The organism is Pseudomonas antarctica (assembly GCF_900624995.1).
In the GTDB taxonomy this organism is placed as follows: domain Bacteria; phylum Pseudomonadota; class Gammaproteobacteria; order Pseudomonadales; family Pseudomonadaceae; genus Aquipseudomonas; species Aquipseudomonas antarctica.
The window spans coordinates 1-53855 of sequence record NZ_UYXQ01000028.1 but is presented as its reverse complement, the minus strand read 5'-3'; the positions used below and the strand labels follow the sequence as shown (position 1 = coordinate 53855).

43 protein-coding genes are annotated in these 53855 nt (G+C 59.1%); 37 read left to right on the top strand and 6 right to left on the bottom strand.

The features are described from left to right. Nucleotides 1-450: 450 nt before the first annotated feature. From E0F99_RS16315 to E0F99_RS16305, 3 genes are read left to right on the top strand one after another with little or no spacing between them, the layout of a single operon-like run. Nucleotides 451-1986: an MFS transporter gene (locus tag E0F99_RS16315; RefSeq protein ID WP_083355874.1), complete on the top strand. Its 1536-nt coding sequence runs from the start codon at nucleotides 451-453 to the stop codon at nucleotides 1984-1986. Nucleotides 1987-2001: 15 nt separating this feature from the next. Continuing rightward, complete coding sequence (locus E0F99_RS16310; RefSeq protein WP_083355873.1) at nucleotides 2002-3060, top strand: HlyD family secretion protein; 1059 nt, start codon at nucleotides 2002-2004, stop codon at nucleotides 3058-3060. After that, nucleotides 3057-4508 carry an efflux transporter outer membrane subunit gene (locus E0F99_RS16305; RefSeq protein WP_083355872.1) on the top strand — a complete coding sequence of 484 codons (1452 nt, stop codon included), beginning with the start codon at nucleotides 3057-3059 and terminating at the stop codon, nucleotides 4506-4508. The genes E0F99_RS16310 and E0F99_RS16305 overlap by 4 nt, the downstream gene beginning before the upstream one ends. Nucleotides 4509-4791: 283 nt before the next feature. On the opposite strand, the gene E0F99_RS16300 is transcribed toward E0F99_RS16305, so the two are convergent. Next, nucleotides 4792-5496: a DUF3142 domain-containing protein gene (locus E0F99_RS16300; protein ID WP_083355871.1), complete on the bottom strand. Its 705-nt coding sequence runs from the start codon at nucleotides 5494-5496 to the stop codon at nucleotides 4792-4794. Next, nucleotides 5493-7649 (bottom strand): PA5441 family protein, encoded by a 2157-nt coding sequence (locus E0F99_RS16295; RefSeq protein ID WP_083355870.1) that lies wholly within the window; start codon nucleotides 7647-7649, stop codon nucleotides 5493-5495. Before E0F99_RS16295 ends, E0F99_RS16300 begins: the two co-directional genes overlap by 4 nt. 194 nt (nucleotides 7650-7843) lie before the next feature. Here E0F99_RS16295 and E0F99_RS16290 point away from each other — a divergent pair, with 194 nt between their 5' ends. The 23 genes from E0F99_RS16290 (at nucleotide 7844) to E0F99_RS16175 (ending at nucleotide 41619) form a co-directional block, all read left to right on the top strand. Next, nucleotides 7844-9454 (top strand): glycosyltransferase family 39 protein, encoded by a 1611-nt coding sequence (locus E0F99_RS16290; RefSeq protein WP_083355869.1) that lies wholly within the window; start codon nucleotides 7844-7846, stop codon nucleotides 9452-9454. A gap of 33 nt (nucleotides 9455-9487) precedes the next feature. Then, entirely contained in the window at nucleotides 9488-9733 is a 246-nt protein-coding gene (locus tag E0F99_RS16285) for a DUF2789 domain-containing protein (protein ID WP_083355868.1), read from the top strand. Nucleotides 9734-10035: 302 nt separating this feature from the next. Continuing rightward, complete coding sequence (locus E0F99_RS16280) at nucleotides 10036-10455, top strand: MarR family winged helix-turn-helix transcriptional regulator (protein WP_083355867.1); 420 nt, start codon at nucleotides 10036-10038, stop codon at nucleotides 10453-10455. Beyond that, nucleotides 10452-12530, top strand: a complete 2079-nt coding sequence (locus tag E0F99_RS16275; RefSeq protein WP_083355866.1) for an FUSC family protein — start codon at nucleotides 10452-10454, stop codon at nucleotides 12528-12530. The genes E0F99_RS16280 and E0F99_RS16275 overlap by 4 nt, the downstream gene beginning before the upstream one ends. Continuing rightward, entirely contained in the window at nucleotides 12527-12736 is a 210-nt protein-coding gene (locus E0F99_RS16270; RefSeq protein ID WP_016969155.1) for a DUF1656 domain-containing protein, read from the top strand. The genes E0F99_RS16275 and E0F99_RS16270 overlap by 4 nt, the downstream gene beginning before the upstream one ends. Beyond that, on the top strand, nucleotides 12733-13641 hold the full coding sequence (locus E0F99_RS16265; protein ID WP_083355865.1) for an efflux RND transporter periplasmic adaptor subunit: 909 nt from the start codon (nucleotides 12733-12735) through the stop codon (nucleotides 13639-13641). Before E0F99_RS16270 ends, E0F99_RS16265 begins: the two co-directional genes overlap by 4 nt. After that, nucleotides 13638-15086, top strand: a complete 1449-nt coding sequence (locus E0F99_RS16260) for an efflux transporter outer membrane subunit (RefSeq protein ID WP_083355864.1) — start codon at nucleotides 13638-13640, stop codon at nucleotides 15084-15086. Before E0F99_RS16265 ends, E0F99_RS16260 begins: the two co-directional genes overlap by 4 nt. A gap of 80 nt (nucleotides 15087-15166) precedes the next feature. Continuing rightward, nucleotides 15167-15799 (top strand): NADH:ubiquinone oxidoreductase subunit N, encoded by a 633-nt coding sequence (locus tag E0F99_RS16255; protein ID WP_083355863.1) that lies wholly within the window; start codon nucleotides 15167-15169, stop codon nucleotides 15797-15799. A gap of 148 nt (nucleotides 15800-15947) precedes the next feature. Then, nucleotides 15948-17444: a YdgA family protein gene (locus E0F99_RS16250; protein WP_083355862.1), complete on the top strand. Its 1497-nt coding sequence runs from the start codon at nucleotides 15948-15950 to the stop codon at nucleotides 17442-17444. A gap of 298 nt (nucleotides 17445-17742) precedes the next feature. After that, on the top strand, nucleotides 17743-20223 hold the full coding sequence (gene pgaA / locus E0F99_RS16245; RefSeq protein ID WP_083355861.1) for a poly-beta-1,6 N-acetyl-D-glucosamine export porin PgaA: 2481 nt from the start codon (nucleotides 17743-17745) through the stop codon (nucleotides 20221-20223). Nucleotides 20224-20235: 12 nt separating this feature from the next. Continuing rightward, nucleotides 20236-22233 carry a poly-beta-1,6-N-acetyl-D-glucosamine N-deacetylase PgaB gene (gene pgaB, locus E0F99_RS16240; protein WP_083355860.1) on the top strand — a complete coding sequence of 666 codons (1998 nt, stop codon included), beginning with the start codon at nucleotides 20236-20238 and terminating at the stop codon, nucleotides 22231-22233. Between the two features lie 2 nt (nucleotides 22234-22235). Then, complete coding sequence (gene pgaC, locus E0F99_RS16235; protein WP_083355859.1) at nucleotides 22236-23576, top strand: poly-beta-1,6-N-acetyl-D-glucosamine synthase; 1341 nt, start codon at nucleotides 22236-22238, stop codon at nucleotides 23574-23576. Between the two features lie 2 nt (nucleotides 23577-23578). Next, a complete protein-coding gene (pgaD, locus tag E0F99_RS16230; protein ID WP_083355858.1) occupies nucleotides 23579-24061 on the top strand; it encodes a poly-beta-1,6-N-acetyl-D-glucosamine biosynthesis protein PgaD in 483 nt (160 codons plus the stop codon). Between the two features lie 409 nt (nucleotides 24062-24470). After that, nucleotides 24471-26192: a ShlB/FhaC/HecB family hemolysin secretion/activation protein gene (locus E0F99_RS16225; protein WP_083355857.1), complete on the top strand. Its 1722-nt coding sequence runs from the start codon at nucleotides 24471-24473 to the stop codon at nucleotides 26190-26192. Between the two features lie 31 nt (nucleotides 26193-26223). Then, nucleotides 26224-34506, top strand: a complete 8283-nt coding sequence (locus E0F99_RS16220; protein WP_232000117.1) for a two-partner secretion domain-containing protein — start codon at nucleotides 26224-26226, stop codon at nucleotides 34504-34506. Continuing rightward, nucleotides 34506-35174, top strand: a complete 669-nt coding sequence (locus E0F99_RS16215) for a hypothetical protein (protein ID WP_083355856.1) — start codon at nucleotides 34506-34508, stop codon at nucleotides 35172-35174. Before E0F99_RS16220 ends, E0F99_RS16215 begins: the two co-directional genes overlap by 1 nt. A gap of 918 nt (nucleotides 35175-36092) precedes the next feature. Further along, complete coding sequence (locus E0F99_RS16205; RefSeq protein ID WP_083355855.1) at nucleotides 36093-36542, top strand: SMI1/KNR4 family protein; 450 nt, start codon at nucleotides 36093-36095, stop codon at nucleotides 36540-36542. A 534-nt stretch (nucleotides 36543-37076) separates the two neighbouring features. Then, complete coding sequence (locus E0F99_RS16200; protein WP_130908819.1) at nucleotides 37077-37589, top strand: hypothetical protein; 513 nt, start codon at nucleotides 37077-37079, stop codon at nucleotides 37587-37589. 131 nt (nucleotides 37590-37720) lie between these two features. Then, complete coding sequence (locus E0F99_RS31155; protein ID WP_408003418.1) at nucleotides 37721-38416, top strand: SMI1/KNR4 family protein; 696 nt, start codon at nucleotides 37721-37723, stop codon at nucleotides 38414-38416. A 512-nt stretch (nucleotides 38417-38928) separates the two neighbouring features. Further along, nucleotides 38929-39378, top strand: a complete 450-nt coding sequence (locus tag E0F99_RS16190) for a hypothetical protein (protein ID WP_130908818.1) — start codon at nucleotides 38929-38931, stop codon at nucleotides 39376-39378. A 548-nt stretch (nucleotides 39379-39926) separates the two neighbouring features. Next, a complete protein-coding gene (locus E0F99_RS16185; protein WP_083355853.1) occupies nucleotides 39927-40232 on the top strand; it encodes a hypothetical protein in 306 nt (101 codons plus the stop codon). Nucleotides 40233-40352: 120 nt separating this feature from the next. Then, the gene (locus E0F99_RS16180) at nucleotides 40353-40931 is read left to right on the top strand and encodes a hypothetical protein (RefSeq protein ID WP_083355852.1); all 579 of its coding nucleotides are present in this window, start codon (nucleotides 40353-40355) and stop codon (nucleotides 40929-40931) included. Between the two features lie 88 nt (nucleotides 40932-41019). Then, complete coding sequence (locus E0F99_RS16175) at nucleotides 41020-41619, top strand: hypothetical protein (RefSeq protein ID WP_083355851.1); 600 nt, start codon at nucleotides 41020-41022, stop codon at nucleotides 41617-41619. 46 nt (nucleotides 41620-41665) lie between these two features. On the opposite strand, the gene E0F99_RS16170 is transcribed toward E0F99_RS16175, so the two are convergent. Beyond that, the gene (locus tag E0F99_RS16170; protein ID WP_083360333.1) at nucleotides 41666-41923 is read right to left on the bottom strand and encodes a hypothetical protein; all 258 of its coding nucleotides are present in this window, start codon (nucleotides 41921-41923) and stop codon (nucleotides 41666-41668) included. Between the two features lie 509 nt (nucleotides 41924-42432). Between E0F99_RS16170 and E0F99_RS16165 the strand changes: the two genes are divergently transcribed. The 4 genes from E0F99_RS16165 (at nucleotide 42433) to E0F99_RS16145 (ending at nucleotide 44703) form a co-directional block, all read left to right on the top strand. Continuing rightward, nucleotides 42433-42825: a DUF2846 domain-containing protein gene (locus tag E0F99_RS16165; RefSeq protein WP_169876735.1), complete on the top strand. Its 393-nt coding sequence runs from the start codon at nucleotides 42433-42435 to the stop codon at nucleotides 42823-42825. A gap of 199 nt (nucleotides 42826-43024) precedes the next feature. Continuing rightward, complete coding sequence (lepB, locus tag E0F99_RS16155; protein WP_083355850.1) at nucleotides 43025-43813, top strand: signal peptidase I; 789 nt, start codon at nucleotides 43025-43027, stop codon at nucleotides 43811-43813. After that, complete coding sequence (locus E0F99_RS16150) at nucleotides 43810-44244, top strand: hypothetical protein (RefSeq protein ID WP_083355849.1); 435 nt, start codon at nucleotides 43810-43812, stop codon at nucleotides 44242-44244. Before lepB ends, E0F99_RS16150 begins: the two co-directional genes overlap by 4 nt. Nucleotides 44245-44304: 60 nt before the next feature. Then, entirely contained in the window at nucleotides 44305-44703 is a 399-nt protein-coding gene (locus E0F99_RS16145) for a hypothetical protein (protein WP_130908816.1), read from the top strand. A 148-nt stretch (nucleotides 44704-44851) separates the two neighbouring features. Here E0F99_RS16145 and E0F99_RS16140 read toward each other — a convergent pair whose 3' ends face one another. Both E0F99_RS16140 and E0F99_RS16135 read right to left on the bottom strand, forming a co-directional pair. Beyond that, complete coding sequence (locus tag E0F99_RS16140) at nucleotides 44852-45439, bottom strand: hypothetical protein (RefSeq protein WP_083355847.1); 588 nt, start codon at nucleotides 45437-45439, stop codon at nucleotides 44852-44854. A gap of 16 nt (nucleotides 45440-45455) precedes the next feature. Beyond that, nucleotides 45456-46067 carry a hypothetical protein gene (locus E0F99_RS16135; RefSeq protein ID WP_083355846.1) on the bottom strand — a complete coding sequence of 204 codons (612 nt, stop codon included), beginning with the start codon at nucleotides 46065-46067 and terminating at the stop codon, nucleotides 45456-45458. A gap of 172 nt (nucleotides 46068-46239) precedes the next feature. On the opposite strand from E0F99_RS16135, the gene E0F99_RS16130 reads away from it, so the two are divergent. From E0F99_RS16130 to E0F99_RS16115, 4 genes are read left to right on the top strand one after another with little or no spacing between them, the layout of a single operon-like run. Further along, entirely contained in the window at nucleotides 46240-46821 is a 582-nt protein-coding gene (locus E0F99_RS16130) for a hypothetical protein (RefSeq protein ID WP_083355845.1), read from the top strand. Nucleotides 46822-46862: 41 nt separating this feature from the next. Then, nucleotides 46863-47543 (top strand): CsgG/HfaB family protein, encoded by a 681-nt coding sequence (locus E0F99_RS16125; RefSeq protein WP_010214228.1) that lies wholly within the window; start codon nucleotides 46863-46865, stop codon nucleotides 47541-47543. Between the two features lie 29 nt (nucleotides 47544-47572). After that, entirely contained in the window at nucleotides 47573-47935 is a 363-nt protein-coding gene (locus E0F99_RS16120) for a DUF4810 domain-containing protein (RefSeq protein ID WP_083355844.1), read from the top strand. After that, nucleotides 47932-48582, top strand: coding sequence for a DUF799 domain-containing protein (locus E0F99_RS16115; RefSeq protein ID WP_083355843.1), 651 nt, complete (start codon nucleotides 47932-47934; stop codon nucleotides 48580-48582). Before E0F99_RS16120 ends, E0F99_RS16115 begins: the two co-directional genes overlap by 4 nt. Before the next feature lie 62 nt (nucleotides 48583-48644). On the opposite strand, the gene E0F99_RS16110 is transcribed toward E0F99_RS16115, so the two are convergent. Further along, nucleotides 48645-50336: a M10 family metallopeptidase C-terminal domain-containing protein gene (locus E0F99_RS16110; protein ID WP_232000116.1), complete on the bottom strand. Its 1692-nt coding sequence runs from the start codon at nucleotides 50334-50336 to the stop codon at nucleotides 48645-48647. Between the two features lie 483 nt (nucleotides 50337-50819). Here E0F99_RS16110 and E0F99_RS16105 point away from each other — a divergent pair, with 483 nt between their 5' ends. From E0F99_RS16105 to E0F99_RS16095, 3 genes are all read left to right on the top strand, one after another. Beyond that, entirely contained in the window at nucleotides 50820-52460 is a 1641-nt protein-coding gene (locus E0F99_RS16105; RefSeq protein WP_083355842.1) for a vWA domain-containing protein, read from the top strand. A gap of 95 nt (nucleotides 52461-52555) precedes the next feature. Next, a complete protein-coding gene (locus E0F99_RS16100) occupies nucleotides 52556-53128 on the top strand; it encodes an RNA polymerase sigma factor (RefSeq protein WP_083355841.1) in 573 nt (190 codons plus the stop codon). After that, a complete protein-coding gene (locus E0F99_RS16095) occupies nucleotides 53125-53721 on the top strand; it encodes a hypothetical protein (RefSeq protein ID WP_083355840.1) in 597 nt (198 codons plus the stop codon). Before E0F99_RS16100 ends, E0F99_RS16095 begins: the two co-directional genes overlap by 4 nt. The last annotated feature ends 134 nt before the right edge of the window (nucleotides 53722-53855 follow it).

The following is a 53855-nucleotide window of genomic DNA, read 5'->3' as shown; positions in this document are numbered from 1 at the left end:
GCTTTAGCGACATCCACACCGATGATTGATTGCGAGACAGTCATTGCCATGAAAAACGCTCCGGGTTAGGGTTTGCAGGCTTGTCGGGGCTTCACCATTGCGCTGGCTTGCTTCTATCGTCGGTCATAGCCGATGCATTCCTTATCGGCGCTTTGGTGAAGGGGTGGGGCGAAGTCTCCCACGGTCTGTACTGGCTAGAGTCAGATGCTGGCTTTTAGTCCCACCACCCCAACAAGTCTAACCATACAAGCTGGCTTGCCTGCGATAGCATCAGCGCACTTTTGCAGACAGACCGAGTTGTTTGCATCGCTGGCGAGCCCGGCGCCCACAGGATCAAGCTGCGGCCAACAGTTGCGTGCGACGCACTTATAACCTGCCGACAAGTAACTTTTTGTCATGTGTGTGCCTGATTAAACTGCTCGGGTATTTCTTATTCCGAGTTACCTGTTCATGACATCCCTCGCTGCCCCGGCCCTCCAGGCCGCAGCCAAACCTACTGCGCTCAACCCGCCCGTATTCGGCCCGCGCATCATTATCGGCTTGGTCGGTGTGTTGCTGGCGGTGCTGGTGTCCGGTCTCAACGAGATGGTCACCAAGGTTGCCCTCGCCGATATCCGGGGTGCGCTGTACATCGGTTTTGACGAAGGCACCTGGCTGGTGGCGGCCTATACGTCGACGTCCGTGGCGGCCATGGCCTTCGCGCCCTGGTGTGCAGTGACGTTTTCTCTGCGCCGCTTCACCCTGTGCGCGATTGGTTTGTTCACCGTGCTGGGCATCCTGTGCCCGTTTGCGCCGAACTACGAAAGCCTGTTGCTGCTGCGCACCGTGCAAGGCCTGGCCGGTGGCGCGTTGCCGCCAATGTTGATGACCGTGGCACTGCGTTTCCTGCCGGCTAACGTCAAGCTGTACGGCCTGGCCGGCTACGCGCTCACCGCCACCTTCGGCCCAAGCCTGGGCACGCCGCTGGCCGCGTTGTGGACCGAATACGTCGGCTGGCAGTGGGCGTTTTGGCAAATCGTCGCGCCGTGCCTGCTGGCGATGGCCGCCGTGGCCTACGGCTTGCCGCAGGATCCGCTGCGCCTGGAGCGCTTCAAGCAGTTCAACTGGCGCGGTCTGCTGCTGGGTTTTCCGGCGATCTGCATGTTGGTGATCGGCCTGTTGCAGGGCAATCGCCTGGACTGGTTCGAGTCTGGCCTGATCACCTTCCTGTTGAGTGCGGGCACGCTGTTGCTGGTGCTGTTTCTGGTGAATGAATGGTCGCAGCCGATTCCGTTCTTCAAGTTGCAGATGCTCGGCCTGCGCAACCTGGCTTTCGCCCTGATCGTGCTGGCGGGCGTGCTGATGGTGCTGACTTCAGTGATCATCATCCCCTCGAGCTTCCTCGCCCAGGTCCAGGGTTACCGGCCGCTGCAAACCGCGCCAGTGATGCTGCTGATGGCATTGCCGCAGTTGATCGCGCTGCCGCTGGTGGCGGCGCTGTGTAACCTGCGTTGGGTCGATTGCCGGTGGGTACTGGGGATCGGGTTGAGCATGCTGGTGCTGTGTTGCATTGGCAGCGCGCACCTGACCTCGCAGTGGATTCGTGACGATTTCTATGGCCTGTACTTGCTGCAAATCTTCGGGCAACCCATGGCGGTGTTGCCGCTGCTGATGCTGTCCACCGGCAGCATCCAACCGATGGATGGGCCGTTCGCCTCGGCTTGGTTCAACACCGTCAAAGGCCTTGCGGCCGTGATCGCCACCGCCGTGTTGGACACGCTGACCACCCAACGCCTGCACTTGCACTCGACCATGCTGGTGGACCGCCTGGGCAACTCGCCCCTGGCCGACGGCGACGCGCCGGGCCTGGCGCACCGGCTGCATGAGCAGGCCGTGGTGCTGACCTCATCGGACCTTTATTACGTCATGGCGGGTGTCGCAGTGGCGTTGATCCTGCTGATTTTCTGGATGCCCACGCGGATCTTTCCGCCACGTGCACCGGCCTAGCCACAAGGAATTTTCATGAAACGCAAAGACAAAATTGCCGTCTCCGTTATCGCCGTGTTTGCCATCGGGGTACTGGTGTACCTGGTCGCGCCCGGCCTGTTGGGCAGCAAGCGCCAGACCACCAACGACGCCTTCGTCGCCGCCGACTTCACCTTGGTGGCGCCGCGCGTGGCCGGTTTTATCAAGGAAGTGCTGGTAGAAGACAACCAGCGGGTCAAGGCCGGCCAACTGTTGGCGCTGATCGACGACCGCGACTTTCGCGCCGCCGCCCAGGCGGCCGACGCCGACACGCTCGTCGCCCAGGCCCAGCTGAAAAACGCCACCGCGACCCTCGAGCGCCAAAGCTCGGTGATCGCCCAGGCCCAGGCCACTGTGGCGGCAGACCGCGCCGAAGTGGCGTTCGCCGAACACGAACTGAACCGCTACAACCACCTCGCTGGTGTAGGCGCGGGTACCGTGCAGAACGCCCAGCAAGCCAAGACCCGTATTGACCAGGCCACCGCACGCCTGGCCAATGCCACGGCGGTGCTGGCGGCCGAGCGCAAGCAAGTGGAAATCCTCACCGCCCAGCGCGATGCCGCCGAAGGTGGGCTTAAGCGCGCCCATGCGGCGTTGGAAATGGCCAGCTATCAGCTGTCCTACACGCGCATCGTCGCGCCGGTGGATGGCATGGTCGGTGAACGCGCGGTGCGCGTCGGTGCTTATGTGACGCCGGGCAGCAAGATCCTCGCCGTGGTGCCGTTGGCCGAGGCTTATGTGGTGGCCAACTTCCAGGAAACCCAGCTGTGGCATATGCACGCCGGCCAAGCCGTGCAGGTGCGCGTCGACAGCCTCGACGGCGAACTGCTCAAGGGCCACCTGGAAAGCCTCGCGCCAGCCACCGGCGTGACCTTTGCCTCGGTCAAACCGGACAACGCCACCGGTAACTTCACCAAGGTGGTGCAGCGCATTCCGGTGAAAATCGTGCTCGAACCCAATCAACCGCTGACCAAGCGCCTGCGCGTCGGCATGTCGGTGGAAGCCAGCGTCGACACCCAACCGGTCGCGCAGTCGCGTGAGGTGGCCCAGCAATGAGACAGTTCGCCTGGCTGACCTTGAGCCTGATCAGCCTGAGTGCCTGCACCGTCGGCCCGGATTTCCAGCGGCCACAAAGCCCGCAAGTCACCCAATGGAGCGAGCCCCAGGGCCGACAGGCCGCCAGCCGCGCCGTCACCGATCCTTTGCAGGAGCGCTGGTGGGACGTGTTCCACGACGCGCAGCTTTCGGCCCTCACACGCCGGGCGCTCACCGATAACCTTGACCTGAAACTGGCCAGCAGCCGCCTGCAACAAAGCCGTGCGGTGCGCCAGGTGACCACCGCCGAGCGCTATCCCAATGTCGACGCCACGGGGGCTTACCAGCGCAAACGCAATAGCGGCAAAGGCTTGAGCGACCCCTCCGGCGAGAACGGCCGTTCGGCGTTCAACCAGTGGGACATGGGCTTCTCCGCCGCCTGGGAGCTGGACTTCTGGGGCCGGGTCAAACGCGAGACCGAAGCGGCCGACGCCACCTTGCAAGTCGCCGAAAACGACCGCCGCGCCGTGCTGCTGTCGGTACTCGCCGAGACCGCCCAGGACTACATCCAACTGCGCGGCGTGCAGAACACCCGCGCCGTCACTGAGCAAAACCTCGACGTCGCGCGCCATAGCCTCAAGCTCTCACAACTGCGCCTGGCCGACGGCGTGGCGACCGACCTGGACGTGGCCGAAGCCGCCGCCCAGGTGGCCACCATCGAAGCACGCCTGCCGGATTTGCAACAGCGCCAGGACCAACTGATCAACGCCCTGAGCCTGTTGATGGGCGAGCCGCCGCAAGCGCTGCACGCGCAATTGTCCAAGGACGCCGCCGTGCCGCAAACCCAGCGCCAGGTCGCCATCGGCCTGCCGTCCGAGTTGGCTGAACGCCGCCCCGACATCCGCCAGGCCGAGGCGCGCTTGCACGCGGCCACCGCCACTATCGGCGTGGCCAAGGGCGACTTCTACCCGCGTATCACCTTGTCCGGCAGCCTCGGTTCACAGGCTATGCAACTGTCGGATTTCGGCTCATGGGGCTCACGCGCGTTTGCCTTCGGCCCGCAATTCAGCCTGCCGCTGTTCAATGGCGGCCGCCTGCAAGGCATGTTGAACCTGCGCGAAGCGCAGCAACAGGAAGCCGCGCTCGCCTACCAGCAAACCGTGCTGCGTGCCTGGCATGAAATTGACGACCAACTGACCCGCTACAACGCCAGCCAGCTGCGCCGCGACAGCCTCGCCGAAGCAGTGCGCCAGAACCAGATCGCTTTGAGCACCGCGCAACAGCAGTACGTCGAAGGCGTGGTGGATTTCGTCAATGTGCTGACCGTGCAAAGTGCGCTATTGGCAACGCAGGAACAGTGGGTTGAAAGCTCCACCGGTGTGTCATTGGCCATGGTCGGGTTGTACAAGGCGTTGGGTGGCGGTTGGCAATCCGTCTACCCTGAAACAGCCTCCCTTCCTGCAGGCTGAATACAACGCCATGTGGGAGCGCGCTTGCCCGCGATGAGCATAGGTATCTATACATCTTTTTGTGGGTTGAATTCTTTGATTGTCGCGGGGGCGCTGGGTACATATCCGTTACCGCAGCAACGGATATGTACTCACATCTACCTAAAAACCCCGCCAAAAACTTAGCGCAACACAAAAAGTTGCGTAGATACCCATGCCGCGATGAGGACGTATCATTCAACACCACGTTGACTGAACTGACGCTATCGCGGGCAAGCCCGCTCCCACAGGGGATATTGCGTGACTACGGGTTCTGCAAAAAAACCACATACCCCCGAAACCACTCACTCCCCTTCAAATACCCCGGTTCCTCCCACACGCCACCCTGAATCAACCCGACCTTGAACGGCAGCCCCAGCCGGTTCATCCGTGGCAAATACGCCGCGTAATCCGGGATGCTGTGGCGCCCTTGGTACGTCTGCACCACCACTTCGTCCACCACGCCTTTGAGCTGGGCGATGGCGGTGGGGTCGGCATTGCTGCTCCAGTCCATCAGGCCGGTGATGCTCAGCCGTAGGTCAGTGGGCAGGCGTTGGCGCAGATCGCGCAGGAAATCGGCGTATTCGTGCAGGTATTGGGTGCGGGCGTCGAAGTCGATCTGGATGCCCACCACCGGGTTGCCCGCGTCGCGCCAGCGTTGCACCTGGCCGAGCAGTTGGGTGTAGGCCTGTTCTGGCCAGTGCAGGGTGTGAGCGCGGTAGACCACCCAGACGTCGCCTTGGGTAATGCGTGGCACGCTGATGCCCTGGGCGATGAACTGCACGCCGCGCTGTGGCGCGCGGCGGGTGGAATTGATCTGGCCCTGCAGGATGTACAGGGTTTTCGCTTGCTTGAGCACCGGCTGCGGCGCGACGCCACTCCATAGCCAGAAGGCGTCGTAATCGCGAGCATCAACCGCAGCAAAGGCCGGGCTTGCCAGCAACAGCAAGCCCAGCCACAGGTGCCTCACCAGTAGTACTTCAGCGACTCGGCCCATTCAGTGTCGGCAAACCCGGTTTTCAGCTGGCGGAACCAGCCTTTGCGCACGGACTTGTCGACATCTTCACCGCCGCAGTTGTTGTAGCCAGACCGCGCATAGCAGTTGATCGCGCGAAACAGTGCGTAGGCCTTGTCGTTATGCGGTGCCTTGGGATTAGCGATGACTTGGCGGTAACCGTCGAGCCGCGAAAAGGCTTCGCCTTTGAACAGCGAGGCGCTGCTGCCCAGGCTGCCGGCGGCGCCTGGCTGGTCCAGCGGCATGCCATCCAGATGGTTGCTCAGGATGAACTCACCCAGGCAGTTCAGGCCTTTGGGGCTTTTCGGATCGGCCTGCAAGGTGCTGGCGATTTGCGCGATGCTCGGGCAGGCGTAGCCGGCTTCAGCCTTGTCGCCGTTCCACTGGAACAACTGCAGCGATTGGCCATCGCTGTAGACGTAACCCAGTCGGGTGCCGAGTTTGTTCTGTGGCAGCGACGCAGGGAGTTGCTTGAGGTCGTCGGCGAAGGTGGCGTATTGGCCGCGCAGCAGGTCTTTGTAGAGCAGCACAAACTGCGCGGTTTCGCGTTCGAGCGGGTCGTTGGCCTGGGTGATCTGCTGGCGCAGCAATGCCTGATCGGCGATGTTGCGCAGCAAGATAGCGCGCACCTGTTGGGCGTTGATCGGCGAATCGGTCGCGAACACTTTGGCCAGTTGCCCGCTGCGCTCGTAGTTCATCGCCAGGGCCAGTTCCAACTGGTCGCGCTGCAAGGGTTGCTTGGCCAGTGGCAAGAGTTTCAGCCACAACGCTTCGGCGCTCTTCCAGTCTTGCTTGGCTTCCAGGGCGAGGCCGCGCAGGGTCTGCTGGCTGAAGGCGAAGTAGTTCAGGCTCGCAGGCACGTCCTGAGGCAGCCGTTTCAAGGCATTGTCGGGTTGGTGCTCGACGTACAGCGCAAACGCGGCTTGCACGTAGTCGTACAGCGCCGGTTCCTGAGCGAACACCGCCTTCTGCGCGGTCAACGCCTCGCGGGTCAGCTTGGGCGGGTTACCGGCGCGCATCCACATCAAGTCATTGAGTGCCAGCATCAGTGGGTTGGCCGCAGGTGTTTGGGTAGCGCTCAGCAGTTTGTTGTCGGTTTCCTGCACCAAGTCATCCAACGACACATTGCGCGGCTCAGCGCTCAATTGCGCGGCCAACTCGTTTGCCAGCTTGTCGGTATCGCCCGCCAGCCAATGCACCCGGCGCAACAGGCCTTGGGCAGAGGCGGCGTATTCGCCCTGAGGGTACGTTTTCAGGTACAGGTTGAAGGCGGTCCCGCTGTTGGACAGCACGGACTTATCCACACGCTCCAGTTGCGGCATGCCGTATTCGTCGAAGGCGTTTTCCTGGGCTTGGTTCAGCTCGGTACGCGCGATCATGTACAGCGCCGTCTCCTTGACCCACGGCAGGCTGCCGGCGGCGGCCGCGACAAAGCCGCGTTGCGCGTCGCCAAAGCGGCCGCTGTAAAAGTCGCCGGCGGCTTGAAGGTAAGTGCGCAGCTCGCGGCCTGCTGCCGATTGGATTTGCTCGGGGTCACCCAGGCTTGCGCCGTCCCAGGTACAGGCGCCGAGCAGTTGCAGGCGGCCAGTGATCAGCAAGCGGCGTTCCGCTTCAGGTAGATCGGCTTTGATTACCTGGCTGACAAACGCCGTGGCGCTGCTGTCGTCATTGCTGCGGCAGCGGCTGCCTTCGCCGTTCAGGAAGGCATCACCCGCGGCGTTGTGGTTTTCACGCGCGATACCTTGCGCGGCCAGTAATTGCTCGAGTTTGCTGGGCGTGGGCGTCGCGTCGGTTTTTTCGACGTTGGCATCGGTCATCGCCGTGAGGCGATACACCGGGAACGGCACCGGGCCAAAGCCTTCTTCCAGATCGGTTTCACTTAGCGCATTCGGCGTCAGAGGCGCCACCTGTTTGTCGGCCAGTAACAGACGCAGGTTGACCCGGCTGTCATTGCCCGGGCTCAGAAAAGGCAGGTTGCTGCACCCTTCGAGGCTGTCGCGTGATACTCGCCAGTCGGGGTAGCACGAGTCATCGCCACTGGCTTGGGCCTGGAAGGAAAGGCCGGTGAGCAGTGCCAGGGCCAGAGGTGACAAAAAACCGATGCGCATAACGTGTCCTTGATCCTTAGTCCTTTGAGGGAGGCAATCATAGCGTGGTCTGACAAATGCTTCGGTAAATGCCTACACAAATCGCTGATTTGTCGGATTCCAGCAGCGAATAATGGGCTTTTGTCCTAGAGTGGCGGTCATTCACGCATGGGGCTTATTTGCCGGCCAAAAAAGGCAATGGTAGGGGAATCGAGGTGCGACGGTCTGTGGCAGAGCAAGACGATAAAGTGGGTTCATTACCCGTGTTCCATCACCTCTCGCAGTCTTGGTCAGGTGCTGCTTGGATGAGCCTTCTGTGGTGGGTGCCGCTCCTGGCGCTGGCTGCGAGCCTACGTTTTTACGGCCTCACGGCGTCCGCTATCTGGGGGGATGAAGCCTCGAGCCTGCTGCTCAGCGAATACGCTGCAGGCGATTTGTGGTTTCACGCCGCCCACGATGTGCACCCGCCGTTGTATTTTTTCTTGTTGCGCGGCTGGATTGGGCTGTTTGGCGATGGAATTTTATCCCTTCGCGGCATGAGTGCGATCCCAGGCGTAGTTGCCGTGGGCCTGGGCATCTGGCTCACACGGCAACTGTCGACCCGTCGTGTGGCGGTGCTGGCCGGCGTCCTGTTGGCGCTGTTCCCGACAGCGGTGCGCTACAGCCAGGAAGCGCGCATGTATTCGTTGCTGGGCGTGTGGCTATTGGGCGCTACGCTGGCGTTGGTGTATTGGGTACGACAACCCGAGCGCACGCGCTACTTGGTGGCGTATGTGCTGCTGATGACAGCCGGTTTCTACACCCATTATTTCACTGCGCTCTGTGTGTTGGTGCATTGGGCCTACCTGGGGTTGTTGGGCGCCTCTCAACCGTCTGGCCCGCGTTTGATCAAGCGCCCGGCGTGGTGGGTGGCCAACAGCGCGATCGTGTTGTTGTACCTGCCTTGGCTGCCAAATCTGCTGGACCTGGTGCACCACGTTGATGCACTCAAGGTAGGCGGGGACATTGGCTGGGAAGACCCGGTCAACCTGTTGTCGCTGCCGTCAATGATCTGGCAGTTTTTGCTCCAGGACGAAGGTGTTGGCCTCTGGCCGCCGTTGTTCTGGCTGTTTCCGTCAATGCTGGTCGCGGTTGTTGGGGTGACCGCCTGGCGAGACCGCGAACGCTATCGGCCGGCTAGCCTTTTAGCGCTGTTTTTTTTACTGCCGTTGCTGCTTGTGTACGGGGTGTCGTTCATCTCGCCAGTGTTTATCGAGCGCTACCTCACTGTGTATGCACTGGGCTTGCCGATCCTTGTGGCCTTGGTTATTCACCGTCTGCCCGCGCGCCTGTCACTGCTAGGCGCGGCACTGCTAGTGGTGTTCGTGGGTATGGAACTGGCGGGGCTGAAAAATAACTTCACCGTCGATGAGCATGATCAATTCAACGTGCCGGTGGAGTTCGTCAACCGCAATTACCAGGAAGACGACCGCATCGTCCTCAGTGACATGCTCTGGTACCTTCCCTACGTGTATTACGACGAGACCGATGCCCAGTTGCAGCTTTACACCCCGCCCAAGCCCGACGGTACGTCGACCCGGCCAAATGCCTACGGCTTCGGTACGCTGGTGGACCAGGACGGCGGGCGCATTTACCTCGACCGTTTGTCGGCATTGCCCGCCCAAACCCGCCGCGTGTGGCTGATCAGCAGCAACGAAGCGCCGGATGATTTCGCACCACTGCCCCAAGGCTGGCGCGAGCTGAGCCGTCAGGACGGCGGCGGTGCCAGGGCGCGGTTGTTCGTGCTGTGCGACGTAGCGCCGCCGCAACCCGAAGGTTGCCGCTAGACTCAGTTAACACTTCTTTATCTGGAGCTTGCCATGGAATCGCCTGTGCACAGCTTACCTTCACTGTTCAAACAGCTTGGGCTGCCGCATGACCCGGTGAGTATCGAGAAGTTTGTGACGGTTCATTCACCGCTAAAGCCTGAACTGCGTTTGGCGGATGCGTTTTTCTGGACGCCCAGTCAGAGAGCGTTTTTGCGCGATGGGATTCGGGAAGATGCGGATTGGGCGCAAGTGGTGGATCAGTTGAGTGTGTTGTTAAGGGCAGGGCGAGAGGCGTAAAAAAATCTTTTCAAAAAGGCATTGATCGTTCCTACGCTTCGCGTGGGAATGCCGCCTGTGACGCTCTGCGTCACGACTTTAAGAGCGGACGCGGATGCACTCCCACGCAGAGCGTGGGAACGATCAATACCGCTGAAAATCCAACATCCCTTCCGAAACCCGCTTTACTTACCCTAACCCCGCACCACCCATCACAAATTTGTTTCAAAACTTGACTGCTTTAGCCTCATCCACCATATTGATAGTTAGCAAACTAACTGTATGCGAGCGCTCCAGTGCCTCAAGCCCTCGAACAACTCCACATGAACCTCAGCAGCAGCATGGTGGTGGGCGCCCGTCATTGGCGCAAAATCTGCCAGACCACGCTGGTGAGTTACGGTATTTCCGAAGCCTGCGCCGTGCCATTGTTGATGATCGGCCGCTTGGGCGATGGTGTGCATCAGGTAAAAGTCGCCCAGGCGTCCGGGATGGAAAGCCCCTCGTTGGTGCGCCTGCTTGACCAGCTGTGCGCGGGTGGCTACGTGTGCCGCACCGAAGACATCCACGACCGCCGCGCCAAGGCCTTGAGCCTTACCGAGCGCGGCCGTGAGCTGGTGCACGCGGTGGAGGTGCAACTGGTGCGCCTGCGCCAGGACGTGTTGGCGGATATCGCCCACAGCGACCTTGAAGCCGCCCTGCGTGTGCTGCGGGCGTTTGAAGCGGCTGGGGTTGCATCGCCTTGAACGGATTTTTTGCCGGCTTCCCGCCCGCCCGCGACTGGTTCTATGGCGTGCGTACGTTCGCAGCGTCAATGATCGCGCTGTACATCGCCATGCTCATGCAAATGCCACGTCCGTATTGGGCGATGGCCACGGTTTATATCGTCTCCAGCCCATTTGTCGGCCCTACCAGCTCCAAGGCCTTGTACCGCGCCATCGGCACTTTTATGGGCGCGGCGGCGGCGGTGATATTTGTGCCCATGTTTGTGCAGGCGCCGTATGTGCTGGTGGTGGTGATTGCACTGTGGACCGGCATTTTGCTGTTCCTGTCCATGCACCTGCGTACGGCGAACAACTATGCTCTGATGCTGGCCGGCTACACCTTGCCGTTGATCGCACTGCCCGTGGTGGATAACCCCCTGGCGGTGTGGGATGTGGCCGAGGCGCGTACCGAAGAAATCTTCCTCGGCATCGCCGTGGCGGCCGTGGTGGGCGCGATGTTTTGGCCGCGTCGGCTGATGCCGGTGTTTGACGGCTCGGTGGCCAAGTGGTTCGCCGATGCCCAGGTCTACAGCCAGCGTTTTTTGATGCGCAACGTGGCGCCTGAAGAGGTCAGCACGTTGCGCGGCGGCATGGTCGCCACCTTCAATACCCTGGAATTAATGATCGGCCAGTTGCCCCACGAAGGCGCACGTCCACAGACGGTGCGTAACACCAAGGAGCTGCGCGGGCGGATGATTCACCTGTTGCCGGTGATCGATGCGCTTGACGACGCGGTTTACGCAATCGAACACCGAGCCCCTGAGTTTCTCGATCGACTCACGCCTTTGCTGGAAGAGGCCAACGCCTGGCTACAAAGCACTACCGAAGAGGCGCCCCTCGAACGCTGGCGCGTGCTGCGCGACAAGATCGACGCCGCCCAGCCCCACGGCGAAGCGCTGGACGAGCGCCACACCTTGCTGTTCTCCAACGCCCTCTATCGCCTTGGCGAATGGGTCGACCTGTGGCAAGACTGTCGCAGCCTGCAAGCCGCCATCCAGTGCGAAAGCCAGGACACCTGGCGCGCCGTTTACCGCCACTGGCGCCTGGGCCGGCTGACGCCGTTCCTCGACCGTGGCCTGATGTTCTATTCGGCGTTTTCCACGGTCACGGCGATCATCGTCGCCTCGGTGCTGTGGATTCTATTGGGCTGGACCGACGGTGGCAGCGCGGTGATTCTGGCGGCTGTGGCCTGCAGCTTCTTCGCCTCCATGGACGACCCGGCGCCGCAGATCTACCGATTTTTTTTCTGGACCGCCATGTCGGTGTTGTTCGCCAGCCTCTATCTGTTTCTGGTGCTGCCTAACCTGCACGATTTCCCGATGCTGGTGCTGGCGTTTGCCGTGCCGTTTATCTGCATCGGCACGCTCACCGTGCAGCCGCGCTTCTACCTCGGCATGCTGCTGACGTTGGTAAACACCTCGTCATTCATCAGCATCCAGGGCGCCTACGACGCGGACTTCCTGAACTTCGCCAACGTCAACCTGGCCGGGCCGGTTGGCTTGCTGTTTGCGTTCGTGTGGACGTTGATTGCACGGCCTTTCGGCGCCGAACTGGCGGCCAAACGCCTGACCCGGTTCAGCTGGCGCGACATCGTCAGCATGACCGAGCCTGCGACCCTGGCCGAACACCGGCACATGGCCGCGCAAATGCTCGACCGCCTGATGCAGCATTTGCCGCGCCTGGGCCTCATCGGCCAGGACACCGGCACCGCCCTGCGCGATTTGCGCGTGGCGCTGAACCTGCTTGACCTGTTGGCCTACTCGCCGCGCATCTACGGCGTGCCACGGGTGCTGCTCAACCAAGTGGTGGAAGGCGTCGGCGGTTACTTCAAAGCCTGCCTCAAGGCGGGTGAACGCTTGCCCGCGCCGAGCGGTCTGCTGATGACCCTCGACCGCACGCGCCGCGCCCTCAACGGCCAAGGCCTGCAAGACGAAGATGACACCCGCCTGCATCTGCTGCACGCACTGGCCGGCTTGCGCCTGTCGTTGCTGCCCGGCGTGGAATTTATTGGCGGCACCGAAAGGGAAGCGCCGCTGCCTGATGGAGCGCCTTTATGATCGGTGATCTGGATATCAGCGGGGTGTTCCTGCCCACGCTGCTGGTGCTGATGGGCATTACCTACGTGTTGTTTCTGGTGGTGCACGGGCTGTTGACGCGCATTCACTTCTATCGCCTGGTCTGGCACCGGGCATTGTTCAATGTGGGGCTCTACGCGCTGTTGCTGGGCGCGGTGGACTCACTCAGTCGATATCTGATGACATGAAAAAACCTTTTTTGACCATCGGCCGTGTAGTCCTGACGTTATTGATAGTGACCTTCGCTGTCGTCGTTGTGTGGCGCATGGTCATGTACTACATGTTTGCGCCCTGGACCCGTGACGGGCATATCCGTGCCGACATCGTGCAGATCGCCCCGGACGTGTCCGGGCTGATCCAGCAAGTCGATGTGCGCGATAACCAGTTGGTAACCAAGGGCCAGGTGCTGTTCGCCGTGGACCAGGACCGCTTCAAGCTGGCCCTGCGCCAAGCCCAGGCCACCGTGGCGGACCGCCAGGAAACCCTGGCCCAGGCGCAGCGCGAGAACAAGCGAAACCGTGGCTTGGGTAACCTGGTGCCGAGCGAACAACTGGAAGAAAGCCAGTCGCGCGTGGCCCGCGCCCAATCGGCCTTGGCCGAGGCGCAGGTGACCGTGGACGCCGCGCAGCTCAACCTCGACCGCTCGGTCATCCGCAGCCCCGTGGACGGTTACGTCAACGACCGCGCGCCGCGTGCTCAGGAGTTCGTCACCGCTGGGCGCCCGGTGTTGTCGGTGGTGGACAGTAATTCCTTCCACATCGACGGCTACTTCGAGGAGACCAAGCTCGATGGCATTCACATCGGCATGGCCGTCGATATTCGAGTGATCGGCGATAACGCGCGCCTGCGCGGCCATGTGCAGAGCATCGTCGCCGGTATCGAAGACCGCGACCGCAGCAGTGGCTCCAACCTGTTGCCCAACGTCAACCCGGCATTCAGCTGGGTGCGCCTGGCCCAGCGGATTCCGGTGCGCATTGCCTTTGATGACGTGCCGGCGGACTTTCGCATGATCGCCGGGCGTACGGCCACGGTGTCGATCATTGACGACAAGACCGCCGCCAAAGAAAAGGCGCAGCAGGGAGAAACACCATGAAACCGGCGGCGTTGCTGGCCACGGCCGGCTTGGGTTTGCTGCTGTCGGCCTGCCAAGTGGTGGGGCTCGATTACAAACTGCCGGATAAGGCCGCGATCAACCGTGGCGACCTGCAAGGGCAGATCGCGGGCGAGGGCAACAACGTGGTCTCGGCGCCGGTTCCGGCCGATTGGTGGAAACTCTACAAAGACCCGCGCCTGGATGAGCTGGTACGCCAGGCCATGGCCTCCAACACTGACCTGCGTGTAGCCGCCGCCAACCTGCAACGCGCGCGTTTCCAGACCCAGGAGGCGCAATCGGCAGGCGGTTGGAACGCGGGCGTCAAGGCTGAGGCCCAGCGCCTGCAGGAATCGGGCGAAGCGTTTTTGCTGACGGAAAAAGTCCCGGTCGGCAACATCGGCAGCGCCAGCATCAGCACCTCTTACCAGTTCGACTTGTTCGGTACCTTGCAGCGCGGTATCGAAAGCGCCCAGGCCACCACTGACGCCGCCCAGGCTGGCGCTGACACCGCGCGCATTACGCTGGTAGCGGATGTGGTGCGCTCCTACACCCAGGTGTGCGCGGCCAACGAAGAACTGGCGATTGCCAACGAGTCCCTCGACTTGCAAGCCCAGAGCACCCAGTTGACCCAGCGCCTGCGCGACGCGGGGCGCGGTGACGAAACCCAGGTGACGCGTTCGCAAACCCAATACAAATCGTTGCGCGCCGACATGCCGCGCTACGAAGCGGCGCGTCAGGCGGGCCTGTTCCGATTGTCGATGCTGCTGGCCAAGCCGGTAGACCAACTGCCGACCGGTACCGGCACCTGCGCCGAGCTGCCGCACATCGGCCAGTTGCTGCCCGTGGGTGACGGCGCGACCCTGCTCAAACGCCGCCCCGACGTCCGCCAGGCTGAACGCCAATTGGCTGCCGCCACCGCGCGTATCGGTGTGGCCACTGGCGCGTTGTACCCGGACATCAGTATCGGCGCCACCGTGGGCACGGTCGGTCTTCTCGACGACCTGGGTACGCCTGCGACCAACCGCTGGGGCTTTGGCCCGTTGATCAGTTGGTCGGTGCCGACCAACGGCGCCCGCGCGCGTATCCACGAAGCTGAAGCCGCGACCCAGGGCGCCCTGGCCCACTTCGACGGGGTGGTGCTCAATGCCATCCGCGAAACTCAGACCGGCCTTGCGCAATACACCGCGCAGTTGCAACGCCGCGATGCACTGGCCGACGCCGGGCAGTCCGCCAAAGAAGCTTCGCAGCAGACGCACCGGTTCTTCCAGGCCGGGCGCGCCTCGTTCCTGGCCGACCTGCAAGCCACTCGCACCTACACCGATGTGCGCGCGCAACTGGCGGCAGCGAACACCCAGGTTGCCATGAGCCAGATCGATCTGTTCCTGGCCTTGGGCGGCGGCTGGGAAAGCGGACGAACGCACGCGTCACAGCCCGGCAAACCCTGAGCGAATAGCTATGCTTTGACAGGCGGGCCACAGTGAGGTCCGCCTGACACTGCTCGCGTTTGCTCATGGGGATTCCAATAATGAAAAACCCTTATGCTCCCGCTTTCTGGTGCGTGTGTTTCGCACTGGTGTTGTTATCGGCTGCCTATTTCTACGGCGTCATGCTCGCCCATCAAATTGACAAGGCCATGGTGTTTCTCGACAGCGCGTGCCTGGTGATTGGCACCTTGTCCATTGGCGTGGTGGCGTGGGCGTCTTACCAAAGCCAACGCGTGAAGAAAAAGCTGCTTGAGCAAGGCAAGACCCGGGTGGCGATCTGGGACACCAAGGTCGCCCTGCGCCGCGTCGAAACCGTGTTCGACCGCTATTTTTGGGGCAGCTACTGGCAGCCCGGGCGCACCTTCCAGGAAGTCATGGGTGAACTCACCGGTACGCCCCTGGAAAAAAGCCTCGAAGCCCTGAAAAAGCAATGTGTGCTGCTCGACCAGCAGGTAGCCGAAGGTAGGCATTGGCTGAATAACGCTCGGGAATTGTCCGACGTGGCTAACACCATGGCCCGCGAGCGCTACCAGCTGGATTTCTGCGACCCCAAGACCGACACCCCGAGCAACGCGGTGATACACCGCGAGTTTGAGGTGTTGGTGTACACCTGGACCGCACGTTTGAAGAGTTTTGATCACCAACTCGACGAGATTGAATTGGAGTACTCGTGAACCAACGGCTGACCTGACCTCTCTGAAAAGCTGGGCCGCTCTCGGCCGCCAGTGCTAATCTTCCCCCGTTTTCGGCGGGTTCGAGCCAACCCCTCTTGGGGTTCAAGGAAGACAGCCCACTTCTCACAGGATTTGATCAGGTCACTTCATGAATAAGCCAGCAGTTGTTCTTTTGGGTTTCGTTGTCGCCGTCGGCGTCGTCAGTGCAGGCGGCGCCTGGTACACCGGTAAGCAGTTGGAGCCGGTGCTGCAGACCGCGATCCAGAACGCCAACAAGGAACTGCAGACCTCCATGGCCGGTGTCGACGGTAGCGTGAACCTGGAGCTGGTGTCCCTGGACCGTGGCCTGTTCAGCAGCACCGCGCACTACCGACTTAAAGGCCAAGGCAGCGTGTTCGGTGAAGACAACCCGAACCCTGAATTGCTGTTTGTCGACCACATCGAACACGGCCCGCTGCCGTTCTCGCGTCTGGTTTCGCTCAAGTGGCTGCCGGTCATGGCCACCAGTCACTATGCACTGGAAAAGAACGCGACCACTGAAAAATGGTTCGCCGCCAGCAAAGATGTATCGCCGCTTAAAGGTGTGGCCAACATCGGCTACAGCCGTTCGGTGAGCGGTAACGTCGAACTGCAGCCCCTGGAGATCAAGGACGACAAGTCCTCGGTAAGTTTCTCCGGCGCCAACCTGAACTTCGACGGTACCGCCGAAGGCCAGAAGGTCAAGGCCGATGGCTACATGAACAGCCTCAAGGTCGCAGTGATCGATGCCAATGGCGTGCCGTTCGAAGCTGAACTGTCAGGCCTCACTGTGGCGAGCAACCTGGAAAAAACCACCTTCGGTTTCTACACCGGGCAAAACACCGTTGAGCTGACCGACACCAAAGTCACCTTCGGTCCGCAAAAAGCCGTGCTGACCCTCAAGGGCTTCGAGCAGAAAGACACCAGCGAGACCAAGGACAACAACCTGGCTGGCCGCGTCGACTACAAGATCGACGAGATCGGTTACCAGGGTAAGCCTGTGGGCTCGGCCGCCATGGCCCTGAGCATGAAGAACGTCGACATTCCGGCGATGCTGGTGCTGACCAAGCTTTACCAGGACAAGATGCAGCCGGTGCAAGCCGCTGCCGCTGCTGGCCAGCCGGTGCCTGAGTTGCAACTGACCGAAGCCGAGCAAACCCTGGCCGAGGCCAACGTCAATCAAATGCTGGCCGCCAAGCCGCAAGTGGCGGTGGAGAACCTGTCGCTGAAAACCACCCATGGCGAAAGCAAATTCAACCTGGTGATGGACCTGACCAAACCTGCCTCGATGGAACTGCCGCCGGTTGAGCTGGGCAAACAGGTTATCGCGCTGCTGGATGCCAACCTGACCCTGTCCAAGCCAATGATCGGCGACGTGGCGGCACTGCAAGCGCAGGTGGGCGGCGTGACTGACCCTAAAGCCATCGAGCAGCAATCGCAGATGGCGGCCGAGATGGTCAGCGGCATGGCGGTCGGCACTCAGTTGGCAACCCTGGTGGGCACTGACGTGGTCTCCAAGCTGCATTACGCCAACAATGAAGTGACCTTCAACGGTCAGAAGATGACCGTCGAGCAATTCATGGGTTTCGTGATGGCCAAAGTCGGTGCGGTCAGCGGCGCTCAGTAAGATTTCTTACATCGGTAAGAAATAAATAATGGGGGAGCAGCGTTGCTTGAGGCAGCGGTCAAACCGTCGGCGTATAGGCCGACGCTGACCGATTAGCTCAGGCAACTCTGCTCCCCCATTGGCTTTTCTGTTGCTCGCACAATTCTGAACAATTGTTCTGAGTTTGGTATTTCCCTACGTCACTAAGGGATAGTTCCTACAGGAAAGCTTGGTCGGGTCATTAGACGCCGGCGCCCTGATGCGAACCGCTCAGGACCACCTATCGTTATAGCTTTCCGTGTGTAAGGAAGCTCACGATATGTTGCGAAACCTACCCATCAGTGCTTCAGGCCGGTTGCGACTGTTCATCGGGGCCGCCTTGTGCAGCCAACTGTTCATGCCCGGCTTTGCCATGGCTGATCCCGCCTACGATGCCCTGATCATTCAGGCGCGCAACGGCAACTTCACGCCAGCCCTCACTCAATTACGCCAACTGCCTGCCGAGCGCCAGACGCCAGGCCAGATCAGCGATCACATTGTCATTGCCGGGTGGGCCGGGCAAGGCACCGAAGTGCTCAAGGTGTATGAGGCCCAGGGCAAAAATCGCAACCTGACCCCCCAGGCATTGGCCACGGTGGCCCGTACTTATCGCAATCAAAAGCAGTGGCCGCAGGCCCTGGCGGTGTATCAAAAAGCGCTGCTGCGCGAGCCGAATAACGTCGACCTGCAACTCGGCCAGGCCCTGACCCAGGCCGACGGCGGCCAAACCAATGAAGCGGTGCAACGCACACGTGCATTGGTGGCGGCGCAACCGAACGACCCCAACCGCCGCATGGCCCTGGGTTATGCGCTGACCCGCGCGGGCTTGAACTACGACGCCCTGTTCGAGTTCGACCAGGCCTTTATTCGCGCGGGCGACACACCTGACGTGGTCCGCGAATACATCATCGCCCTGCAACGTGCCCGCCTGCCGGAACCGGCGTTGCGCCTGTCGGCCAAGCATCCGGGCGTACTCGACGCGGTGACCCAACGCCGCCTGGAGGGCGACCTCGCCGCCGAGCGCGTGCGCATGGCCGAGTTCGCCACGCGCACCGAGAAAGAACGTTACGTGATCGCCGACCGTGCCCTCAACGATTACGACAAGCTGCTCACACGCTGGACGCCCGACCCCAGCGCCCACGAAGACGTAGTGCGCTGGCGCATCGACCGTCTCGGTGCCCTCAAGGCGCGGGCGCGTACGGCGGATGTGGTCCGCGAGTACGAAATCCTTAACGGCGAAGGCGTGCAATTGCCCACCTACGCCGTGCGCTGGGTGGCCGCTGCTTACCTCGATCAACGCCAGCCGGAAAAAGCCGAGCCGTTGTATCGCCAGGCGCTGACGGCCTCGGATGCGGACCCGGGCGATCACGTCGAAGACAGCACTGCGTTGTTCTACGCCCTGCTCGAAAGCGATAAGGTCAAAGAAGCGCGTGAAGTCGCCAGCAACCTGGCCAACACCCAAAACCCGCGCGTCGAGCTCAAGGGCCTGCCCATCGGTAACCCCAACGACAGCTGGATGGACGCGCAACAACTGTCGGCGCAGGCCGGCACTTACGGTGGCGACCTGCCTGGCAGCGAGGCCGGCCTGGAAGCGTTGGTGGCGAAAGCCCCAGGTAACGTGGGCTTGCGCCTGGCCCAGGCCGATATGTACCGCGCCCGTGACTGGCCGCGCCGCGCCGAAGGCACCCTCAAGGAAACCGAAGCCCAGGCCCCGCGTGATATCGGCCTGGAAGTGAACCAGGCCTACACCGCCATGGACCTGCAGGAATGGCGGCAAATGGACGTGCTGACCGATGACGTGCTGGCCCGCAACCCGGACAGCCGCCAAGTGCAGCGCCTGCGTCGCTTGTGTGATGTGCACGACATGGCGGAACTGCGCGTCGAGGCCTACACCGGTAAAAGCTACGGCGGCGGCAATAACGGCGACACCGGCGCGGTCGCCGGTAGCCGTGATTGGGGCATCGAAAGCGTGCTCTACACGCCGCCTATCGACGAAGACTGGCGCCTGTTCGCTGGAGCCGGTTATGCCACTGCTGATTTCACCGAAAGCACCGGCCAGCACCGCTGGCAACGGGTTGGCGTGGAGCGTCGCACCCGCGACATGACTCTGCAGGCCGAAGTCTCCAATCACTCCTATGGCTATGGCTCCAAGCAAGGCGCGAGCGTGTCGATCGCTCGCGACATCAACGACAACTGGCAGTATGGCGCCAGCCTCGGCTACCTGCTGACCACCACACCGTTACGGGCACTGAACGCCGATGTCACGGCCAACGGTGGCAGTGGTTTTATCCGCTGGCGCGCGAATGAAAGCCGCGAGTGGAAGCTGTCCTTGAGCCCGTCCCACTTCAGCGACGGCAACAACCGGCTCGAAGCCTTGCTCACCGGCCGTGAGGGCATCTACAGCTCGCCGGGCGTGCAAGTGGACCTGGGCCTGGAAGTCGGCGCCAGCCGCAACACCAAGGAAGACACGGTGTACTTCAACCCCAAGTCTGACCTCAGCGTGTTGCCCACCGTGACGGTCAACCACGTGCTCTATCACCGCTACGAGACCCAGTGGAGTCAGCAGTTCCAAGTCGGCGCGGGTACGTATAGCCAGCGGGACTATTCCACCGGTGGTGTTGGCTTGATCGGCTATGGCCAACGCGTTCGCTGGAACGACGTGCTGGAAGCCGGCGCGAACCTGAGCCTGATCAGCCGACCTTATGACGGTGATCGCGAACGCGATCTGCGCTTGCTCGTCGACCTCACTTACCGTTTCTAAAAGAGCCTGACCATGACCGTCCTCAGCCGTTGCTTGTTGGTCCTGGGTGTATTGCTGGCCACTGCCTGCGCCCAGCAACCCGCGCCCTTTACCCCACCCGCCGAGCGGCCGACCCTGGCCAATGAAGCGCCGTGGCCGCAAAACCATTTCCTGGGCATTGCCTACCACGACGTCGAAGACCGCGACCCTGATCAGGCGGTGGTGGCGGTGCGTACCGAGCGTTTGATCGAACAATTGGCCTGGCTGCGCGAGAATGGCTACCAGGCGGTCAGCGTCGACCAGATCCTGGCCGCGCGTCGTGGCGGCCCCGAGTTGCCGCCCAAAGCCATCATGCTCAGCTTCGATGACGGCTACTCCAGCTTCTACACCCGCGTCATGCCGATTCTGCGCGCCTATCACTGGCCGGCCTTGCTGGCGCCGGTGGGGTATTGGATCGATACGCCGCTCAATCAACCGGTGGACTTCGCCGGCTCGCCGCGCCCACGTGGGGAATTCCTGACCTGGCAACAGATTCGCGAGGTGTCCCAGTCCGGCCTGGTGGAAATCGCCGCGCATACCGACAACAACCACAAAGGGATCCTCGCCAACCCCCAGGGCAACCTGGAACCGGCGGCGACCAGCCTGCGCTTTGACCCGGCCACCGGGCGTTACGAGGACCAGGCGACATTCGATGCGCGCATGCGGGCTGATGTTGCGGCGATCTCCAACAAGATCCGCACCGTGACCGGCAAAGCACCACGTGTATGGGTGTGGCCATACGGCGCGGCCAAGGGCACGTCGCTGGCGATCGTCGGTGAGCAGGGCTATCAGATGGCCCTGACCCTGGAAGACGGTCTCGACAGCCTCGGCAACCTGATGAGCAGCCCACGCTTCCTGGTAGCTTCCGACCCGGACGGCGAGCACTTCGCTAACAGCATGGTGGCGGTGCAAGCCCAGGCTCCGCTGCGCGTGCTGCACGTGGACCTGGACAACGTCTACGACCCGGACCCAGCCCAACAAGCGCGCAACCTCGACCAGCTGGTGCAACGGGTGGTGGACATGGGTGCAGGCACCGTGTTCCTGCAAGCGTTCGCCGACCCCAAGGGTGACGGCCTGGTGCATTCGCTGTACTTCCCCAACCGCCACTTGCCGGTGCGCGCTGACCTGTTCAACCGCGTTTCCTGGCAACTGCACACCCGTGCCCATGCCAGTGTGTATGCGTGGATGCCCGTGCTCAGCTTCGCCCTCGACCCCAAGCTGCCACGTGTGACCCGCTGGGACCCGGAAACCGGCAAGGTTGGCCTCGACCCGGATCAATACAAGCGCTTGTCGCCGTTTGATCCGCAAGTACGCAAGATCATTGGCGAGATCTACGAAGACCTGGCGCGCAACAGTGCCATCGACGGTGTGCTGTACCACGACGATGCGGTGCTCTCCGACTTCGAAGACGCCAGCCCTGCCGCGCTCAAGGCCTATGCCGCTAACGGCTTGCCGGGCAGCATCGCTGCGTTGCGCGCCGACCCGGCGGTGATGCAACGCTGGACACGCTTCAAGAGCCGCTACCTGATCGACTTCACCCATGAGCTGACCGCCAAGGTCCGCGCCATCGGTGGCCCGCAGATATTGACCGCGCGCAATATCTTCGCCGAGCCAATGCTCAACCCGGCCAGCGAAGCCTGGTTCGCACAGAACCTCGATGATTTCCTTCAGGCCTACGACTGGACCGCGCCGATGGCGATGCCACTGATGGAAGGGCAGGAACTGAAAGCGTCCAACGCCTGGCTGGAAAAACTGGTCGCCACGATCAAGGCGCGCCCTGGCGCACTGGACAAAACCGTCTTTGAGTTGCAAGCCAAGGACTGGCGTACCCCCGCCGCTCCAGACCTCAGCGGTGCGCAAATGGCCGAATGGATGGGTGTGCTCAAGCGCCAGGGAGTCAAGAGTTTTGGCTACTACCCGGACAACTTCCTGGAAAACTCGCCGGACTTGAAGACAGTCCGTCCGGCCCTGTCCAACCAATGGAACCCTTGACCATGTTCGACAGACTCTTGGCTTTATTCGTGTTGGCACTGGTGTTGGGTGTGCCCCTTGGCCTGATCTTTTTGGTCACCGGGCAGTTCCTGATGGACTTCGTGTTTTTCTACCCGCTGTTCATGTCGGCGCTGTGGATCGCTGGCGGGCTGTACTTCTGGTTGCACTGGGAGCGTCACTGGCCCTGGAAAGAAGACACCCCCGCGCCAACCCTGGCCGGCAACCCGCTGATCTCGATCATCATCCCTTGCTACAACGAGGGCGATAACGCCGCCGAAACGATTCACGCAGCGCTGGGCCAGCTGTACCCGAACATCGAAGTAATCGCCGTCAACGATGGCTCCAAAGACAACACCGCCGCAGTACTCGATGCCCTGGCATTGCAGCACCCACGCCTGCGCGTGCTGCACCTGGCGCAGAACCAGGGCAAAGCCGTGGCCTTGCGCATGGGCGCCGTGGCCGCGCGCAGTGAATACCTGGTGTGCATTGACGGCGATGCTTTGCTCGACAAAAACGCGGCGGCCTACATGGTGGCGCCGATGCTGGACAACCCGCGCCTGGGCGCCGTGACCGGCAACCCACGCATCCGCACGCGTTCAACCTTGATCGGCCGGGTGCAGGTGGGCGAGTTCTCCTCGATCATCGGCTTGATCAAGCGGACCCAGCGGGTGTTCGGTCGGATCTTCACGGTGTCGGGTGTGGTGGTGGCGTTTCGCAAGAAGGCGCTGGACCGCATCGACTACTGGAGCACCGACATGATCACCGAGGACATCGATGTCAGTTGGAAGCTGCAACTCGATCACTGGGCGATCTTCTACGAGCCGCGCGCCTTGTGCTGGATCCTCATGCCCGAAACCGTCGGTGGCCTGTGGAAACAACGTCTGCGCTGGGCCCAGGGCGGTGCCGAGGTGCTGTTCAAAAACATCCGTGGCATCTGGCAATGGCGCCACCGCTACCTGTGGCCGCTGCTGTTTGAATACTGCCTGTCCACCGGTTGGGCCTTCACCTTCCTGCTGTCGGTGATCTTCTGGGGCGTGGGTAAATTCGTGGTGCTGCCACAGGCGATTGCTGTGGATTCGCTGATGCCACCGGCGTTTACCGGGCTGGTGTTGGCGATGGTGTGCCTGCTGCAGTTTGCGGTGAGCATCCTGATCGACCGGCGCTACGAAAAAGACCTGTGGAAAACCCTGTTCTGGACCGTGTGGTACCCAATGGTGTTCTGGCTGGTCAGCTTGTTCACCACCTTGGTCAGCTTTCCCAAGGTGCTCTTCAACCAGCACCAGAAACGTGCGCGCTGGGTCAGCCCGGACCGCGGTATTAAACCTAGTGAAGAGGAGGCGTGACCATGAAACTGGTCAGAACTCGCCAGAACTCAGTGATGTGGGTCATCGATGTGCTGTTGACCCTGCTGGCCTGGGCCGGGCTGATTTGGCTGTTGGCGCGTGGGATTAGCGCAATGCTGGAAACCCACAGCGGCCCGCGCATTGAAGCGCCGATTTTTGCGGCGCTCAATACCTTGCAGATCTACCTGTGGATCGCTCTGTTCAATGCGGTGATCTTGATCAGCTGGGCGCGTTATCAACAACGTCGCGGCCGCAAGTTCGCCCAGCGTCGCGCCGAGGCCAATGCGCTCACTGACAAAAACCTGAGCGAAAGTTTCAAGTTGGGCGACGGCCACCTGGAGCAGTTTCGCAAGCCGGGTGTACTGGTGATCCATAACGACGAGGAGGGCGGGGTGGAAGACGTGAAGTCGCACGTGTCCCGCGATGTGGAGCGGCCAGGGCTGATCTTAGTGCCGGGTGCGCAAAAGGACAAAGACGCAGGCTAGAAGCACTGGGCGCCTTGTGGCAAGCCCGCTCGCCACAGGAAGCCCGCTGGCTAAAACAAGCTCTGTCTCCACAAGAAGCACTGCGCCAGACTAATCCGATAAATGGGATCCAATTCACAAAACCACCGCGAACTTTTCTGTATTTCCCGGTACTAACCTAACTCGGCAAGCACTTGATGGCTAACTAATGGCCTATTGTCAGCGCTTGTTCGGACCGCTATCAAAACAGTTGCCGCTTGTCGGAATAAAACTTCCAGCAACAGGCTGTAACTCTTTTTTGATGATTATTTATTGTTATCTATCAATGGGTTGCAGGTTTAACTAGTACGAATGTGCAACTAATCCAGTTTCTTGGATAAGCGCAAGTTCGATGTTAGTATGCCGCCCCTTGATTTTCGATGGATCGAACATGTCTTCGTTATTGCCACGGACTCGGTACTTGCTGTGCACTTTTCTGCTCGCTTACTTGAGCCTGAACACTGCCATGGCCGCCCCCACACCTGGGGATCAAGACCTGATCCGTGACCGGCAAAACCGCTTGCTCGAAGAGCAGCAGCGGCGCCTGCAAGAACTGCAGGACCTGCCCGGCAAAGAAGCCAAGCCCCAGGCCCCGGCCTTGCCGGCGGACACGCGCTGCTTCCCGATCAAAGACATCGAACTCAAGGGTGCCGACAGCCTGGCCGCCGCAGACCGCGAGCGCCTGCTCAAGCCCTACATCGGCGAGTGCCTGGGCGTCTCGCAGCTCAATGAGTTGCTTAAGGTCATCACCGACTACTACATCACCAAAGGCCGCGTCACCAGCCGCGCCTACCTGCCGCAACAAGACCTCTCCAGCGGCCATCTGCAAGTGCTGGTGGTCGAAGGCAAACTCGAAGCCTTGAAAAGCGCCGAAGGCAGCACGGTGACCGACCGCGAACTGGCCATGGCCTTTCCCGGCAAGGTCGGCGAGGCGCTGAACCTGCGCGAAGTCGAGCAACTGGTGGACCAACTGAATCGCTTGCCCTCCAAGCAGGCGCAAATGGAACTGACCCCCGGCCGCCAGATCGGCGGCAGCGACGTGGTGGTCAAGAACACCGCGCAAAAGCCCTGGCGCGCCAGCCTGTCGCGTAACAACGACGGCCAGAAAAGCACCGGCGAACAGCAGTGGGGCGCAGGCCTTGAGTGGGACAGCCCGCTCGGCCTGGCTGACCAACTGGTACTGCGCGGCGGCCACGATGCCGTCAGCGACCACCAGAAAACCTCGAAAAACACCATGCTCTACTACAACGTGCCGTGGGGCTGGTGGAACTTCAGTTACACCTACAGCGAGAGCGATTACCGCGCCCTGGGTTACACCGACACCTTCAAGTTCAAACAGTCGGGCGACAACCAGAACCACCAGTTTCGCGCCGAGCGGGTGATCCATCGTGACGACGTGAGCAAGACCTCGCTCAACGTTGGCCTGGCGCACCTGCGCACCAACAACTACATCAACGAGGCTCACCTCGAGACCAGCAGCAACCGCCTCAGCGAACTGCAACTGGGCATCAACCATGGACGGCGTATCGGCAATGCGTTCGTCAACCTCGACTTGGGCATGCAAAACGGCATCGGTGCCTTCGATGCTCAAGCCAACGACGAGCGCGACGCGTACGGCAATCGCCAGCCCAGTGCGCGCTATCGCAAATACACGGCCACCGTCAGCTACCTGCAGCCGTTCACGTTGTGGGGCGAGTCGTTCAGCTTTTCCAGCCTGGCCACCGGCCAACACAGCGAAGACATCTTGTTCAGCCCCCAGCGCATGAGCCTGGGTGGCTCGGCCTCGGTGCGCGGTTTCAAAGACCAGCAACTCAACGGCGACAGCGGCGGTTACTGGCGCAACGACGTGCGCTGGGCCCGCCCGGTGACCTGGGATTGGATGCGCCCAGCCTTTGCCGAGTACGGCGCCAGCGTCGGCTACGACCAAGGCGTGATCAGCAATGGCCGCTACAACGGCGAACTGCACGGCCGGGTCTCCAGCAACTCGTTGGAGCTGTTCGCCCGTGGCAAATACGTCAGCACCAGCGTGACCTTTGCGCACTCTTTGGAACGCCCGGCAGTGATGAGCGAGCGCGAAGCGCCGATCTACTTCCGCATGGATTTCTTCCTGTAATTCAACGCCCCGTTACATCGAGACTATGACAATGGATGTTCGCCACTTTGCCTTCCTGGCCCGCCAACCTTCTGCTGCGCTGAAGCCGCGAGATTCGTTCTTCGGCTTGCCCAAGCGCGGCTTGGTGCTGATCCTGGCTAACGCGCTGTTCTGGCAGCCGCTGCTGGCCCAGGCCGAAGGCATCGTGGTCAGCGCGCCGGGTACCACGGTCGGCCAAGCCGGCAATGGCGTGCCCGTGGTGAACATCGCTACGCCCAATGGCAGTGGCTTGTCGCATAACCAATTCAAGGACTACAACGTCGGCCCCAACGGCGTGATCCTCAACAACGCCACGGGCGCGGTGACCAACACCCAGCTGGGCGGCTATATCATCGGCAACCCCAACCTCAAGGGCGGCGCGGCCAGCGTTATCCTCAACGAAGTCAACGGCGGCAGCCCAAGCCAGTTGCGCGGTTACACCGAAGTGGCGGGGCAGTCGGCCAAGGTCATCGTCGCCAACCCTTACGGCATCACGTGCAGCGGTTGCGGTTTTATCAACACCCCCAACGTGACCCTGACCACCGGCAAACCGGTGCTCGACGCGAGCGGCCAGTTGCAGCGTTATCAGGTCGACGGCGGCGCCGTGACCATCGACGGCCAGGGCCTCAACGCCAGTAACGTCGACCGCTTCGAAATCATCACCCGCTCGGCCAAGATCAATGCGCAGATCAACGCGCGTGAATTGACCGTGATCGCCGGGCGTAACGACGTCGATGCGCAAAGCCTGAAAACCACCACGCGCGCTGACGACGGCAGCGCCAAACCAAAATTGGCCATCGATTCCTCGGCGCTGGGCGGCATGTACGCCGGTGCGATCAAACTGGTCGGCACCGAAGCCGGTGTGGGCGTGAAACTCGACGGCACGCTGGCCGCCAGCGGCGGCGATATCCAGCTGGATGCCAACGGCCACTTGAGCATGGCGCAGACGTCGGCCACCGGTAACGTCAACGTCACCGCGCAAAACGTCAACCTCACCGACAAGGTCTACGCCACCGGCAACGTGCAGGTCACCAGCGCCCAAGCCTTGGTCAACCAACAAAGCGTGGCCGCCGGCCAACGCATCGAACTCAACGCGGCCACCGTCACCAACCCCGGCATCATCGAAGCTGGCGTAGCGGCGGACAACAGCCGCAACGCCACCGGCGACCTGGTGGTGAACGCGCAAACCCTCAACACCAGCGGCAACTTGCTGGCCAGCCGCGCCTTGGCGATCACTGCCGCGCAAGCGCTGACCAACCAGGGCGCAATCATCCAGGCCAAAACCGTCAGCGTCAGCACCGCCAACCTGACCAACCAAGGCACCACGGCACGCCTGTACGGCGAGCAAAACCTGGCGCTCAGCGCGCCGGCCATCGCCAACCTTGGCGGGCTGATTCGCTTCGGTGAAGGCCAGGCCGCGACCCTCGACAGCGCCGCCCTGGACAACCGCCAAGGCCGCATCGAAATGGCTGGCGGCAGCCTGGTGCTGACCAGTGCCGCGCTCAATAACAGCGGCGGGCAAGTCATCGCCAACAACCTGACCGTCAACGCGGGCAGCCTGAACAACCAGAACGGCGTGCTGGTGGCCAGTGCCCTCACCGTGAATGCCGGCGACCTCGACAACAGCCTCAAGGGCCTGATCCAGGCTGACAACGGCGCGCTGAACCTCACCGTCGCCAATGCCTTCAACAACAGCCAGGGTTTCGCCCAGGCCAGCACCGATCTGAACCTCAACGCCGGCAGCCTCAGCAGCAACGCCAACGGCGTGCTGAGCGCCAACACCGGCAAGTTGACCCTCGCCACCGCGCAACAGCTCAACAACGTCCAGGGCCGCTTGCAGGCGGGGCAGGGCGATGTCGAGCTGCATGCGGCGAACCTGGATAACCAAAGCGGCGTGATCGTCGGCAAGCAACTGCTGCTCGACGTAAGCGGCGGCGACATCGACAACCGCGCTGGGCGCGTGGTGGGTGACCATCTCGACGTGCGCGCCTCGGGCCTGGACAACCGCAACGCGGGCCTGCTGGCCGGTGGCGCGCCGGGTGTGAGCCTGCTGCTCAAAGGCCCGGGCCAATTGCTCAACGCCCAAGGCCGCATTCAAAGCGAAGGCCTGTTGCAGCTGCAAGGCGAGCGCCTGGACAACAGCGCCGGCATCCTGATCGGCACGTCGGTTGACGTCACCGCGCAGCACCTCAACAACAGCAGCAAAGGCTCGCTGGTCAGCAACGGCGGCGACGTAACCCTCAACGTCAGCAACCTGCTGACCAATGCTGGCGGCGTGATCGACGCGGGCGAGCGCAGCGTGCTGGTCAAGGCCCTCACTACGCTGAACAACAGCGGTGGGACCTTGCGCGGCAAGCGCCTCGACATCGCCGCGCAGCACCTGAACAACGACGCCGGCCAACTGCTTGCCGGCAACCAAGGCCTGAGCTACAGCGGCCAGGACGTGAGCAACCGCAAAGGCTTGATCCTCAGCGGCGGCGCCCACACTCAGCTCGACACCGCCAGCCTGGATAACCTCGGCGGCACCGTGCAAGGCGACACCCTGACCGTCACTGCCAACACGGTCGATAACAGCAGCGGCGGCTTGATTGCCAGCCTGCTTGGCAACCTGCAACTGACCGTCGAAGCCCTGGCCAACCGTGGCGGCAAATTGTTCGGTAAAGAACAGGTGACGATCAGCGGCGCCACCCTCGACAACAGCGCGGGCGGCCAGATCAGCGGCAACCAGATCAACCTCATCTCACGCGACACGCTCACCAACCGAGGCGGCCTGATCGAAGCCAACCAGGGCCTGACCCTCAACGGCGGCAACCTCGACAACAGCGCAGGCGGGCAACTGCGCGCGCTGGGCGGCGCCACTAGTAGCCTTAACCTCAGCGCCACCCTCAACAACCAGAACGGCACCCTCGAATTCGGCAGCGCGGCGTTCAGCCTCGACGCCACGCAACTGAACAACCAAGGCGGCCAGTTGCAACACGCGGGCACCGGCCTGTTCCGCATCAACACCACCAGCCTCACCGGCAGCCAGGGCAACATCAATGGCCTGGGCACGGCTGACTGGGCCTTCGGCAACGTCGATGGCCTGGGCCGCGTGCAACTCAACGAGGCCCTCACTTACCGAAGCGCCCAAGGCCTGAACCTTAAGGCCGGCGACCGCATGGCCAGCAGCAAGGGCTTGACCCTCGACGTGGCCAGCCTGAACAACGGCGGCGAACTGCTCAGCGACGGCAACGTGAGCATCACGCTCAGCGGCGACCTGAACAACAGCGGCCGCATTGCGACCCAGCAAAACCTCAGCGTGACGGCTAACAACCTCAGCCAGAATGGCGGGCGCTTGGCGGGCAACAACACCCAGCTCAAACTGAGCGGCACCCTCGACAACCTCGGTTTCCTTACTGCGCGTCAGCAGCTGGACATCGCGGCGGCACAAATCGGCAACCGTGGCACGATGGGCGCCCAAGGCGCGGTGAACCTCACTGCCGTCAACGGCATCACCAACGGCGCCGATTCGCTGCTGTTCAGCGGTGGCGACCTGACGCTGCGCGCCAATGGTTTCGCCAACAGCTACGGCGACGTCTACAGCAAAGGCAACCTCACGTTTGCGGGCGCGGATGGCGGGCGTGCGGTGCTGTTCAGCAACCGCTCCGGCACGGTTGAAAGCGAAGGCTACATCGGTATCAATGCCGGCTTTATCGAAAACGCCAAAGACGTCTTCGAATTGGGGCAGACGCTCCAGACCGGCAGCTTGAGCTGGGTCTGTGGACAGCACTGCGGCGAGAAAGACAGCTGGCGGCGCGGCACCATCACCATCAACGAGACCTACCTTGAAGCGGCGATTAAGGATTCGGCGTCGGCGCGGCTGGTAGCCGGCCAAGACATGGTTCTGCAAGGTGACAACGTGCAGAACCGCAACAGCCTGATGGCCGCTAACGGCAACCTGAGCATCGCCGCCCTGGATTTTCTCAACGAAGGCTCCGGTACACGCACCGGGCAGCGCAAAATCGTCATCGGCACGCCGGGGCATGTGGACAAGCATCTGTGGGAGGGTATGGAGGGCACCTACGTCCCTGAGTTCAACAATGCGACGGCGGCCGGCCATTTTGACCAAGCGAAATTCGAAGCCCTCAAAGCCCTGTCACCCAACAGTGCACCGTTCAAGCAAGCGAGCGACGTCACCACCTGGACCCCCAACGGCGGCCTCGCCTACGACGCGACCCTGCAGGCCGGCGGAGCCGTTGACCTGTCCAAAGTCACGCGCAAGGCGCAAAACGGCACGCTGCGCGAAAACACTCTTGAGCAACTGACTGGCACCCTCGGCAACGACCAGACCGGCATCCCCGTCGGTGGCATCAATATCAACCTCAGCAAGCACGTCAACGATGCCAGCGCCCAAGCGCCAGGCTCCGTGCTGCCCGTGGTGACCCTCGCGCCGGGCGGCGGCTTCGTACCCGTGGACTACACCGGCACGCCGTTCGCCCCGGTCGACCCCACCACCTCGCCGTATTTCCAACTGCCCAAGGGCGACTATGGCCTGTTCGTCAAAAGCGCCGACCCCACCAGCCACTACCTGATCGAAACCAACCCCGAGTTCACCACCGCATCGGGCTTCTTTAGCTCCGACTACATGCTCGGCAAACTCGGCTACACCGCCGACAACGCCTGGCGCCGCCTCGGCGATGGCCAATACGAGACCCGCCTGATTCGCGACGCGGTACTCGCACAAACCGGCCAGCGCTTCCTGGCGGGCGGCCTGCTCAGCGACGCCGACCAGTTCCGCTACCTGATGGACAACGCCTTAGCCAGCAAAGACGCGCTGCGCCTGAGCGTCGGCGTGACACTCACCGGCCAGCAAGTCGGCGCCCTGACCCACGACATCGTGTGGATGGAAAACCGCGTGGTCGATGGCCAGACCGTGCTCGTGCCGGTGCTCTACCTGGCCCAGGCCGAATCGCGCAACGTGCGCGGCAACAGCCTGATCCAGGGCCGTGACCTCAACCTGGTCACCGGTGGCGACCTGGTCAACGTCGGCACCCTGCGTGCCAGCAACAACCTCTCCGCCGTCAGCAGCGGCAGCATCTACAACGGCGGCCTGATGGAAGCCGGCAACAACCTGAGCCTGCTGGCCCAAGACAGCATCCGCAACGCCATGGGCGGCGAAATTCGTGGCAGCCAAGTCAGCCTTGCCAGCATCAAAGGCGACATCACCAACGACAACACCGCGATCCAAGTGCGTGAAGGCGTGGGCATGCGCACCCTCACCGATGCCAGCGCGAGCACCATCACCGCGCGTGGCAACCTGGCCATTGACGCCGGGCGCGACCTCAACAACCACGGCGCACTGGTCGCCGGCAACGACGCCAACCTCACCGCCGGCCGCGACCTCAACCTGGTCGCCGCCAGCGACACCAGCGTGATCCACAAAACCATCGACGGCGGCGAAAAATCCACCATCACCACCGACGTCAAAAACCTCGCCGCCACCGTCACGGCAGGCGGCAACCTCGACATGCAGGCCGGGCAAGACGTCAACATCATCGGCAGCAACGCCACCGCCGGCAAAGACCTGAACATCCAGGCCGGACGCGACCTCAACGTCGCCTCCGTCAGCGACATGCACAACGTCGAAGGCAAAGAAAAAGACGGCAAAAAACGCATCAAGACAGCGGATGAGCAGACCACGCAAGTAGCCAGCGTACTGACGGCGGGCGCGAACTTTACCAGCCAGGCCGGGCGCGATACGACGCTGGTGGCGAGCAAGATCAGTGCGGGCAATGAAGCGTATCTGTACAGCGGCGATAAGTTGAACCTGCTGGCGGCGCAGAACAGCACGCATACGTTGTATGACATGAAGGAGAACGGTGGGTGGGGCGCGAAAAAAGAACAGCGCGACGAAGTAACCCGTACCACAAACGTTGGGACTGAGATCAAGACTGGCGGCAACCTCACCTTGATCAGTGAAGGTGACCAGCGTTACCAGGTCGCAAAACTTAATAGTGGTAAGGACATCATCCTCAACAGTGGCGGGGCCATCGCCTTCGAAGGCGTCAAAGACCTTCATGATGAAAGCCATACCAAGAGCAAGGGCGACCTGGCCTGGTTCAGCGCCAAGGGTAAAGGCAACACCGACGAAACACTTCGCCAGAGTGAAATGATCGCTCAAGGGCAGGTCGTTATCAAAGCGGTCGATGGGTTGAAGATCGATGTCCGGCAGGTGGACCAGCAAACGGTAAGTCAGACCATTGATACCATGGTCAAAGCCGATCCGAATATGGCTTGGCTCAAGGATGCTGAAAAGCGCGGTGACGTGGATTGGCGCCAAGTCAAAGAGATCCACGATAGCTTCAAATACAGCAATTCCGGCTTAGGTGCAGGTTCGCAGATCGTCATTGCGATCCTGATGGCCGCATTTGTCGGGCCGTTGGCAATGACTGCTGCCGCGGGTGCCGGAGCTGGCGTAGCCGTCGCGGCGGGAGCGGGGGCCGTAGCGGCGGGTGCTGCGACCAATGCGACGGTCAGCGTGGTTAATAATCGCGGCAACTTGGGGGCGGTATTCAAGGATGTCACCTCTTCGGATGCTTTGAAGGGGTATGCGATTTCCGGTGTCACCGCTGGATTGACCGCAGCTTATTTTGATGGCTGGACCGGAACTCATACTGATCAGGCGACCAAGCAAATTACGGGGCCACAGCTCAACACATGGACAGGTGTAGGGCAGTTTGCCGCGAACCAGACATTGCAAGGCGGGACTTCAACGCTATTGAGTAAAGCGTTGGGGCAGGGCGGTAGCGGAAGTGAGGCACTGAAAACTGCGCTGTTCAATACCTTGGCAGCGGCAAGCTTCAATGCCGTCGGCGACTACACGAAAAAATGGAACATCGATAACGGTTCAATTCCGAAGATTGCGATCCATGCAATGGTCGGTGGCCTGTTGGCCGAAGCCACAGGTGGAGACTTCCGTACAGGCGCATTGGCAGCCGGGGCCAATGAGGCACTTGTTGTACAACTGAACGACATAGTGAAGGGCGACAAGACATTGTTGTCCATGAGTTCTCAACTGGTCGGCGTGCTGGCAGCGGCCACACAAAAAGATGCGGACGCGAGCAAGCTGGAGAAGGGCGGCTGGGTGGCAAAAAACGCTACGCAGTACAACCATCAACTTCACAAGTCTCAAGCCGATGCGCTGGATGAGCAGCGACGCTTCCATCCGGAAAGAGCTGATCGTTTGAATGCCGCGGCCTGTGCTTTGGTGGGTTGCGCCGAGTCGATCCCGACCGACCATGAATCCTATAAGGACTTCAAGGCACTTCAGGATCGCGGCGCGACTTATGCTGCGGAGATCGCCTTGCTTGAATCGACCGGCCAGTTCGGCGGGCGTAGTTGGCAAGATTGGAGCGACGATACGCTCAATGCTCATGGCAAGGCGGTGCAGGTCATTGGCGCAAGCAAAGACACTGCGTTGGGTCTTGCGGGAGGGGCCACCGCTTACACGGGCATGTTGCTGTCGTCACCCGCGTGTGTTGGTGTTGTGACGTGTGCCTTGCCAATCGGGCTGGGCGCGCTTGGCACTATCTCGATGGTGGGGGCGTGGGATTCTGCAAGCCGGATTACGGCGGATTTCAAGTCCAGCGAGCCCGACCGAGTAATGGCTTCTTTCTTTCCGCAAACCTTTCCTGGCGAGTCGAGCGCAACGTCTGACTTGGCATGGGGAGCGGCAAAATCCGCGGCTCAGGCGGCTCTGTTTGGTGGAGCGAGTAAATACTTTAGTGGTCAGCTAGCTGGAGAGCTTGCTGCGACAAACAAGGTAGTACCGAAAGAGATCCCAGCGCCTGTTAAGGGTGGATTGGACCTGTCGAAGGTCGACGTTTTGACCATTAAGGATGCGCGCAAGCTTGAGGGCGAAAATAAAGGTTTAATCTTTGTACAAGAGCCTCAAGGTGACTTCAGCAAGCCGTTCGTGAAATTCGAAGCGGGTACAACGGGAGCATTTTCCGATGTCCTATCGCAGCGTAAGGCAGTACCTGCGATACGGTTTGACAACCCCAATCCCAACGGTAACAATTTCGTGAAGTTTGACGGTGTAGAAGACATTGGCGGCATCACTTTAATTGACCGAAAAACAGCACTTACATCGTTTGATAAACAAATTCAAAGCGTTCAGAGAGTGTCGAGTGCGTTGAAGCAAAATCCTGGCATAAAAGCGGTTTTTGAATTTCCAAATCAAAAAGCGGCTGATAGAGCAACTAATATTTTGATTGAGCAAAATATCAGAAACATTACTGTGAGGGTGGCACCCTAATGACTAAGTACAAACTTGAGTTTCGTCATAGACCCCTATTTTCAGAGCCTATTGAAGGTAGGCACAGTCGCTTTCTGGAAAAGTTGTCTAGCTTAGGTTCGCCATGGGATTTGGCCGGTACTCCTAAAGCTCCAGATAGTGGGAGCGAGCTTATTGTCTCTGTCTCGTTAGACAAGGTGCTCCCGTCGGGCGTGAAGGGGCGAGTTTCATATGCGCTCCGGAGTGAGAAATATTTAGAAGATGACGCTCAATTTGATGACACGCTCTTTGTTGAGTTCTCAAGCAATAAAGTTGATTACTCAGATTTATTGAAAAGAGTTTTCCCTAGGTATGTAGAGGCTTTTGGCGCCTACAGGGCGGCGCTGCATGATTGGTCTATTACGAGAGGCGATTGGCCCGAAGTTGTGGCTGCCTGCGATGCTACCCAGAAAGATATTAATGGTAGAGACGGTGTTTTTCGTATAAATGCGGCTAATTTTTTTGATGGAGAATTGTGCCTTCGCGCCTTTGGAAAAAGTCCGCAACAGGTCGTTGACTGCTTAAAGGGGCACGTTGAAGAAGTTTCCGAGCTCGCGGGGGGCGTATTGATTGTCGTTAGTTATACTCCGCTGTCCTCCAACGAAATAATGAGCGCGGGTGAACGATTAAAGGCGCTACTGGGTGAGTAACGTTTTTCACTAACGCCGCAGGGGCTCAGGCTGAGAGGCAGGCGTCGCTGAGGAAAGAGTTGTTTAACACCTGAACTATGAGCGAGAAGCGGCGGATTTATTTGAGTACTTAAGTCCTTTGCGACTTGAATGAATCTGCCACCTTTATATTCCTCTTAGCGACTCGTTCACAGGGCGAAGCCCTCAACCATTAAACAAGGAAGTTCAATGGGCATCCCACTCCCCTTCTGGCTCATCATCACAGCCGTCACGGCTTACGTTGCAAGTACGCGCGGGCGCTCAGGGCCCCGGTGGTTTGCAATCTCGCTCTTTCTTCCCTGTGTTGCCCTGGTTGCCGAGTTATTAATGCCCCGGCTGGCGAAGACCGGTGTTGATGCCCTGGTGCACCCGGACCTGCGGCCTTGCCCAGCCTGCAACCAATCCATCCAGGCGGCGGCCTCTCGCTGTAAGCACTGCGGGGCGCAAGTGGAGCCGATTGCTTTGAGAGGTCGCAGCGGTTGGGTCGCTCGCATGACCGCCGATACTACTCAAATTCCTGAAGTCTGAACATGGCTTGGACGGGCTGGTGACGTGGCGGACGGTGATGCGATAACTCGAAGTACACCCGCTTCCTCTTATCTGCGTAAATGATCATGAAGAATAAAGAAGTGTTAGTCGTTGATTGTATTTGCGGGAAGTAGTGGGTAAGCGACGGTTTGCAAAGATGGAGGTGTAATAAGATTGGAGAAATAGGGGGCAGACCACTTTTTTGGGTGTATCAGGACGCCCAAAAAAGTGTGAGTAAAACGAATAGAGAAAATGGTGGCCTGATCCCTATTTCCCGACTCCTATGCCCCTGCCCGCCATGAGAGGTGTGGAGCACCAAGGTGATATTCACAGGGTTCAAGGGCCAGCGGAAAAAATACTTGGTAAGTGATTATGAAAAATAAAGAAGAGTTAAAAGCGTTGGTTGAAGCTGTAATGTACTCAAAAGAGTACGAGGGCAATTACGGCTATCGCATAACAGGCACGAGTGCGATGTTAAGCAATGTTGATGAATCAGATCGACAGCAGGCCCCGGCTGACTATCTGGAGTTTCTTACTGAGTTTGGTTTCGGCGAATTAGATGCGGCATTTCATCTCGATGATGGCCCGGAGAAGTATTCAACTGTATGTGGTCGAGAAGTTGAGGGTTATGAGGGGTTTTATGTGTTCGGTGGGAATTCGAGTGATGTGCTATATGCTTTCGACGCAAAAAATAATTGGCAGATCGTAGAGATTAGCTCTGAGTTGGATGAGGTTGATGTGTTAGCGTCAAGTTTTTCTGATTTTATCTTAGGACGGTTGAAGCACGTCAAGTCGTTAGTTGAAAGACGCGCAGCGGGCTGATTGTCAGCGTTGCATTTTTAGGGGTACAAAAGCAACTCCATCCAGTTTGGTTTCTGGAGAAACTGGAGTTGTAGGAACTGGTAAAGCTGCGGCTTATGATGCAAGTTTGACAGCAACATCCACATCAGGATGGACGAGCATCTCGATTGACGCTCGCGCGGTGGTCCGGGACGTCGAGTACCATTCAGGTGTGCCGATACCCTCTAACCAGCACACGCAACGCGCAGAGGAGTTGCGTCAGGTGGATCACACTTATGTCGCGCCCAGAAGCGACTATCAAGCCTTACAGCGTGAATACAATAGGCAGCGAAATAATCTCAAGCGTGAGTGGGAGTTGAATACTGGTTTGACATAGCCCAAGACGGAGAGTGGTGTGGATTTCCAAGCGCACCATGTGATACCACAGCAGTATGGTGGACCTAACCAATGGTGGAATTTGCATCCGGTGCCTGGTGGAAGTGCTCACCAAGGTGGCGTTCATGCCCCAGCAAGTCCAACAACTACAGCATTTGCGCAGAAACCTCCGAGGCGCCCATGACCATGTACGAAAAATTAGAGGCCTTCAATGCACTCGCATGCGTGCTATTAGAGCGGCTGAACCCTGTTTCTTCTGGTGACGTGAGTGGGATGCGACAGCAGTGGCCAGCGGCTCCCGATGAATACTTTGCTTTTATGCAGGAGCGGGGGCATGGTGAGATAAAGGAGGACGACTTCGCGCTGTCGCTTTTGACGATTCAACCCACATTATGTCCGGCGGTAGACTACTTTGGTGATGATGGGTTTTATAAAGACGGACCCTATGAATCGTGTGCTAAGGGCGAGGTGTGGCTGTTCGGTTGGGATAGCACCGGGACTGCTTTCGGTTTCGACAGTGGAGACAACTGGCGATTGTTGGAAATCGACAATATGCGTTGGATAACGCGACTTGACTTGTCGTTTCGTCAGTTCATCGAAGGGGTGTTGGTATGTTATCCACAGCGGCCGATAAGCTTTGCGAATGGAGTTTGGCGCGACTCGGGAGATATTTCTTACACCCTATCGGATTAGGCATAAAAGCGTGCTGAGCCTAAAAAAGTGGAAAGGGCGCGCATTTATCTGGTGCAAAAGCGACAGCAGGTGCTAGCCAACCTATCAACCTGTTGGAGGAAAGGGCGGCATACCACCCAATTAGTGGATTAGTGGGTGATCGTGGTTCACTTGCAGAAGTTGGTTCTGTTTTCCATAGCCAGAATAACAGTGTTCTTCATGTCCCATCTAATGCCGCTCAAAGCTTTAGGTATACTCGTTTCAAAGGCGCTGCAGAATACAGAAATCCTGCGGCTGACTATGTTTCAGTTCTTACGGATTTGAATGCAAAAAATTTGACGAAACAGGCTAAAGAGTTTAATTTTTATCAGTCGGATTGTTGGAGATTACGGGCTCGAAGCGGGGAGTCATTAAACGTGGATTATTCAAGAATAATTGATCTTATTAAAGAGTCGGATTTCGTTGAATTTGCTGATTATGGGGACGGTATTGCTGATGAGTGGATTTATAAAGCTGAAACTCGTCTTGCGTTGAAATTGCCTGATAGCTATAAATGGTGGTTGAAGTGTTATTCTGGCGGGGAAATATCGGGGGAGGAGATTTATAGTATTTACGAAATGGATTTTGATAGTGTATGTGGTGGTGATATCGTTTATATGTCAATCGTTAACGGTCGAAATGGGTTGTGTGGGAAGGATAGGCTATTTATCTGTGAGCCGCCGGGTGCGGGGAGTCATTTTATTTCGCCACAGGCGATGGTCTTAATGATGGGGAGTATCCTGTTTATAGGCTTGATCTTTCTAATAAAACTTCTAGTTTGTATGCGAAAAATTTTATCGAGCTCTTAGAAAAAAGAATAATTTCTTTCAGTTGAATAATGATTGTGCGATGAAAAATGTTTGAGAAAGGCCTAGTCCAAAAGCGACAGGAGAATAATTAAAACGCTAAAACGGGTTCAGGCCACGATTTTATGAATATGATTTTAGACTTGGCTCTTTGATAGATTATTATTTGTTTTTTTTCGAAAAAAGATACGGGTTCTTACGTTTCGAGATTTACCGTGTAAATAGAACTGTGTAATCGTAGTCTGACCCCTATTTACACCGACTCAGGTGGAGATTGAAGGGGCGTTCCAAAATTCCACGCCCATGCCGGGTGCATCTAAGTGGCAGGGCACCTCTCCAAGTGGGTTGAAGATAGAAGGTTATTACGGCAAACCGAACGGTCCTGGCACAACAGCTTGGCCGGTCTATCAAGGGAAAAATTGATCAGTATGGCTAACGGTAAACTTCATTTTGTAAGGTCTTCTAAATTCAATCGTTTAGAGGTCTTGGCCACGGAGCCAAACGCGGACCCGCGGATGTCTTCACCGCAGAGTGTGGGCGTTAGAGAAATTGCAGCTTGGTTATCTGATGATGTGAATAGCCATTTGTCAGCAATTGGATGGGTTGCGCGTTTGGAAGCTTTGGAAAGTGCAGAGTCAAAAGGATATTTAGGAACAGGTAACGCCCATACGGTGGGGGTCGCTGGGGAATACATATTTTTAGAGTGCGAGTTTGAAGAAGATTTAAAGGTGCTGGTGCATAAGCGTCATGTTGTCTCATTGCTGAAATTTTACATCGCCACTCACGAAGCACATATTTCAAATACTTGTTATGATGTGGAATATGTACTAGAGGGTGAGCCTGCTTTAAATCGTTACCTTGAATGGGGAGGGCGATTAGGTCTCTCCGATACGGAAATAGCTGAAAATACCCGGAAAATTAAATCGTCATCAAAAAAGAAAGCGGGTAGGCGTCAAAGGCCTTAGGAGAGAGTGAGATTGGCTGATCTTTTTCGCTATCTATATTTTAAGTTCGCTGAATTGTATTAACGATCAAAATATGTAAATTGATTGGGTACGTGCCTCACTGGGAGCATTCTGACGCTTATGAATATGCTCTATACGGCATTGCGGTCGGTCGAGGATTTGAACACTATGTTATGCCGGTATCCCCAGATGAAGCGCTTGCCAATCTTGATGCATTGCCAGAGGTTAAAAGAGTGTTTGTTGAGGTATTTGACTTTATTAGTCTTTGATTGAGGGAAAAGTGGATTGAGAATTCGCAGGAGCAAAGGGGGCGAAGAAATAGGGAAGTAGGGTGCAGACCCCATTTTACAATTGCTTACTCGCCTTGGGCAAACGAGTTGTCCGAGGGTTGGCGGGACGTCCGAAGACAATTGTTTGTTAGCCGTGTAATCGTAGTCTGACTCCCTATTTACCCGGCCAGATACGTTGGATTTTACTTATACAACTGATGGGGCGCGTCAAACTGTTCGCTTTGAAAATGAAGCTCGCTAAATTCCGGAGCATAAAAAATGATTGCTGAAGATATAGAAATTGTTAAAAAAATTTTTGAGCTGATTCAGTCTGGAATTGTTGAGGGTTATGACGCCTTCAGGTACGAAGCTGAAGTATGTGAAGGCTATATGGTTGAAGAAATCTCCATTGAAAAAAATGGGATATTAAATGAAAGTCCAAAAACGGATTTTAATGGGGCAATATTGTATCGGCTCGTCAATGAACTGAAAGCTAGTGCTGCTTCGCGCGGTGAAAACTGGCGTTCATTTGTGATGAGTTACACTGTCGGTGGTCAGGTGAAGACAAATTTTGTTTATCCGTGAGAGAAATAGGGTTTAGACCACGTTTTTGGGTGTATCAGGAACCCAAAAGTGTGAGTGAAACGCATAGAGAAGATGGTGGTTTGACCTCTATTTCCCCGCAAAGATGAAGGTGAGTTAGTGATGATGCACACCACCGCCTATACGCCAGTGACCACAGCGTTTGCGTCTATGACCACGAAAGAACTCGATGCTTTCTATGAGTGGTTTATGCTTAACAAACCCTACTGCTTAGATGATTTAATTCAAGCTGTTTGGCAGACGCCTGGGTATGAGGATTGGCGTGCAGATTTTTCCCCAGAGTCTCTGGGTCTATTAGCAGAGTGGTTGGCTTCTCAAATGACCAAGGTCAACCGGTCGTCAAAAGGCAGCACACTCGCAGAGGACTCCGTGGCCAGTGCGGCGGGCGATGAGGCACCTGATATATCCGATGAAGAAAAGTCTTTAACTGTTTTGGTCGGTAAGTATTACGGTGAGGTCGCCGTTAGAAATAATGCGCGACTTACGTGGTCGCAGCTGAAGGGTAATAAAAAGCAAGCGGATTATGGCCAGCCTGTTATATCTGCTTCCGGTACACTCCCGACCAATCCGGTGCGTGTTATTAATGCATTTGCGTGCGGCCTTGCTGACGGCTCAAGAACAAGCGGGCGGCTTCGAGAAACCTATGATTATTGGATGGAGTTGATAAAGCACGAGGGATAGAATTCAGGCCGCGTGTTGCAATATCTCTATTTTAAAATAGATCCGCTTCCCTTATCGCAACAGCTATAAAACGAACGGAAGGCAATAAATGTCTATCAATAAAGACTGGACCCCCGGCTTTGGCGAGATCGTTACATGGTTCGCCATGGACAGGGCAGGCGCAATCGCCGTGATGGTGAATAACTGCTTTGGCCGTTTGCCGGCCGTGTTGTTAGCGCTGCCTGATGTAGAGTCGAAGTTGGATCGATTGAGCGAATACTTGTGGGAGGAGTCTGTCGAGTTCGATACCTACCCTGAGAGCAAACAAGGTGAAACGATGCTTGGCCTGTATTCCGCTCGCACCTATCGGCACCTTGCCCGAAGAGCTGACGTAGAAGCATTCATCGGTGAGCGCTCGTCAGCGGAGTTGGCGTTGACGGAATATAACGTGCCGTCGGTCAAACGGTTCTATGTTTACCATGGGGTTGAAGGCAGCGTGCCCAATGAAGATTACCCGGTGGGCTATGAGGGGCAGAGCCAAATAGGGGATTATTTCAGGTATTTGCTGCCCACTATTACGGCGAGCATTGAGGATATACCGGCGCCACTCAGAGGGTGCATCGCGGTGTGTGAGTCGTTTGAATTTTCTGAACGGTCTTTTTGGTCCAGCGATTGGGTTGATGCGTATTTTCGTACCTTGTATGGGTGACGTTGCGCGTATCAGTTGGGCGGCGCCAGGGCCGCCCGGTTTCTACTCAGGATGGGTCGGCATGGAGCCTGCGCATGATGACATCAAGCAAATCACACCCATCGCGCAGCGGAATGGCCAGCAATTGGGCGAAGTCTTGAAGCACCACAGCATCGCTGCTGAGCTGTTCGCGAAAGGCCAGGTTTTCCAGCAGTTGGGTGACGGCTCGAATCCGGTACACAGCGGCGTCGTGGAGGACGTCGAGGGGCGCACAGGTGTCGATGAGCAGAGCGGGGACGGTGCTGTCGTGACCCGTAAGGGGCATGTATTGGTTCATTTGAAATCTCGGTCAGTAAAGTGAAGCCGTCTCCTTTCGTCGCCAAACGAATGGGTGACAGCTGTACGCAGGTTGGCGAACCGGGACCGAGTTCCGGCAGACCCGAAGGTCTCCCGCGCACAGCTGCCATAAAGCAGCGATGCGGGTACGGAAGCCCCTGCAAGCAAGCAGAAAGCTTTCGCACACGGTCGTCGGGTCGCCAAACCCGATCGCCCTTGTTGGGCGACGGGCCGGACTATAAGCCCCCCACCCAAACCCACGCAAGGCATCAAAGTACTGGCCCACGCACACCGCCTCATGTCTTCAGATCCCTGGCCGACACATTGGCGATGATTAAACGCATCAAAGCACCCGCGCCGGTCAATCGCCGTCGCATCAACCCGCTCTACCGTTACACCACAAGGAAGAAGTACATGATCAAGTTGTTCTGCAAAGCTGCTGTTGTATTGTCCTTGGCCACGCTGTTTGGCTGCTCCTCGACACCGTCGGTAGAGAAAATGCAGGCGGACGTGGCGAACTACTCGCTGCCCAAGGCTGCTGTCGCCGACAAAGGCCTGGTGTACGTGGTACGCCCAAGCAACGTGGGGATGATGGTGCGGTTCAACGTGTTCCTGGATGACAAGGAAGCCGACTCGGAGATGGGTTACAACCGCGGCAACCAGTACATTTATTTCTTCGTGACGCCGGGCCAGCACGTGATCAGCTCCAAAGCTGAAAACTGGGCCGACATGCCGATCAACGTCAAGGCCGGTGAGGTGGTTTACCTCAAGCAGGAAGTCGAAATGGGCTTCGCCGTGGCACGCAACAGCCTCAAAGTGCTGAGCGATGTGGAAGGCCGTTATCTGGTCAAGGATGCGTCCTTGGGCACCGTGGCAAAAGAAAGCAAGTGAGTTAAAAACGCTTGAGGCGGTCGGGCTCCAGGCTCGGCCGCTCACGTATTGCACCGACCCTGAGGCATTGCGCCGCGCGCTCAGGGGTATCACGCAGATCTCCAGTGGGTATCTGGTGAAAGAACTCAAATAAGCCCACACGTCAGTAACCTGCCGCGTAAAAAGCTCACGGAATGAATCCTGTCATCAAGGATGATCAATGAAATCCAGCAAGTTCTCCCTTCTCGCCTTCCTGATGTCCTGCCTGGTCGTCGGCTGGGGGTTGGTGTATGTCGGCCGCATCAAATGGGGCATTCGGGTTGCGGCGTTGCTGTATGTCGGCGTGGTGTTGCTGGGGGTCACCGGGTTGGCCGCCACGCCTGTCGGGCTCTACGTGCTCTTGGCGTTCATCATCCTCGTTAAGCTGGCCTCCGCGATTGCCTCCGCGGTGCTGGCCCGCCGTTACGACGGCCCACCGGGCGTGCCACGCAAGCGTTTCCATGTACTGTACGTCGGCGTGCTGATCGCGATCACCTTGCTGATATTTGACGCGTTTCGCGCGCCGCTACTGGGTTTCAAAAACTATTACATACCCTCGGGCTCGATGATTCCTACGCTGTCGATCGGTGATTACATCGTGTCCGACTTGCGCCCCGGCGCACCCAAGGCCGGCGATATCGTGGTGTATCGCTGGAACGGCACCGAGGCGGTCAAGCGTGTGGCTGGTGTCGGCGGCGACACGCTGGCGATCGTCAACGGCGAGCTGATCCGCAATGGCGAAAACCTGGGGTTGTTCCACGCCCCGGCCGAGCGGGTGAAGAAGGACTACTCCTTGACACTGGCGCCGTTTTTGGTCGAGCCGGGGCACGTGTACCTGCTGGGCGACAACCGCGATGTGAGCAATGACAGCCGCTTCATGGGCCAGGTGGCTGTTGAGGATGTGGTCGGCAAAGTCACCGGCATCTGGTTCTCGAATGAACCGGTGCGCATTGGTACGAGGTTCCCATGACGCGTGAGGTTTCAATGGCAGGTTTAGCGGTAATAGGGTGGCGGTTGGCGCAGGGAATTTGCCTGCTGCTGATGTTCGGCAGTGCCAGCGTCTCTATGGTGGCATCGGCCTACTTCGACAGCTCTACCTCCGGCGCTTTCGGCTCGGCGCTGGGTGTTTTCCTGATGGGCGCCATTGGGCTGCTGTTCGCGTTTGTATTTGAGCGCACGCGCACGCCTCGGGCCACGGCGCGCTACATGGTGACGCGCTTGGCGGTGGTGCTTATGCTGGCAGCGGGCGCGGCGTACCTGGTCGACTCGGTGTGGTTTGCACCTGAGCGCGACGCGCTCGACGAGAGCCTGGAGGGGGCGAGCTGTGGCGAGTACACCGGCACTGTCGTGAAAGGCTGGGAGCCATTTTGCGCGCAGAAGCGTGAGCGGGAGTCGAAATAAACCTATCAGATGGCGGCGGAAAAACCGGCGCTGCACTCTCATGTGAGGATCGGTCAGGCTATGAGCGACTCTGCAATGATTATCTGCTCTGCTGAAATAAATGAGCGCACGTTTGCGGCGTTTATCGAGTCGTTAGGTGGATTCGCCAGTGCTGGCAAACCCGCTCGTGGGTCGATCAGTCAGGATGAGGGCGATTTATACCTGGCGCTGTTAACCGTTGAGCAGTGGGCTGATTTTTATGCTGAGCAGGATGTGTTTGAGTGGGCCGAGCACTTGGGCGCGCAGCCTCAAAGCCTGATCGAAATCCAGTTAGGGCACGCCCGCGGTTCCAGGGCGCTTTGTGACTGGTTCGTTTATGAGTTCGGCCGCATATGGCACTGCATCTTGAGTGATGTTGACGCGGTGAGCCTTTCGTACGCGCAAGTGCGCGCGCGATATCTTCGGATCAGCGCGCCTTAGAAAAGCGCCTCGCAACGTCCCACCCAGCCGCCAGGCCCGCAGTGGGTGGGTCATGCTCGCTCCGAACAAGGCGCGTGCCCGGCCGATACGCCGGGCATACATCAGCAAGCGCCCTCGCCATAGGTCGCGATCCCTGCGTTCGAAGGCGTTACAGCAACTTGCGCTGCACCGCCTCATCCAACGTGCTGCGCGTCAGCGCTTCAACCACTTCACCGGTATTGGCCTGGAACGGAATACCCACGATCAGCACCAGGTGCATCCAGGTGCGCACCGATTCGCTTTTCTTGACCCGGCCCAGCTCTTTGCCGTCCTTGTCCTTGAACACGGTCTCCAGGGTGAAGGTATTTTTCGCCGTGGACGGGATGATGAAGAACGTGACACCGGTGATGATCGCCGAGGCCATGCTGAACTGTTCGTTGTTGTACAGCGTGGCGTCGGCGTAGATGTCCGAGTCGACCTTATCAGTGCTCACCCGCGCAAAGCGGTTGGACTGGCGGAACGCATCGGCCACGGACTTTTCCCAGAGGGCCGCCGGCGCGCCAGCGGTGGCGTTGCCGGGGCCGCCGTTGACCTGGCTCAGCGCTGTGGTGCGCACGTAAGCGGTCGGCTTTTGTGCCGGCGCATTGGCGGTCGGCGGCCAGGTTTGCACCGGTGGCAGTTCGTGTTGCGAGTAGGACACGCAGCCGGTCAGTAAGACGGCGGCGAGTACCAGGCTGTGCTTGATCAATCCTTGCATGTGTTGTTCCTTGAATTCAGGGTTTGGCCAGTTTGGCGGTGGCAGTGTCGAGCAGTTGCGCGACGAGGGTGTTCAGTTGCTGGGCGCCCATGGACGGTGCCCAGTATTCGCGGCCGTACAGGCCCACGTTGTGTTCGAACTTGAGGTCTTCCTTGGCCGTGGCCAGTTCTTTGCCGTTGCGGTCGACGATCACCAGGTCGCCGGCCACCTCGAAGCTGTCCACATAGATCGGCCCGTTGACCCAGATCCAGATCGTCAGCGTCAGCAAGGCGCCGGGGATGTAGGCCGGGTGCGGCGCGCGATGGCCTTTGAGCGAGGTCATGTTGAACTTGAGCACCACGTCGTTCTCTTCAAGACGGGTGGGGTACTCGGTGACTTGCTTGAAGTAGCCCGCTGTGCGCACGTACTGGTTGAGCTGGGCGGTGAGCGAGCGGCTGATCGCGGTTTTGTTGGCGTCATTGACGTCGGCGGCGTTCACCGCCACATCGGCGATTTGCGCGCTGCGCGGGCTGCTGCTAGTGGCGGGGTGGAGCGGGGCGCCAATGGGGCCGGTGACGGTATAAGAGACGCAGCCGGTCATCGACAGCGTCGCGATCAGCGCCGCAGCGCGGCAGAGGGTGTTCAGCACAAAATTTCCCTATTAATGAACGAACCAAGTCAGGGTCTCGACCGGGCGGTCGATAACTTGAGGCGTGTGCGTGACTGCAAGACAGTCACCGAAACAGCTTGAGAAGCCCTCTCAACCCCGTAAAATACCGCGATTGTTTAAAGCACGATACTTTTCAGGGATGAAATCAGACATGCGCGCGTTCGTTATATGCCTCGCCCTCTGCTTCATGGCGGGCTGCGCCTCCAAGCCGGATTACTACATTTCACCGGCGCCGGTCACCATTCCCAAGACGGCTACGTATTGGCTCGATACGTTCAACGTTGAGGTGAGGGGCGAGAGTAAGCACTTCATGCCTGATGACAAGGTCCGCCAGGAACTCGGCGTCGATCTGGTCAATCGCTTGCTTAACGCCAAGCGTTACGCCACCAGTAAGCAAACCGCCGATTACTTGCTGGACGTGGATATCGTCTACGTGCGCCATATCATCGACTCCAACGGTGGGCTGTCCAACCTGGTGGTCAGCGACGGCACCATCCTGCAAAGCATCGATTTTGGCTACAAGGTCAAGGTCAAGAAAGCGGATGCCGAGGTGCTTCACTTCGCCCAGAACCGGCCCGGCCTGGTACCCAACAACTGGCGGGGCCAGCCACAGCAATGGAAGACCATTGGCGGCATTATCACCAACACCGGTAATTCCAGTGTCGAGCGATATTTCACTGGCGGGCTGAGCGACTACATCCTTGATGATCTGCGCGATATTCCGTCCCGCTAGCGTTACCTGCTGCACCCGATTTCTCACTCTAGGAGCACCCTGTGAAAACACTGTCCAAAATCCTGCTGTCGGGCCTCACCGCCGCAGCGCTGCTGACCGTGGCTGGTTGTGCCACGGAGAGCAACCGCGCGATGCCGGTGGAACAAGTCGCCAGCGCCAACGTCGCCTATTCCGGCGTGCGCGTACCCATTGCCGTGGGCAAGTTCGATAACCGTTCGAGCTACATGCGCGGCATCTTCTCCGACGGCGTTGACCGCCTCGGTGGCCAAGCCAAGACCATCCTGATCACCCACCTGCAGCAGACCAACCGCTTCAGCGTGCTGGACCGCGACAACATGGGCGAAATATCCCAGGAAGCCGCGATCAAAGGCACCGTGCAAAAGCTTAAAGGTGCTGACTACGTGGTGACCGGTGATGTGACCGAGTTCGGCCGCAAAGAAACCGGCGACCGCCAGTTGTTCGGCATTCTCGGCCGTGGCAAAACCCAAGTGGCTTACGCCAAAGTCGCGTTGAACATCGTCAACATCAGTACTTCCGAAGTGGTGTATTCCACGCAGGGCGCTGGTGAATACGCCCTGTCCAACCGTGAAGTCATCGGCTTCGGCGGTACCGCCAGCTACGACTCCACCCTCAATGGCAAGGTCCTGGACCTGGCCATGCGCGAAGCCATCAACCGCCTCGTCGACGGCATCAACGCCGGCGCCTGGAACCCGCGCAACTGATCAGCAGCACCTCAAGGAGCAGTACACGGATGAGCAAGGCAGTTAAGTTGGCGCTGATGCTGACAGCAATCGCGACGGTCGCCGGGTGCCACACGGCGCCCCAACCCCTGTATCAGTGGGAAAGCTACCAGCCGCAGGTTTACGAATACTTCAAGGGCGAGCCCAAGGAAGCGCAGGTCGAGGCGCTGGAGCGCGACCTGCAAAAGATCAACGCCAGTGGCCGCAAAGCGCCGCCGGGTTACCACGCGCACCTGGGCATGCTGTACATGACCATGGGTAAGGATGACCAGATGGTGCAGGAGTTGCGCACCGAGAAGGCGCTGTTCCCCGAGTCTGCTTCCTACATGGACTTTCTGCTGAAAAACGCCAAGACCGGAGTCGCCACTAAATGAGCCTGTTAAAACTCACCGGCGCCTTGCTGGCCCTGGCTTTGCTCGGCGGTTGCGCAGCGCCCAAGACCATTGATTACACGGCCTACAAACAGGCGCGGCCGAAGTCGATTCTGGTACTGCCGCCGATCAATGAGTCACCGGAAGTGCAGGCGTCCTACAGCATGGTGTCGCAAGTCACCTACCCGTTGGCCGAAGCCGGCTACTACGTGCTGCCGATTGCCCTGGTGGACGAAACCTTCCGCCAGAACGGCCTGACCACTGCCAACGATATCCAGGGCGTGGCGCCGGCCAAGCTGCATGACATCTTTGGTGCGGACGCGGCGCTGTACATCACCGTGAGTGAGTACGGCACCAAGTACATGCTGATCTCCAGCGACACCTCGGTGACGGCCTCGGCCAAACTGGTGGATCTGCGCACCGGCACCACCTTGTGGACCGGTTCGGCGCGGGCCTCCAGTGAGGAAGGCAACAACAACAGCGGCGGCCTGGTGGGCATGCTGATCACGGCGGCGGTCAAGCAAGTGATCAACAGCTCCACTGATGCGGCGCACCCGATTGCCGGTATCACCAGTGCGCGCCTGCTGTCGGCGGGGCAACGCACCGGGATTCTGTACGGCCCACGTAACCCGAAGTACGGCACTGACTGATTTGCCTGTGCCTGCGTGAAAAGCGTTTGCTGGCCCTCACAGGCCAGCATCACGCATCGCCGTCAGTGCACAATGATGTCTTTGGGCCTAATCAGTTGCGTACTTTTCATCAGGAAGTCTGTGGTGCGGTTGCCGGTCAGGTCGATGGCGATGAAGTAGCGGCCGCTTTGCGGGTTGTAGGTCACCCGGGTATCGCCAATGCGCCCGGTAAACGCTTCGACGAGCGTGAGGCGCGTGTTGGCCTCCTTCTCCACCCCGCGAAGGTCAATACTGTCAGTGCCGGTGGTGAAATCCGTCAGTAACCGAGCATTGAAAAAGCTCGAATCGCGGGCGCTGTTGAAGATGAAACGCGGTTCTGCCACTGGGTTACTCACGCGTGGCTGAGCGCGCGTCGTAGTCAGTGGGGGCAGGCTAGGTGTTGTTACCCCGCCAGCTCTGTAGGGCACGAGATCACTTGGCCTGACTTGCCCATGGGTCTTGATAAACAGGTCCGCTCTGCCATTGCCGTTGAGGTCGATGGACACGGAGCCCATGCCGCTTCTTTCATCGTAGGTGAGCAGCGCTTCACCGGCTTTTGCGCTCCAGGCACTCACGACAGACAGTGAGTACAGCCCCACACTCCTCAATGCTTGCGTCACGTCGATCTTGTCGCTGCCGCTAGTGAAATCCATGATCTCATCCGGGTTTTGCGGCGTGGAATCGCTGGCGTGGTTATACACAAAACTATCGGCACCTCTGCCACCGCGTAATCGATCGGCGCCGCCCCCGCCCGTGAGCCGGTTATTCTCGTCGTTACCGATCAGCGCATCATGGCCTGAACCGCCTATTGCATTTTCGAGGGTGACGCCCCGGGCGATAGAGACGCTGCCCCGGCCGTGGCCCACATCAGAGAATGAACCGGCCTTGAGGTTGATGACTTGGTTAGTGTCATAGCCCGAGACGTCCAGGGTGTCGATGCCGGCGCCGTCCCAGATGCAAAAAGTAGCAGCGTCAAGGTGGCTGCTCAGCGAGTAGTAGTCCCTTGCGGTATTGGAGTTGAAACCGTAGGTGTTGTTTTCTCTGCGGGTTTGATAGTTGGCGCCATAGTTTTGTTGGATGGCACTGATGTCATCCATCATGGGGGCATTGGGTATGACGCCCATACGTTTGCCACTGTCTTCAGCAAGGAAATAGCTCATGACGGTATGGGCCTTAGAGTCCTGTGCATAAACACGATCTGAATGGCTCCATTTGCCGCTGGCATCGTAATGCCCCGGGTGAGTCAGGCCGAGGGTGTGACCGATTTCGTGAGTCATCACATGGCGAGCCAGAAAGCCCGGATTGTAAGTGGTATCGCCGCTGTCGTGATAAGGGCCGGGATAAGCGCCCCGTGCGCCGGGTTCGTCAGAAAGTCGGAAGGTCAAGCGTCCTTCGGCTTGCCCGCCGTTTTCAGTGAAGGCCAGATTGGCTACATCTCCCCAGGATTGGATGGAGCGCCGGGCGTCTTGTTTCTGGTATTCGTCGAATCCGTGGCCCAAGAAGGAATAGGAAATTTCGGTCTTATTATTTTGGTTCCAATCCCTCCATTTATACGCGCCCCGTGTGAGCTGCTCTACAGCCCGCTGTTTATCAAAGGACTGCCTGTTGGCTCTGCTGATGTATGGGTCGTTTTCGCGCAGGGTGGCGTCATAATTCCCCCCATTGGTATTACTGCTTACGCCTGGCGCGTCCCAACGGCGATGTGCTTGAGCGTTTTGCTGTTGAGGCGCACGCACAAAACGATGCGCCGTTGCAGGGGGAGTAAATGGCCGGAACATCGCCCGAAAAAAGGAAGGGCGAGGGGGCCTTTGGGCCTGATGTGCGGCATTCGGTTGGGCGGAGAAGGCGGGCGCTCTGAAATCTATTCTCAACGTGATAATTCCCAGTATTTAGTTGCAGCTCTCCCTACAGAAAAAGTTCGCAAACTCCATTGCGCTAAGCGCAAAACTGTCAGTGTTAGAAGAAAGTGACAAAGGTCAGTCTGTGACTAATTAGGTCTTTATCGGGTGGTTTATAACGTCAAGAAGGTGTTGAGATTTTATAACCGTGCGGCTTGTTCTTAACGTTTAGGCTCGTTACAGCGGGGGGGTAGTAATGGCAGGCCGATTTGTCCTGTGTGTTTATGGCCATTTTCCCAAGAGACGCCAGCCATTAACCCGAACCTATGAGGCCTTGCGTCTTACCTTGTGATTGCATTATTCACTCACGAGGTTAAGCCAATGTCCCGCCCTCTTTTGCTTGTGCGTCCTGTCGCCCAGGGCTTCACCGTTACTTTGCTGGTTGCACTGGCCGGTTGTGGGTTGTCTTCTTCCCGTGATATCGCCACGCCTAAGCACGCTGCACCTGTCGCAGAACTGCAAAGCGAACCTGTGCAGGGTGCGCTGAGCAAACGCATGCCGATGCCTGCGCCAATGGCCATGCGCCTGGTGAGTCAGGATTCAGCCGCGATGGTCTACCGCAGCGAACCCCGCGAGCAATACGCAAACCTGCCGGACAACCCGGTGCATCGTGTTGCCGAAACCCCCGTCTCGACGTTCAGCGTCGATGTCGACACCGGCAGTTATGCCAACGTACGACGCTTCCTCAACCAAGGCCGTCTGCCGCCCGCAGATGCCGTGCGACTGGAGGAAATGGTCAATTACTTTCCTTACAACTACGCACTGCCCACCGATGGCTCGCCGTTTGGCGTGACCACCGAAGTCGCCACCACGCCGTGGAATCCGCATACCCAATTGCTGCGCATCGGCATCAAGGCATCCGACCGTTCCGTCGCCGACCTGGCGCCGGCCAACGTGGTGTTCCTGGTGGACGTGTCCGGCTCCATGGACCGCCGCGAAGGCTTGCCGCTGGTCAAAAGCACCCTGAAACTGCTGGTGGACCAGCTCCGTGACCAAGACCGTGTGTCGCTGGTGGTCTATGCCGGTGAGTCCCGCGTAGTGCTCGAACCCACCTCCGGCCGCGACAAAACCAAGATCCGCAACGCCATCGACCAACTCACCGCAGGTGGCTCCACAGCGGGCGCGTCCGGCATCGAACTGGCCTATCAGATGGCGCGCGCAGGCTTTATCGACAACGGCATCAACCGCATCCTGCTGGCCACCGACGGTGACTTCAATGTGGGCGTCAGCGACTTCGACAGCCTCAAGCAGATGGCCGCCGACCAGCGTAAAAGCGGCGTGTCCCTGACCACCCTGGGCTTCGGTGTGGATAACTACAACGAACACCTGATGGAACAATTGGCCGACGCAGGCGATGGCAATTACGCCTACATCGACAACCTGCGTGAAGCGCGAAAAGTGCTGGTTGACCAACTCAGCTCGACCCTGGCGGTGGTGGCGCGGGATGTGAAATTGCAGGTGGAGTTCAACCCGGCCCAGGTCAGCGAATACCGGTTGCTGGGTTATGAAAACCGCGCCCTGAAGCGTGAGGATTTCAACAATGACAACGTCGACGCCGGTGAGATCGGCGCAGGGCATACCGTCACCGCGCTGTACGAAATTGTGCCGAAGGGCCACAAGGGCTGGCTGGAGCCTCTGCGCTACGCCACCGCACCTGCGAGGCAAAACACCTCCACTGAGTTGGCGATGCTGCGCGTGCGCTACAAACCGGCGGCGGGCGGTGACAGCCAGCTGATTGAGCGGCCCATCAGCACCGAGTCGACCAAAGCCAGCGATGACCTGCGCTTCTCGGCGGCCGTTGCGGCCTTCGCCCAACAGCTCAAGGGCGATGGCCGCTACACTGGCAGCATGAGCCTGCAGGACACCGCCGCGCTGGCCCGCTCGGCCCGAGGCGATGACCCGTTCGGCCTGCGCAACGAGTTCGTGCAATTGGTGGTGTTGGCGCAGAGCCTCAAACACTAATCATGGGGTCCAATGAAGATCCAATGTGGGAGCAGGGGTTGCCCGGCTCCCACAATTCAAAGGTTTCAACGTCTAGAAAGGAGTTCGCCACCTACATGGCCGTTCCAGATGATTCACCCAGCGACGAAGCGCTGCTGGCCCGCTACCGAGCCGGTGACGGTGCCGCGTTCGAGCTTTTGTACGCGCGGCACCGCCAAGGCCTGTACCGGTTTCTGGTGTCGCTGAGCAACAAGGTCGAACTGGCTGAAGAAGTTTTTCAGGAGACTTGGCTCAGCCTGATCCGCAGCACCACCCAGCCACAAGGGCGGGCGAGCTTTCGTACATGGCTGTTCCAGATTGCCCGCAACCGCCTGATCGACCACTGGCGCAAGCACGGCGTGCACAACCCGTTGCACGACAGCTACGATGAGCAACTGCACGCCCAGCCCGACGACAGCGCCGGGCCTGAGCAGCAACTGAGCCTGAGCCGTGACCAGGCACGCCTCGACGCCGCGCTGCAAGACTTGCCCGAAGACCAGCGCGAAGCCTTCCTGCTGCGCCTGCACGGCGACCTCGAAGTGCCGCAAATCGCCGCCCTCACCCAAGCCCCGCTGGAAACCGTAAAAAGCCGCCTGCGTTACGCCCAGCAGAAACTGCGCCGCCTGCTGGCCGAGGAGATACCCGCATGACCGACTCCCGACACACCCAGGACCCCGACGACGTGTTACTCCAACACTTTCGTCAACACAGCACAGGCGAACCGCCTGCGTCCCTCGACGCCTTCATCCTCAACACCGCCCGCCGCGAAGCCTCGGCGCCACAGCCAAGCCTGTGGCAACGCTGGCTGCAGGCCTGCCGCCAACCGCGCTGGCAGATGGCCTTCGCCACCGTCGCAGGCGTGGCGTTGATGATCGGCGTGGTGATGCGTTCGCCCGTGCCACAACCCGAGTTATCCACAGCGACCTTCTCCGCGCCTCAGCAAGAAGCCGCGCGCCCGCTGGTCCAAGCGTATTCGGCGCCTGCACCTGCGCCCATGGCCCGGATGGCCGCCGCACCGCCCGTCCAAGCTGAAATCACCGGCTCGATCGCGGATGAGCCAGCAGCGAAACTCAGCAAGCGCACGGCGGTGGCGTTGCCATCGTTGGAGCAAGGGCTGCAGGAGATTGTGGACCTGCGCCTGGCTGGGGAAACCAGAGCGGCGGATGAAAAGCTGCTCGCGTTGCATAAGCGCTTTCCCAAGGAAGACTTGCCGGTGCGGTTGGAGGCGTTGCAGAAGCGTTAAATCGACATGTCTAGTCCTGAAATAGGTTTACACCTGTTTCACCCCAGCGCCCTATGCACTGCATCGGGCGTTTTGTATTTTAAGGACAGGTGTGGGCGTTCCTGGTTATAGATCAGGATCGCTTCTCGCACCAT

Bases quoted from the DNA above. Each gene is read 5' to 3' on its own strand.
- E0F99_RS16315 (WP_083355874.1), top strand. From the start codon at position 451: ATGACATCCCTCGCTGCCCCGGCCCTCCAGGCCGCAGCCAAACCTACT.
- E0F99_RS16310 (WP_083355873.1), top strand. From the start codon at position 2,002: ATGAAACGCAAAGACAAAATTGCCGTCTCCGTTATCGCCGTGTTTGCC.
- E0F99_RS16305 (WP_083355872.1), top strand. From the start codon at position 3,057: ATGAGACAGTTCGCCTGGCTGACCTTGAGCCTGATCAGCCTGAGTGCC.
- E0F99_RS16295 (WP_083355870.1), bottom strand. From the start codon at position 7,649: ATGCGCATCGGTTTTTTGTCACCTCTGGCCCTGGCACTGCTCACCGGC.
- E0F99_RS16285 (WP_083355868.1), top strand. From the start codon at position 9,488: ATGGAATCGCCTGTGCACAGCTTACCTTCACTGTTCAAACAGCTTGGG.
- E0F99_RS16280 (WP_083355867.1), top strand. From the start codon at position 10,036: ATGAACCTCAGCAGCAGCATGGTGGTGGGCGCCCGTCATTGGCGCAAA.
- E0F99_RS16270 (WP_016969155.1), top strand. From the start codon at position 12,527: ATGATCGGTGATCTGGATATCAGCGGGGTGTTCCTGCCCACGCTGCTG.
- E0F99_RS16265 (WP_083355865.1), top strand. From the start codon at position 12,733: ATGAAAAAACCTTTTTTGACCATCGGCCGTGTAGTCCTGACGTTATTG.
- E0F99_RS16260 (WP_083355864.1), top strand. From the start codon at position 13,638: ATGAAACCGGCGGCGTTGCTGGCCACGGCCGGCTTGGGTTTGCTGCTG.
- E0F99_RS16255 (WP_083355863.1), top strand. From the start codon at position 15,167: ATGAAAAACCCTTATGCTCCCGCTTTCTGGTGCGTGTGTTTCGCACTG.
- E0F99_RS16250 (WP_083355862.1), top strand. From the start codon at position 15,948: ATGAATAAGCCAGCAGTTGTTCTTTTGGGTTTCGTTGTCGCCGTCGGC.
- pgaA (WP_083355861.1), top strand. From the start codon at position 17,743: ATGTTGCGAAACCTACCCATCAGTGCTTCAGGCCGGTTGCGACTGTTC.
- pgaB (WP_083355860.1), top strand. From the start codon at position 20,236: ATGACCGTCCTCAGCCGTTGCTTGTTGGTCCTGGGTGTATTGCTGGCC.
- pgaC (WP_083355859.1), top strand. From the start codon at position 22,236: ATGTTCGACAGACTCTTGGCTTTATTCGTGTTGGCACTGGTGTTGGGT.
- pgaD (WP_083355858.1), top strand. From the start codon at position 23,579: ATGAAACTGGTCAGAACTCGCCAGAACTCAGTGATGTGGGTCATCGAT.
- E0F99_RS16225 (WP_083355857.1), top strand. From the start codon at position 24,471: ATGTCTTCGTTATTGCCACGGACTCGGTACTTGCTGTGCACTTTTCTG.
- E0F99_RS16220 (WP_232000117.1), top strand. From the start codon at position 26,224: ATGGATGTTCGCCACTTTGCCTTCCTGGCCCGCCAACCTTCTGCTGCG.
- E0F99_RS16215 (WP_083355856.1), top strand. From the start codon at position 34,506: ATGACTAAGTACAAACTTGAGTTTCGTCATAGACCCCTATTTTCAGAG.
- E0F99_RS16205 (WP_083355855.1), top strand. From the start codon at position 36,093: ATGAAAAATAAAGAAGAGTTAAAAGCGTTGGTTGAAGCTGTAATGTAC.
- E0F99_RS16200 (WP_130908819.1), top strand. From the start codon at position 37,077: ATGACCATGTACGAAAAATTAGAGGCCTTCAATGCACTCGCATGCGTG.
- E0F99_RS16190 (WP_130908818.1), top strand. From the start codon at position 38,929: ATGTCTTCACCGCAGAGTGTGGGCGTTAGAGAAATTGCAGCTTGGTTA.
- E0F99_RS16185 (WP_083355853.1), top strand. From the start codon at position 39,927: ATGATTGCTGAAGATATAGAAATTGTTAAAAAAATTTTTGAGCTGATT.
- E0F99_RS16180 (WP_083355852.1), top strand. From the start codon at position 40,353: ATGATGCACACCACCGCCTATACGCCAGTGACCACAGCGTTTGCGTCT.
- E0F99_RS16175 (WP_083355851.1), top strand. From the start codon at position 41,020: ATGTCTATCAATAAAGACTGGACCCCCGGCTTTGGCGAGATCGTTACA.
- E0F99_RS16170 (WP_083360333.1), bottom strand. From the start codon at position 41,923: ATGCCCCTTACGGGTCACGACAGCACCGTCCCCGCTCTGCTCATCGAC.
- E0F99_RS16165 (WP_169876735.1), top strand. From the start codon at position 42,433: ATGCAGGCGGACGTGGCGAACTACTCGCTGCCCAAGGCTGCTGTCGCC.
- lepB (WP_083355850.1), top strand. From the start codon at position 43,025: ATGAAATCCAGCAAGTTCTCCCTTCTCGCCTTCCTGATGTCCTGCCTG.
- E0F99_RS16150 (WP_083355849.1), top strand. From the start codon at position 43,810: ATGACGCGTGAGGTTTCAATGGCAGGTTTAGCGGTAATAGGGTGGCGG.
- E0F99_RS16145 (WP_130908816.1), top strand. From the start codon at position 44,305: ATGAGCGACTCTGCAATGATTATCTGCTCTGCTGAAATAAATGAGCGC.
- E0F99_RS16140 (WP_083355847.1), bottom strand. From the start codon at position 45,439: ATGCAAGGATTGATCAAGCACAGCCTGGTACTCGCCGCCGTCTTACTG.
- E0F99_RS16130 (WP_083355845.1), top strand. From the start codon at position 46,240: ATGCGCGCGTTCGTTATATGCCTCGCCCTCTGCTTCATGGCGGGCTGC.
- E0F99_RS16120 (WP_083355844.1), top strand. From the start codon at position 47,573: ATGAGCAAGGCAGTTAAGTTGGCGCTGATGCTGACAGCAATCGCGACG.
- E0F99_RS16115 (WP_083355843.1), top strand. From the start codon at position 47,932: ATGAGCCTGTTAAAACTCACCGGCGCCTTGCTGGCCCTGGCTTTGCTC.
- E0F99_RS16105 (WP_083355842.1), top strand. From the start codon at position 50,820: ATGTCCCGCCCTCTTTTGCTTGTGCGTCCTGTCGCCCAGGGCTTCACC.
- E0F99_RS16100 (WP_083355841.1), top strand. From the start codon at position 52,556: ATGGCCGTTCCAGATGATTCACCCAGCGACGAAGCGCTGCTGGCCCGC.
- E0F99_RS16095 (WP_083355840.1), top strand. From the start codon at position 53,125: ATGACCGACTCCCGACACACCCAGGACCCCGACGACGTGTTACTCCAA.